Source organism: Enterococcus rivorum (assembly GCF_001742285.1).
Taxonomy (GTDB): domain Bacteria; phylum Bacillota; class Bacilli; order Lactobacillales; family Enterococcaceae; genus Enterococcus_L; species Enterococcus_L rivorum.
The window spans coordinates 1-57671 of sequence record NZ_MIEK01000004.1; the positions used below are offsets into that span (position 1 = coordinate 1).

General features: G+C 35.9%; 47 protein-coding genes and 2 other annotated features (1 of these 49 running past the window's edge). Of the genes, 12 read left to right on the plus strand and 35 right to left on the minus strand.

The window, feature by feature from the left end:
- Nucleotides 1-125 precede the first annotated feature (125 nt).
- The 18 genes from BCR26_RS02140 to trpE form a co-directional block, all read right to left on the minus strand.
- Nucleotides 126-740, minus strand: coding sequence for a DUF1054 domain-containing protein (locus BCR26_RS02140; RefSeq protein WP_069697322.1), 615 nt, complete (start codon nucleotides 738-740; stop codon nucleotides 126-128).
- 22 nt (nucleotides 741-762) lie between these two features.
- Nucleotides 763-1338 carry a GNAT family N-acetyltransferase gene (locus BCR26_RS02145; protein WP_069697323.1) on the minus strand — a complete coding sequence of 192 codons (576 nt, stop codon included), beginning with the start codon at nucleotides 1336-1338 and terminating at the stop codon, nucleotides 763-765.
- 162 nt (nucleotides 1339-1500) lie between these two features.
- Nucleotides 1501-2667, minus strand: a complete 1167-nt coding sequence (locus tag BCR26_RS02150) for a MalY/PatB family protein (protein WP_069697324.1) — start codon at nucleotides 2665-2667, stop codon at nucleotides 1501-1503.
- A gap of 42 nt (nucleotides 2668-2709) precedes the next feature.
- Nucleotides 2710-4281 carry a maltose/glucose-specific PTS transporter subunit IIBC gene (gene malX, locus BCR26_RS02155; protein ID WP_084386986.1) on the minus strand — a complete coding sequence of 524 codons (1572 nt, stop codon included), beginning with the start codon at nucleotides 4279-4281 and terminating at the stop codon, nucleotides 2710-2712.
- A 126-nt stretch (nucleotides 4282-4407) separates the two neighbouring features.
- Nucleotides 4408-5196 carry a MurR/RpiR family transcriptional regulator gene (locus BCR26_RS02160; protein WP_342669756.1) on the minus strand — a complete coding sequence of 263 codons (789 nt, stop codon included), beginning with the start codon at nucleotides 5194-5196 and terminating at the stop codon, nucleotides 4408-4410.
- Between the two features lie 57 nt (nucleotides 5197-5253).
- On the minus strand, nucleotides 5254-6120 hold the full coding sequence (locus tag BCR26_RS02165) for a PhzF family phenazine biosynthesis protein (protein WP_069697326.1): 867 nt from the start codon (nucleotides 6118-6120) through the stop codon (nucleotides 5254-5256).
- An 18-nt stretch (nucleotides 6121-6138) separates the two neighbouring features.
- The gene (locus BCR26_RS02170) at nucleotides 6139-6474 is read right to left on the minus strand and encodes a GNAT family N-acetyltransferase (protein WP_169818845.1); all 336 of its coding nucleotides are present in this window, start codon (nucleotides 6472-6474) and stop codon (nucleotides 6139-6141) included.
- A gap of 509 nt (nucleotides 6475-6983) precedes the next feature.
- A complete protein-coding gene (locus BCR26_RS02175) occupies nucleotides 6984-7400 on the minus strand; it encodes a cupin domain-containing protein (RefSeq protein WP_069697328.1) in 417 nt (138 codons plus the stop codon).
- A 106-nt stretch (nucleotides 7401-7506) separates the two neighbouring features.
- Nucleotides 7507-7857: a DUF2200 domain-containing protein gene (locus BCR26_RS02180; protein WP_069697329.1), complete on the minus strand. Its 351-nt coding sequence runs from the start codon at nucleotides 7855-7857 to the stop codon at nucleotides 7507-7509.
- A gap of 347 nt (nucleotides 7858-8204) precedes the next feature.
- The gene (locus BCR26_RS02185; RefSeq protein WP_069697330.1) at nucleotides 8205-9023 is read right to left on the minus strand and encodes a bacterial Ig-like domain-containing protein; all 819 of its coding nucleotides are present in this window, start codon (nucleotides 9021-9023) and stop codon (nucleotides 8205-8207) included.
- Between the two features lie 18 nt (nucleotides 9024-9041).
- A complete protein-coding gene (locus BCR26_RS02190; protein WP_069697331.1) occupies nucleotides 9042-9983 on the minus strand; it encodes a leucine-rich repeat domain-containing protein in 942 nt (313 codons plus the stop codon).
- Between the two features lie 251 nt (nucleotides 9984-10234).
- Complete coding sequence (gene trpA / locus BCR26_RS02195) at nucleotides 10235-11002, minus strand: tryptophan synthase subunit alpha (RefSeq protein WP_084386987.1); 768 nt, start codon at nucleotides 11000-11002, stop codon at nucleotides 10235-10237.
- Entirely contained in the window at nucleotides 11002-12192 is a 1191-nt protein-coding gene (trpB, locus tag BCR26_RS02200; protein WP_069697333.1) for a tryptophan synthase subunit beta, read from the minus strand. Before trpB ends, trpA begins: the two co-directional genes overlap by 1 nt.
- The gene (locus BCR26_RS02205) at nucleotides 12185-12790 is read right to left on the minus strand and encodes a phosphoribosylanthranilate isomerase (RefSeq protein ID WP_069697334.1); all 606 of its coding nucleotides are present in this window, start codon (nucleotides 12788-12790) and stop codon (nucleotides 12185-12187) included. The genes trpB and BCR26_RS02205 overlap by 8 nt, the downstream gene beginning before the upstream one ends.
- Nucleotides 12787-13545 carry an indole-3-glycerol phosphate synthase TrpC gene (gene trpC / locus BCR26_RS02210; protein WP_069697335.1) on the minus strand — a complete coding sequence of 253 codons (759 nt, stop codon included), beginning with the start codon at nucleotides 13543-13545 and terminating at the stop codon, nucleotides 12787-12789. Before trpC ends, BCR26_RS02205 begins: the two co-directional genes overlap by 4 nt.
- Nucleotides 13546-14559, minus strand: a complete 1014-nt coding sequence (gene trpD / locus BCR26_RS18880) for an anthranilate phosphoribosyltransferase (protein ID WP_069697336.1) — start codon at nucleotides 14557-14559, stop codon at nucleotides 13546-13548. It abuts the gene before it with no gap.
- Nucleotides 14560-15132, minus strand: coding sequence for an aminodeoxychorismate/anthranilate synthase component II (locus BCR26_RS18885; RefSeq protein WP_069697337.1), 573 nt, complete (start codon nucleotides 15130-15132; stop codon nucleotides 14560-14562).
- The gene (gene trpE / locus BCR26_RS02225; RefSeq protein ID WP_069697338.1) at nucleotides 15129-16493 is read right to left on the minus strand and encodes an anthranilate synthase component I; all 1365 of its coding nucleotides are present in this window, start codon (nucleotides 16491-16493) and stop codon (nucleotides 15129-15131) included. Before trpE ends, BCR26_RS18885 begins: the two co-directional genes overlap by 4 nt.
- A gap of 241 nt (nucleotides 16494-16734) precedes the next feature.
- Nucleotides 16735-16964, minus strand: a binding site (T-box leader).
- A 775-nt stretch (nucleotides 16965-17739) separates the two neighbouring features.
- On the opposite strand from trpE, the gene BCR26_RS02230 reads away from it, so the two are divergent.
- Entirely contained in the window at nucleotides 17740-19962 is a 2223-nt protein-coding gene (locus tag BCR26_RS02230) for a M60 family metallopeptidase (RefSeq protein WP_069697339.1), read from the plus strand.
- A 153-nt stretch (nucleotides 19963-20115) separates the two neighbouring features.
- Here the strand turns inward: BCR26_RS02230 and BCR26_RS02235 are convergent, their stop codons facing one another.
- The 5 genes from BCR26_RS02235 to BCR26_RS02255 form a co-directional block, all read right to left on the minus strand.
- Complete coding sequence (locus tag BCR26_RS02235) at nucleotides 20116-20958, minus strand: MFS transporter (RefSeq protein WP_069697340.1); 843 nt, start codon at nucleotides 20956-20958, stop codon at nucleotides 20116-20118.
- A 124-nt stretch (nucleotides 20959-21082) separates the two neighbouring features.
- Nucleotides 21083-21286, minus strand: a complete 204-nt coding sequence (locus tag BCR26_RS18690; protein WP_069697341.1) for a hypothetical protein — start codon at nucleotides 21284-21286, stop codon at nucleotides 21083-21085.
- A 19-nt stretch (nucleotides 21287-21305) separates the two neighbouring features.
- Nucleotides 21306-21533: a hypothetical protein gene (locus BCR26_RS02245; RefSeq protein WP_069697342.1), complete on the minus strand. Its 228-nt coding sequence runs from the start codon at nucleotides 21531-21533 to the stop codon at nucleotides 21306-21308.
- Between the two features lie 21 nt (nucleotides 21534-21554).
- A complete protein-coding gene (locus tag BCR26_RS02250) occupies nucleotides 21555-22241 on the minus strand; it encodes an ABC transporter permease (RefSeq protein WP_084386988.1) in 687 nt (228 codons plus the stop codon).
- The gene (locus BCR26_RS02255; protein WP_245676899.1) at nucleotides 22238-22951 is read right to left on the minus strand and encodes an ABC transporter ATP-binding protein; all 714 of its coding nucleotides are present in this window, start codon (nucleotides 22949-22951) and stop codon (nucleotides 22238-22240) included. Before BCR26_RS02255 ends, BCR26_RS02250 begins: the two co-directional genes overlap by 4 nt.
- 310 nt (nucleotides 22952-23261) lie before the next feature.
- Between BCR26_RS02255 and BCR26_RS02260 the strand changes: the two genes are divergently transcribed.
- Both BCR26_RS02260 and BCR26_RS02265 read left to right on the plus strand, forming a co-directional pair.
- Nucleotides 23262-23786 carry a TetR/AcrR family transcriptional regulator gene (locus BCR26_RS02260; protein ID WP_245676900.1) on the plus strand — a complete coding sequence of 175 codons (525 nt, stop codon included), beginning with the start codon at nucleotides 23262-23264 and terminating at the stop codon, nucleotides 23784-23786.
- Between the two features lie 22 nt (nucleotides 23787-23808).
- The gene (locus BCR26_RS02265; protein WP_069697345.1) at nucleotides 23809-24045 is read left to right on the plus strand and encodes a hypothetical protein; all 237 of its coding nucleotides are present in this window, start codon (nucleotides 23809-23811) and stop codon (nucleotides 24043-24045) included.
- Between the two features lie 383 nt (nucleotides 24046-24428).
- Here BCR26_RS02265 and pepT read toward each other — a convergent pair whose 3' ends face one another.
- The 3 genes from pepT to BCR26_RS02280 all read right to left on the minus strand — a co-directional run bounded on the left by pepT (nucleotide 24429) and on the right by BCR26_RS02280 (nucleotide 28392).
- Entirely contained in the window at nucleotides 24429-25661 is a 1233-nt protein-coding gene (pepT, locus tag BCR26_RS02270) for a peptidase T (RefSeq protein ID WP_069697346.1), read from the minus strand.
- A gap of 12 nt (nucleotides 25662-25673) precedes the next feature.
- Complete coding sequence (locus tag BCR26_RS02275) at nucleotides 25674-27323, minus strand: peptide ABC transporter substrate-binding protein (protein ID WP_069697347.1); 1650 nt, start codon at nucleotides 27321-27323, stop codon at nucleotides 25674-25676.
- Between the two features lie 75 nt (nucleotides 27324-27398).
- Nucleotides 27399-27632 (minus strand) — a binding site (T-box leader).
- A 133-nt stretch (nucleotides 27633-27765) separates the two neighbouring features.
- Nucleotides 27766-28392 (minus strand): hypothetical protein, encoded by a 627-nt coding sequence (locus BCR26_RS02280; protein WP_069697348.1) that lies wholly within the window; start codon nucleotides 28390-28392, stop codon nucleotides 27766-27768.
- Between the two features lie 172 nt (nucleotides 28393-28564).
- Between BCR26_RS02280 and BCR26_RS02285 the strand changes: the two genes are divergently transcribed.
- Complete coding sequence (locus BCR26_RS02285; protein WP_069697349.1) at nucleotides 28565-29383, plus strand: hypothetical protein; 819 nt, start codon at nucleotides 28565-28567, stop codon at nucleotides 29381-29383.
- A gap of 69 nt (nucleotides 29384-29452) precedes the next feature.
- On the opposite strand, the gene BCR26_RS02290 is transcribed toward BCR26_RS02285, so the two are convergent.
- The 7 genes from BCR26_RS02290 to BCR26_RS02320 form a co-directional block, all read right to left on the minus strand.
- Complete coding sequence (locus BCR26_RS02290; RefSeq protein WP_169818846.1) at nucleotides 29453-31438, minus strand: leucine-rich repeat domain-containing protein; 1986 nt, start codon at nucleotides 31436-31438, stop codon at nucleotides 29453-29455.
- 626 nt (nucleotides 31439-32064) lie between these two features.
- On the minus strand, nucleotides 32065-32823 hold the full coding sequence (locus BCR26_RS02295) for a pilin N-terminal domain-containing protein (RefSeq protein WP_069697351.1): 759 nt from the start codon (nucleotides 32821-32823) through the stop codon (nucleotides 32065-32067).
- A complete protein-coding gene (locus BCR26_RS02300) occupies nucleotides 32807-33766 on the minus strand; it encodes a class C sortase (protein WP_084386989.1) in 960 nt (319 codons plus the stop codon). Before BCR26_RS02300 ends, BCR26_RS02295 begins: the two co-directional genes overlap by 17 nt.
- Before the next feature lie 118 nt (nucleotides 33767-33884).
- Nucleotides 33885-35801, minus strand: a complete 1917-nt coding sequence (locus BCR26_RS02305; RefSeq protein ID WP_069697352.1) for a SpaA isopeptide-forming pilin-related protein — start codon at nucleotides 35799-35801, stop codon at nucleotides 33885-33887.
- A 3-nt stretch (nucleotides 35802-35804) separates the two neighbouring features.
- On the minus strand, nucleotides 35805-39680 hold the full coding sequence (locus BCR26_RS02310) for a SpaA isopeptide-forming pilin-related protein (RefSeq protein ID WP_069697353.1): 3876 nt from the start codon (nucleotides 39678-39680) through the stop codon (nucleotides 35805-35807).
- A 350-nt stretch (nucleotides 39681-40030) separates the two neighbouring features.
- Nucleotides 40031-40696, minus strand: a complete 666-nt coding sequence (locus BCR26_RS02315; RefSeq protein WP_069697354.1) for a winged helix-turn-helix domain-containing protein — start codon at nucleotides 40694-40696, stop codon at nucleotides 40031-40033.
- A gap of 71 nt (nucleotides 40697-40767) precedes the next feature.
- Nucleotides 40768-42225, minus strand: a complete 1458-nt coding sequence (locus BCR26_RS02320) for a helix-turn-helix domain-containing protein (RefSeq protein WP_069697355.1) — start codon at nucleotides 42223-42225, stop codon at nucleotides 40768-40770.
- 622 nt (nucleotides 42226-42847) lie between these two features.
- Here BCR26_RS02320 and BCR26_RS02325 point away from each other — a divergent pair.
- Nucleotides 42848-44335 carry an AcpB/EbpR/MafR family transcriptional regulator gene (locus tag BCR26_RS02325; RefSeq protein WP_069697356.1) on the plus strand — a complete coding sequence of 496 codons (1488 nt, stop codon included), beginning with the start codon at nucleotides 42848-42850 and terminating at the stop codon, nucleotides 44333-44335.
- A 304-nt stretch (nucleotides 44336-44639) separates the two neighbouring features.
- Here the strand turns inward: BCR26_RS02325 and BCR26_RS02330 are convergent, their stop codons facing one another.
- Complete coding sequence (locus BCR26_RS02330) at nucleotides 44640-48080, minus strand: putative mucin/carbohydrate-binding domain-containing protein (protein WP_069697357.1); 3441 nt, start codon at nucleotides 48078-48080, stop codon at nucleotides 44640-44642.
- An 881-nt stretch (nucleotides 48081-48961) separates the two neighbouring features.
- On the opposite strand from BCR26_RS02330, the gene BCR26_RS02335 reads away from it, so the two are divergent.
- The 3 genes from BCR26_RS02335 to BCR26_RS02345 are packed head-to-tail and all read left to right on the plus strand — an operon-like array spanning nucleotide 48962 to nucleotide 52491.
- Nucleotides 48962-49918, plus strand: coding sequence for a substrate-binding domain-containing protein (locus tag BCR26_RS02335; RefSeq protein WP_069697358.1), 957 nt, complete (start codon nucleotides 48962-48964; stop codon nucleotides 49916-49918).
- Between the two features lie 15 nt (nucleotides 49919-49933).
- On the plus strand, nucleotides 49934-51457 hold the full coding sequence (locus tag BCR26_RS02340; RefSeq protein ID WP_069697359.1) for a sugar ABC transporter ATP-binding protein: 1524 nt from the start codon (nucleotides 49934-49936) through the stop codon (nucleotides 51455-51457).
- A 14-nt stretch (nucleotides 51458-51471) separates the two neighbouring features.
- Nucleotides 51472-52491, plus strand: coding sequence for an ABC transporter permease (locus BCR26_RS02345; RefSeq protein ID WP_069697360.1), 1020 nt, complete (start codon nucleotides 51472-51474; stop codon nucleotides 52489-52491).
- 96 nt (nucleotides 52492-52587) lie between these two features.
- Here the strand turns inward: BCR26_RS02345 and BCR26_RS02350 are convergent, their stop codons facing one another.
- Nucleotides 52588-53340 (minus strand): DeoR/GlpR family DNA-binding transcription regulator, encoded by a 753-nt coding sequence (locus BCR26_RS02350; RefSeq protein ID WP_069697361.1) that lies wholly within the window; start codon nucleotides 53338-53340, stop codon nucleotides 52588-52590.
- 240 nt (nucleotides 53341-53580) lie between these two features.
- Between BCR26_RS02350 and BCR26_RS02355 the strand changes: the two genes are divergently transcribed.
- The 4 genes in view from BCR26_RS02355 to iolD are tightly spaced (at most 42 nt apart) and all read left to right on the plus strand, a layout consistent with a single transcriptional unit that may run on beyond the window.
- Complete coding sequence (locus tag BCR26_RS02355) at nucleotides 53581-55041, plus strand: CoA-acylating methylmalonate-semialdehyde dehydrogenase (RefSeq protein WP_069697362.1); 1461 nt, start codon at nucleotides 53581-53583, stop codon at nucleotides 55039-55041.
- A 42-nt stretch (nucleotides 55042-55083) separates the two neighbouring features.
- Nucleotides 55084-55899 carry a 5-deoxy-glucuronate isomerase gene (iolB, locus tag BCR26_RS02360; RefSeq protein WP_069697363.1) on the plus strand — a complete coding sequence of 272 codons (816 nt, stop codon included), beginning with the start codon at nucleotides 55084-55086 and terminating at the stop codon, nucleotides 55897-55899.
- 12 nt (nucleotides 55900-55911) lie between these two features.
- On the plus strand, nucleotides 55912-56880 hold the full coding sequence (gene iolC, locus BCR26_RS02365) for a 5-dehydro-2-deoxygluconokinase (protein WP_069697364.1): 969 nt from the start codon (nucleotides 55912-55914) through the stop codon (nucleotides 56878-56880).
- 1 nt (nucleotide 56881) lies between these two features.
- Nucleotides 56882-57671 carry the start of a 3D-(3,5/4)-trihydroxycyclohexane-1,2-dione acylhydrolase (decyclizing) gene (gene iolD / locus BCR26_RS02370; RefSeq protein ID WP_069697365.1) on the plus strand. The gene runs 1124 nt beyond the window's last position, so 790 of the gene's 1914 nt are visible here — the first part of the coding sequence; its start codon is at nucleotides 56882-56884; its stop codon lies beyond the right edge, outside the window.

Consider the following 57671-nt stretch of genomic DNA (forward strand, 5'->3'; position numbering starts at 1 on the left):
TTGCAGTCCTGTTCAATATCGTGAACGGACAACGACATAAAACTACCGACCAGATTTTTCCAGTCGGTATTTGGTCTAACTTTTGGGTCTCACTACACCCTTTAAAACGGCATCTTCTTTCTTTTTCATTGTTTTGCAATCGCCAATTGATACAAGGGCAATAACTGTTTATACGTATCTATCATATACTCTTTGGCTTTTTCTGGATTTCCCAGCAAAGCATCGTCTTTATGAATCACTCTTCCAATTTGAAACTCGCCTTTTTTAACATCACGAAAACGAATCAAACTTTTCTCTAAATCAAGACTTGCTAAATCCGCTATTTTTGCCTGAGTATGGTCAATTGATACTTGGAAATCAGCATCTAATTGTTGGAATAGTTGTTCATTTTCTAGAAAAGCTTCAGCAACTTCTTTTTCATTTTTAGGGTTATCAATTAACGATAGCCACATAAAAATATATTCAGGCCAAATCCCTAATTGAAAATGAGCCTCCATTTTATAGCCACGCTTTTTTTGGCTGATAGCCGACCAAGTATTTTCTGGCGGATACACCGTTCTTCTTCTGTGTTGCGCAATATGCACAAATAGTTCAACACCAAGTTCTTTTTCCAGCAAGCTCTTAAACTCATCATCTAATGTTTGAAAAACAGGCTGAATCTCTGAACGAATCGCCGCCATCCGCGCATCAAGTCCTTCTATATCAAAAACATCAAAACTTTTTTCGGTAAACATTACCATTTATATGTTCCTCTCTAACCTTTTATTTCTTCACTTGTAGCTCCAACCATTTTTCTTTCGTAAGACCTCGAGTCACATCAGTCACTACTTTCCCTTTGCAAATTCGCGCATTAGGCGTCACCCCTTCAATTGTCATGCCCACTTTTTCCATGACACGACCAGACTTCAGGTTTTCTTCATCATGAATCGCAAAAACACGCATTAAGTTTAGCTCCTCAAAACACAGGCGAAGCAATTCTTTCGTGGCTTCTGGCATATACCCTTGTCCCCAAAATGCTTTATTTAACGTATAACCAATTTCTCCTATGGCATTTACTTCATCTACTCGAAGATCAACGGTTCCAATAAACTTATTGGTTTCTTTTAACTCTATTCCATATTTCCCTAAAGGTTCATTCATAAAGTACGCCGCAATATTTTTTCTAGTTTCTGCCAATTCTTGATTTAAAGGAAAAACATACGCAACGGTCTCTTCGTCTGATGCATATTCAAACATATCCTCCGCATCTTCTAATGTAACTGGGCGTAACCATAACCGCTCTGTTTCCAACTGTTGGTTTTCTGCTAAGATTAATTTCCTATCTAATACTATTTCCATACTCCCACCTACTTTTCATAATACTTTACAGAAAAAGAAGGGAGAATTCAATAGTAAAAAGCTGTTTCCTTAAATCAATCGTTATTTTTTTCAAAAATACCGGAAAGCAATTTTTTGCCACACAAAAAGCAGCTCCTCATTATAGCAAACTGCTCCTTCTGCCTATTTTAAACATTCAATACTTTTCGTTAACCGTTCCAATCCATCCTTTACTTTTTCACGGGAACAACCGATATTTAGTCGTAAAAAACCAACTGATTTTTCTCCATAAATGGACCCATCCATAATCGCAAGCTTTCCAACATCAATCATCGCTTTCTGCAATTCTTTCATTGGAATTCCTAACTTCTGACAGTCAATCCACATTAAATAAGTTGATTCACTAGGAACAACAATTAATTCAGGATGTTTTTCTGTTAGGTATTCGGTAACAAAAGTAATCGTATCGTCTAAGTAATCATTTAATTCATCTACCCAACGACTTTCATTCGTATACGCTGCAATGGTCGCTTCTAAACCGAAAATACTCGTTGAGCTTAATCCATCACAATTTTTCAGTTCAAATAAAAAACGTTCTCTGATTGTTTCATCTGGGATCAACGCATAAGAAAAAATTAAGCCTGGGAAATTAAAAGTCTTGCTGCCAGAAGTTACAATCGCAACATTCTCTAACGTGTGTTTGACTATCGGTTGATGCTCCACCCCTTTTCGTAAAATATCCATATGAATCTCATCAGAAATAATAAACACATCATATTTTTTACTTAACGCAACGATCTGAGTCAGTTCACTAGATGTCCAAACTCGGCCAGTAGGATTGTGAGGACTACATAACAACAAAGCTTTATTGTTCCTCTCTTTCATCTGCTCAGCTAACAAATCAAAATCAATTGAGTACTCTCCGTCATCATAAATCAATTCGTTTGCCACAACTATTCGATTGTTGCCACGGATTACTTTATAAAAGGCATCATATGCTGGTGTTTGTACGATTACTCCTTGTCCTGGTTCTGTTACTATTGTTAACAATTTTTTTACGCTATAGATAACAGAAGGACTATAAGCAAGCCATTCTTGATTCACTATCTGCTTAAACCTTTGCCGATACCAACTCACAACTGCTGTTTTTAACACGTCATGGTTCCAACGAGTGTAGCCAAAAATAGGATGCTTCATTCTTTTTTCTAAGGCCTCGATAATCGATGGGGGAACACTAAAATCCGTATCTGAAATAGTAAAAGGCAATAAATCTGCTTTTCCAAAACGATCTTGAATATAATCCCACTGGGTACAATAGGTTCCTTGACGATTAATGACTTGATTAAACATGCCAAAACATCCTTTTCTAAAAAATTATAATGCAACACATACTTATTCCTCTATTAACAAGTCCAATTGATTTCTAACCGTTGTCACTTTGGTTCCAATAATGACTTGGATATTGGTATCATTCAAATGAACCACACCTAGCGCTCCCAAGTTTTTCAACCGCTCATCATCGACAATCGTGGCATCTTTTAACACAAGTCGTAAACGGGTAATACAATTATCCAGAGACTCAATATTTACTTGTCCACCTAAAGCTTCTAACATTCCTTTGGCATCATAACCGCCTTTTTTTACATAAGCCACTTCTTGATCAGAGTATTCAGTTTCATCTACTAATTCATCTCGACCAGGTGTTTTCAAATTTTTACGAAGAATAACAGTTTTAAAAACAAAATAGTAAACGATAAACCAAAAAATTCCGACGATTGGTACCAACCACCATTTTGTATAAGATCCTTGCATGACACCAAAAATCAGAAAGTCTAAAATTCCACCATCGGTATTTCCAATCACAACCCCGACAAGGCTCATAACCATGAAACCCAGTCCTGTCATAATCACATGGAAAACCCAAAGAAGCGGACTAACAAATAGGAATAAAAATTCAATTGGTTCGGTAATTCCAGTAACAAAGGTTGCAATCACCCCCGAGATCAACAGCCCTTTTATTTTATGACGATTTTCTGGCTTCGCTGTCCGATACATTGCCAAGGCTGCGGCAGGCAGACCAAACATAAAGGTTGGCATTTTCCCTTGAGAAAGAAAAGCAGTGGCGCTTGCTGAAATCGGCAAGCCATTTTGCAATTCGCCATAAAAAATATTTAAAGCACCAAAGACTTCTTTGCCATCAATTAACTGATGACCGCCAGCTTCTGTAAATCGAATCATAGATACTAGAATGTGATGCAATCCAAATGGTAAAAGCAAGCGCTCCCCAGACCCAAATAAAAATGGACCGAAGACACCCGCTTTTTGAATCGCATTCCCCACTCCAGTGATAATAATAGCAAATATCGGCCAGATGATAGGAATTGCTAACCCAACAAGAGATAAAACAAGGGAAGTAATGATTGGTACAAATCGAGCACCTGAGAAGAAAGCAAAGCTATCTGGCAATTGAAAATTATAAAACTTACTATGCAACTGATAAACAACTAGTCCAGCAATAATCCCCCCTAAGACTCCCATGGAAATCGTCTGAATCCCAAAAACCAGCTCCTGTCCAGCTTCTCTAAGTTGATCTACTTCAGCCAATTTTCCAGTTTCTGTCAAATAAAAATTAATGGATAAGTTCATAACGACATAGCCGACAAATCCTGAAAATGCTGCAATTCCTTTCTCTTTTCTTGCTAGACCTAGTGGAATTGCCATCGCAAACATGACTGGTAAGTAGCTAAAAGCAAATCCTCCGATAGCAGACATAAAGCGAAAAACAACCTGTAACATTGGTATTCCTAAAAAAGGTAATGCATCAATCGTGGATTGAGAAGAAAACGAACTACCAATTCCTAAAAAAATCCCCATAAATGCTAACAACGCAACAGGTAGCATAAACGTTTTTCCTAAGCCTTGAAAAATTTCCATCAAACTTGTTTTACTCTTTTTCTGATCCACCCTTTCAACCTCCTAATTTATTCTCAATAAAAAAAGCCATTCATTTCTCTTTAAAATGTAAGCGAAACCATTCTTTCTTTCAATCTTTTCAAGGGCAATAGAATAAGCATTCACAAAAGCGAATGCTCATTCAAGTTTTTCGTAATATTTTTCAGCGTATTGCATCAGTAAAATATCTAACAGACCACTTAGAGATATTCGGGAGCTTAAATCAACATCATCATAGTAAACAGCAGTCATTTCAGCAAATAATGTGTAATCAGCCATCGACTCCAACGTACTATTAGGAGCTCCAACAATCGCTACAATCGGTACTTTCTTTTTAATAAGCTTCGAGGCGTAGCTTAAAATCCCAACCGTTTCACCACTATGACTGACAACAACCGCTAAGTCATCAGAGGTCAGATTGTTCGCCATCACTGTTAGTTCATCCCAATCAATTCTTGCGTTGGCTTTTTTCCCAAGAAAAGATAGTTTTCTTGCGGCGGCTAAACAGATGGGCATGCTACCTCCAACACCAAAAAATTCGATGTTTTCTGATTGAGCTATTAAAAAAGCTATCTCGTTAATTTGCACTTCACTTAAACTAGAAAGGGAAGTTGAAATTTGTTTCACCATATTTTTGATTCGTTGTTCAAAATCAATTGAATAACCAGTAGTTACATAAGATTTTTCCTGTTTATCATAACTTTTTATAGCAAATTTAAACTCTTGAAAGCCTTTGAATCCTAGTTTTTTCGCCATTCTTGAAATTGTTGCTTGGCTGGTAAAAGTTTCTTTCGCTAACTCTTCCGCTGTCATGGCTGAAACCTCTTCAATGTTACGTAAACAATATTTCAAAATACTCTTTTCAATGGGACTTAACTCCTCCATTTTATAGTGCAATTTTTTGTATAAAGAATTCATCTGGTTCATCCACTTTCAAATTTCTATCCTTCCACAACGGCAACCACTGTTTTTGGCTTTTTTATTTTAAATAGATAATGTTCTTTTTAAAACTGCCTTCCCTCCAACATAAACATGTCTAATTCGATTTTCAGCAGCTTTTAGTTCTACTAAAATCTGACCTTGCTGTTTTTTTGATTGACGCCCTTGTAAAAAATTATATTTTTGATTTCCTTTTCGTTGATTCTTCTTGAATAAATAGCAAGCCAAAGCACCATTTGATGTACCAGTTGCATACTCCTCATCAATCCCAACAAAAGGAGCAAAATTACGACATTGGATTGGTTGTTGCCAGTCCTCATTGGCCGCAAACACATGGTAACCAATGATAGCCAGTTTTTTTGAAATAGTGCTGATTGCATCAAAATCTGGGACAAGGTTGTGTAAAATAGCCGTATTCTTTACTGGAATAATTAAATCTTTTAATCCTGTAGAAACTATTTCAATAGGAAATCCACTAACAATATCTCCGCTCTCTAAGCCTAATGATTCAGCAATTCCCCTCATATCAGGTTGTTCGCTATAAAAAATAGGTAGTGACTGTTCCATATAAATCGTAGCATCGTCAAGAATTTGAAGTGCCAGTCTCCCCGCCTTAGTCTCAATAAAATAGTTTCCTGCTTCAAGCTGATTCAACTGCTTCAATAAACTAAAGGCTGCAATCGTCGCGTGCCCACATAAGGGAACTTCCGCTAATGGGGTAAAATATCGTAATTGAAATACTTCTTGATTCAGCCGTTTAACAAAAACCGTCTCTGAATAATTTAGCTTTTGAGAAAGTTGCTGCATAAAACTATCAGAGGGGGTCTCCTCTTCCTTGAGTATTTTTACTCCTGCAAGATTTCCACCCTGACCTTGTATTGTAAAACTCGACACTTCATAGACTTTATTCATTGTATCCCTCCAGCTTTCTTAAAGCATATATTCCAATATTGAACCAATTTTTTTGAACCCAATCTTTTCATAATATGGATCGATATCACTTGTGACATAGAGTGGATCATTCGGAAATACATTTGCAATTGACTGAATCAATTTCAGCCCAAATTCACATCCACGATACTGTTTCATCACTAATAAATCTAGAATATAAATTCCAAATCCATCATCGTTTTTACAACGAATATAACCACATAAGATATCATTTTCAATCATAACATGGGTAATTGAGTTCATAATCGCTTTCACATATTTAGGTTGATTTTCTAGAGAATAGTAGCCAGACCACTCTTCACTTTCTCCTTTCATTAATGCAAATCTCTCCATTTTCTCTGCCATAATATGTATTAAAAAAGCGCCAAGGAGCAAATAAACAGCATAAGTTGTAGATAGGATTTCGTGGTCTGTGTTTTTTCATACTATTCCTTTCTGGTTTTTCAATAGCGGGTTCACACTCACTATTGATCGGTTCAAATTCTTTCTTCACTTTTTTTCATTTTTACACAAAAAATGAAATTCAACAAACTACATTTCTCTTATTTTTAATTTCTAGCACTAAAAGGCTTATAAGCCAAGCTTTCACTTAATATTTTCTCAGTTTTTTTCTTAATAAACATTTAGCAAAAAGCGACTTAAATAAAATAGGTATTGACTATTGGAGATAGTGTTTTAAAATGAAAAAAAACGCTCCTGTAATGTTTTCCAATATACTATAATCTTCCCCAAGATTTCCTATTAGGTATTACAGAAGCGTCTTTTTAGTATATGCTGGACTTAAAGTTGAAAAGATCGATTTTTTAGAGGAGTTGATTAGTACGTTACTTTGAAAGGAATCCTTGCACTTCTTCATCTGAATATACTTTTTTATCGTTCTTTATGATGTCTGATTGACTGTCAGCAGGAGAAACAAATCTAAAAATTAGACACTTAGCATCTAAACTTCCTTGATTTGATAGGCGATGAATACTGTTATTCATACGAATTATCTCACCGATTCCAACATTTTCCTTCACGATAGTATTCTCAAACCATTCTAAAAGCAGCGTTCCTTCGTTTACGACTATAATTTCCTCGATAGCTTGATGACTATGCCAATCTTGTACACATCCAGCTGGAATAATATTCGTATGCACTTCAAATTTATCGAATAAAAAATAATCCACTTCAGTTCCATTTTCTTTTTTTAACGATAATGCTTCATTTTGCTTCACTATTTTAGGCTTCCGCTTATTCATCTTCTGTAACAACCTCTTTTCATAGGTAGGAAATTCTCAACCAAGACACAATAGGACATTGCTAACTTCCCCTTTTTTATCCAACTACAAACTTATTGATACAGATCTATTTTCTAAGTATTTTCTCCATTGACTTACCTTTAGCTAACTCATCAATTAGCTTATCTAAATAGCGAATTTTCTGCATTAGAGGGTTTTCAATCTCTTCTACTCGATACCCACAAATAACGCCTTTAATCAAAGAAATGTTCTTATTTAATTGTGGTGCTTGCTGGAAAAATGTTTCAAAATCGACTTCATCTTTGATTTGTTGCTGTAATGTCTCTTCGTTGTAACCTGTCATCCAAAAAATAATCTCATCAACTTCTGTCTTAGTTCGACCTTTTCGCTCTACTTTTTTTACATAAAGAGGATAGACTGTAGCAAACGGCATCTTAAAAACTTTTGTTTGGTCCATGACACTTCTTCCCTTCAATCCAATTTTAGCAAGTTTTATCTCGTAAATAACTTATCAAAAATGTAACACACACGGCTATTTGGTTCAAATTGAACTTTTGAATTTCTTTGATTTGCACTCATGTAAATTTCAGAATATGAAAAAAAGCCCTTTAGAGCTTAGCTGTGATTCTATCTCCTCAACAGCTACTTTCATAAAGACTTTTCATCCGTGAAACTGACTAATTGAACATACACTTCTTTTTTCGTTCATCTTTCTACATCCATATCTAAAGCGAACACAGTTGAAAAAATAGCTTCTATTATCCCTGTGTTAGAAGTGAACAAAAAATCGATTGAAACAAAATATTAAAATTCTTTCTTCCATCTTTTCAAGGTATAAATCAACAACACACCACTAATCAATACCAAGCCACCTATATAAAGAGATGAACGTACGGTCTCCCCTGTTCTAGGCAACGAAGAACTTGATTGTTGAGAACTGGCTGAGTTATTGTACTTGTTCCCACTGTTTTTACTGTTATCGTTATTACTAGTGTCTGTTCCAGAAGCAATAGTTCTTCCTTTGACAGTAACAATGATTTTTTGGCTCGCTTCACCGTTTGTATAAGTAATAAAATATTCTCCAACTTTATTTGTATCAACTGTCCCGCTGACCATTGCTTCACTAAATGCCAAAGGATTGCCTTCTTTGTCTTTAGCTGCTACAAAATTATCCTCTGGGTTCCATGTATCCCCAACATACAAAACAGAATCTTTAGCTTCAATCATTTCTTTGTTCGGTTCTGGTTGACTAATAATAATTTTAATTCGATCACCCGTCAAAGCATTATCACTTGTATTAGGAAACAAACCTTCTCCCACTGCTCGAACTTTTGCATAAACCACTTGTTCCGCTTCACCGTTTTTACTGTTAAAATAATGATCTATATCTACTGAATTTCCCTCTTCATCTTGAAAATCTTCTAATACATAGTGATGATTATTTAAACGCCTACTACTCGTCAATTTTACCATCGTCGCTAAAGGTAGTTCTACCAAATCGGCTTTCGTTTTTACCGTTACCTCTAAATTAGGTTCTAACAATGCTAACTTATCTTGCGCTTCGTATTTAACAGCTAGACTAGTCAACAGAGCATTTAAAGTCTCTGGATAAAAGGTTGGCAATAAATTATTACCCAGCGCTTAGTCTCTAACTTTCGTTAAATTACCAAAAGATGTAGGCAAACTTGTCAATTGATTATCTGCAAGATATAATGTAGCCAAATTAGACCCCGAAGCAATCGTATCTGGCAATTCAACTAGCTGATTATTAGATAAATCCATTGCGCTGACTGTATTGTTTTCCAAAAGGCTACCCGGAACTTCACTTAAAAAATTACCAGAAACAGTGAAGGTTCTCATTTTTTCAATTGTCCCGATATTTTCAGGTAATTGCGTTAATTGATTATTGTCTAAATAAACCTCTGAGCCCGTTCCTTTCCCAATGGAATAGTTAACAAAAGTTTGCGGAAGTTCGATTATTTGATTATCCGCTAAGTATAGCTGAGTTAAAGCTGGGAATGCGACTTCTCCAAACCCTTCCATACTCGTTATTTCGTTATCGTTTAACCAAAGAACATTCAAATTAGGTAATTGATTCAGTTCCTGAGGATAGCTTTTTATTTTATTGCCACTAAGTTTTAAATTGACTAACTTAGAAAATACACTAATTCCCTCAATAGACGTTATGTTTTTACTTAATAATGAAATCACCGTTCGGTTACGCTCTGTTTCTGTCAATGAATCTGCCACTGTTTTCCCGAAAAGTTCAGCCACAGCTTGTGCCATATTAGGATCTGGAAATATTTCAGAAATTTTTGCATCAACAGGAATATTAGCTTGTTCTTGATATGTCGTCACTTTCTTTACATCATTTTGTTCTGTAGTTCGTTCTGATTCAGTTGTTACATCTTCTGCTATATCTTTTGTTTCCTCAGTTGCTGAATGTTCGTGTTCTAATTCTACGGTATTTTCTACCACCTCAGAGTCGCCTTCCGTCGCAAAAGCTACATATGAACTTGAAATGACATAGTTTCCAAATAATATGACGCTCAAAATACCAGTCAACATTTTTTGTTTTTTCATTCGATTTATCCCTTCTTTCTGCTATTAAATTGATTTCTTCAAGCAACTACTTTATTTTTTTAGCTATCCACCCTATTTTAACATTTTTATATACTGTAAATATGTTTTTTATTTCTTTTTTTAAAATAATTAATCATATTGCTTTGATTCATTTTTTCTAAACAAAGGAGCGCTTTCTCCACATAAAAAAAGATATAAAGATGTTTTTTTACACTTTATATCTTTTTCAATTTTTCAATACTATATTTCTTCTAGTTGCTTACAGCTTCTCTCACAAACAATTCAACTTCTTCAGTCTTTCCTTCTCCTAACAGTTGGACTATTTTACTTCCTACAATTACGCCCGCGCAACTCTTTCTAAAACGTTGCACGTGATCTTTAGATGAAACTCCAAAACCTGCAAGCACCGGAATCTCACTCACTTCTTGAATATAAGCTAAATGTTCATCTAGTGTCTCTTGATAGTCGCGCCCAACACCAGTTACACCATTGACCGCTACCGCATAAATGAACCCTTCTCCCGTTTCAGTCAATTCCTTAATCCGATCTTTCGGTGTCGTTAACGCAACTAAGGGAATCAATGCGACATCACTTTCTTTTAATTGTGGTTCTAGAAATAAGCGATGTTCATAGGGTAAATCAGGAATAATCAACCCTTTGACAGGTGTTTCCGCTAAAGCGCCAATAAATTTTTCCACCCCATAACTAAAAACTGGATTAAAATATGTCATAATTATCAATGGAATTTCTGTTTGCATTCCTTTTAAAGTCTCTAAAACTTTAGCTAAACTGACTTCTTTTTGTAATGCACGTAATCCTGCTTCTTGAATCACCGGACCATCTGCTACCGGATCGGAAAAAGGAATCCCTAACTCGATGGCACTGGCTCCTGCCTTCGTCAACAGTTCAATTTCTGCTTCTAATTGGTCCAACCCTTGCGCACCAGCCATAATGTAGGGAACTAAGATGGTTTCCCCAGCTTGCTGCCGCTGATTTAATTTCTTCGTTAAAGTCTTCATTATTTGTCCTCCTGTTCAAATAACTCTTTAATTTGCTGAACATCTTTATCGCCTCGGCCAGATAAACAAACAATGATTTGCTTCTCTTTCCCAAGCTCTTTGGCTAACTTGATGGCATAGCTAACCGCATGTGCACTTTCTAGGGCGGGAATAATCCCTTCTGTTTGGCATAGAATTTTGAAGGCTTCTAGTGCCTCTTGGTCGGTAGCTGATTCATACGTTGCGCGCCCTGATTCATTTAAATGACAATGCTCTGGGCCCAATCCTGGATAGTCCAAGCCAGCAGAAATTGAAAATGCTTCAAGTATCTGACCATCTTTATCTTGCAATAATTTCATCATCGCACCATGAAGGACGCCCGTTCGCCCTTTATTAATGGATGCTGAATGTTCTTCGGTTTCCAGTCCTGCCCCTGCTGCTTCAACACCAATTAGTGCAACCTGATCATTGATAAAGGGGTAGAAAATCCCCATCGCATTGCTACCACCGCCAACGCAAGCAACGACTGCATCTGGTAATTTTCCTTCTGCTTCTAAAATTTGACGTCTTGATTCTATTCCAATGATACTTTGATAGTCTCGGACGATTTCAGGAAATGGATGTGGTCCCAGTACGGAACCCATCACATAATGAGTATCTTCTACATTGGCAACCCAGAAACGCAACGCTTCATTTACGGCATCCTTCAACGTTTTGCTTCCTGATTGAACACTAATCACTTTTGCCCCTAACAATTCCATCCGAAATACATTCAACGCCTGTCTTTCCACATCGACCGCGCCCATAAATACGGTACATTCCATTCCAAAAAGAGCGGCGATTGTCGCAGTAGCAACCCCATGTTGGCCCGCTCCTGTTTCTGCAACAATTTTATTTTTCCCCATTTTTTTGGCTAATAAAACCTGCCCCACTGTATTGTTTATTTTATGAGCTCCTGTATGATTTAAATCTTCTCTTTTTAAATAGATTTTGGCTCCACCAGCATAGTCTGTTAATCGTTCAGCAAAGTACAGCGGATTTTCCCGACCCACATATTGTTTTAAATAATAGTTCAATTCTTCCTGAAAGGCGTCATCTTGCTTTGATGCTTCATAGGTCTCTTCTAATTCTTTCACGGCATACATTAATGTTTCTGGAACAAATTGACCACCATAATTTCCATAAAATCCATTTTCTGGTTGATTATACATAAAATTCCTCCTTGGCTTTTTTGATAAAAGCTGCTATTTTTTCTAAATCTTTTTCTCCGTTTGTTTCGACACCGCTAGAAACATCAACGGCGTAGGGCTGAAATCGTCTTTTTGCTTCTTGAACATTCTCGATAGTCAAGCCACCGGCAATAAATAGTTTTTTATCTTTTACTTTCTTTGGGTCAAAGACCTCCCAATCAAATACTTCTCCATTACCACCAATATATTTTTTTGGAGGGGCATCAAATAGCAAATAATCAGCTTCCTTTTCGTTTTCCACAGTAGTTATCCACAAGTTATCCACAGGTAAAGCACGGATGTAGGGAACTGAAATTTTTTGCTCGGGCATCTCCCCATGAATCTGCACCATATCCAACATGGCTTCTTGAATCGCCTCTTCTAGTTGTTGACTACTAGGTGAAACAAAAACACCCACCTTTTGCACCTTTTTAGGCACCTCTGTTGTTATCTTTTTTACATCAGCAGCCTTGATTTGACGCTTACTTTCAGCAAAAACGAAGCCTAAAAAATCAACCCCGTGGACCACTGCTACATCTACCTGTTCCTTCGTTTTTAATCCACAAATTTTTACCTTCATCTCACTACCTGTAATTCTTTGACTTTAGCTTCTGGATTACCAGATATCATTAATGCTTCTCCGACTAAGACGGCTTGATAATCGTTTTTCAGACTATTTACTTGTGTGCCTGTGGAAAACCCAGACTCACTAATATAAACACTTTCAGTTTCCTGTTTTTCACCTAATTTTCTGCTTACCTCGATGTCCACAACAAATGTTTTCAAGTTACGATTATTCACACCAATTAATTTTGCTCCTAACGCTTCAGCAATCTTTAATTCTTTTTCGTCGTGGACTTCTACTAGAATTTCCAGCCCCAAGGCTTCCGCTTGATGGTACAATTCTTGTAATTTTTCTTGAGAAAGGGCCGCAACAATGAGTAATACGATGGTCGCCCCAGCATTTCTAGCACGAATTAACTGTTTTTCTGCAATGATAAAGTCTTTGCACAACACAGGAACCTCTACTTCTTTTGCTATTTTTCTCAAATCTTCAATTGACCCTTTGAAAAACACTTCATCCGTTAATACCGAAATTGCAGAAACACCCGCTTTTTGGTAAGCCTTAGCTTGCGCAAGAATATCTACTGATTCATTGATGGTGCCTTTTGAAGGAGACGCTCTTTTCACTTCTCCAATAATGTGGACATGTTGTGGACAACTTTTAACACGGTTATAAAAAGATTCTGTTTTTCTCAAAGGTTGAAGCTCTTCTTTAAGCATTTTTTCCACTTCTAGCTTTTTTTCTGTCATTATTTTTGTTAAAAAATCCATTTAGCTCACCTCTTTTTGTACTTGAATTAGTTGTTGTAATTTATCAAAAGCAGCACCACTCGCTACACAATCTTTCGCTAATAAAATACCCTCTTGAATTGTTTTTACTTTTCCATTGGTAAAAAATCCGAAACCAGCATTTACAATTACTGTATCTAAATAGGCACTTGGCTGATTTTTTAAAATGGAAAGTAAAATCTCGGTGTTTCTTTTAGAATTGCCTCCTTGAATCGCTTTTAAGGAGGTTTTGGAAAACCCTAGCTCCTCTGGTTCAACAGTATGCAAACTAATTTTTCCATTTTCTAACAATGAATAATGGGTGGTTCCAGCTAAAGAGGCTTCATCTAGTCCACCTGCCCCATTGATAACGACAGCTCTTTTACGACCTAAATCCTTTAATGTTTTCGCTGTTTCTTCTAATAAGTCTCGACGATAGGTGCCCATTAACTGAGAATCCAAAAAAACCGGGTTGGTTAAAGGCCCAATTAAATTTAAGATTGTCGGGGTTGCTAACTCACGGCGAACCTTCATGACATAACTCATTTTTGGATGCATATGTGGGGCAAACAAGAAAGCTAAACCCACTTCATTCAAAACAGTGCTTAATTTTTCAGGAGAAAGAGCAATATCTACTCCCAAATGTTCAAAAATATCTGCGCTACCTGATTTACTGGATATGCTGCGATTGCCATGTTTTGCTACAGTTACTCCACCTGCTGCTAAAACAAAGGCTGAGGTTGTACTAATATTAAAACTACCTGATTGATCGCCTCCAGTGCCACAATTATCCATTACATTCGTTCGTGTACAGGCTATTTTCATTGCCTTAGTTTGGAGGGTCTCCGCAAGTCCTGCCATCTCTTCTGCTGTTTCCCCTTGATGCTTCAACGCCATTAAAAAACCAGCAATCTGACTTTCTGTTAATTCGCCTTCAAACATCTGTTCTGCGATTTGTTTAATTTCTATTTTAGTTAAACGTTGCTGTTCAAATACTTTTTTAAGTAAAAAATCCATTTATTCACCCTCCACTATCTTCATAAAATTTTGAATTATTTTTTCCCCGTCTAATGTTCCGATAGATTCTGGATGAAACTGAACACCGAAGACTGGATACTTTTTATGTTCTATGGCCATAATTTCTTGATCATCGATTGCCTCACCTGTTACGATTAACTCTTGAGGTAAATCTTGCTTGTTCATCACTAATGAATGGTACCGAATAACTGGTAACTCTCTCGCCAGTCCTTTAAATAACGTGCTGTTTTCATGAGTAATAGACGACTGCTTTCCATGTCGAATATTTTTTGCCAAAATAATTTCACTTCCAAACACTTCCGCAATCGTTTGGTGTCCTAAACAAATTCCTAACATCGGTTTACTTTTGTAAAACTTTCTAATAATATTGGGAACAAACCCTGTTTCTTTAGGCGTCCCTGGCCCTGGCGAAATAATAATCGCTGATGCTTCATTTGCCTTCTCAAAGATTTCTGGATCATCGTTTCTCAGCACTTCAACTTCATCATATTTAGCTACTAGCTGAACTAAGTTATAGGTAAAAGAATCATAATTATCAATCAGTAAAATCATGTGGTCACCTCCAAGAGTGCTTTCGCTTTATGCAGTGTTTCTTCATACTCTTTTTCTGGATCAGAATCATAGACAATCCCTGCACCTGCTTGAACATAGGCTTTTCCTTTATGAATAACCATCGTACGAATCGCAATGGCAAAATCTGCTTGGCCGTTTTTAGATAAATAACCAACTGCTCCGGCATAGATTCCTCGTTTTACCGGCTCCATTTCATAAATTCGTTGCATCGCTCGTATTTTAGGTGCTCCACTAACCGTTCCAGCTGGTAAAGTAGCTTTTAATGCGTCCATCGCTGTTGCACCTTTTTTTAACTTTCCTGTTACTACAGATACTAGATGCATCACATATCTGTATTTTTCTACAACCATATAAAGCGGAACCTCTACCGATCCTATCTCACTAATTTTGCCAATATCGTTGCGACCTAAATCAATCAACATTAGATGCTCTGCTCGTTCTTTTTCGTCTTGAATCAGCTCTTGTTCCAACATGGAATCTTCCTCTGGTGTCACTCCTCTTTTTCGCGTTCCAGCAATGGGATTCGTTGTAACAACCTGACCTTTCACACTAACTAAACTTTCAGGAGAAGAACCGATAATATACGTCTCGCCAAAATCCAGGAAATAGAGGTACATCGAAGGATTACTTACTCGTAAACGACGGTAATAATCGAAAGGATGTCCTTTAAAATCAGCTGTTAGTCTTTGTGAAGGGACCATCTGGAATAAATCTCCTGCTTTAATATACTTTTTCGCTTGATTAACAACCTCTTCATACCCTTCCTTAGAAAAATTACTAGTATAGTCCAGTTTATCTAGCTTGATTTCCTTTTGCTCTTCTTGATTAGGAACTGTTAATTCCTGTTGTTTTTTTATTAATGCGGCTTTTAGCTCCTCTTCCGTTCTATTAGAATAGGTATTCGCTTCTACTAGGAAAAGTTTCTCTCCTACATGATCAAAGAGTAAAAAAGAATCAAATAGATAGAAGTGAATATCTGGAATGTTCATTTCATCAAATGGAATCTTGCCTAATGCTTCATAGCTAGCAATGACATCGTAACCTACATAACCAATCGCTCCACCCACAAAAGGCATCCCTTCAACGAGTTCTTCCTCCTTATACACGTATTGCTCAATCTCCTTTAGCGGATCTGACACAACAAAACTGTTTCCTGCCACCGTCAACACGTTATCTTGATAAATGATTTCCGAAACAGCATCCCAAGCAATAATTGAATACCTCCCTTTGCTTAAATCTCTTGGAATACTTTCTAGTAAACATTTATTCTTTCCCTTAATTCTTAAAAAGGCTGAAATAGCCGTTAAATAATCTGCTTGAATTTCTTTTACTAATTTCATTTCTCTTCCCCTTTTCTATCTGATTTTTCTTTAAATACACAAAAAGCCCTCAAGAAACAGACATCTGTTTCTTGAGGGCGAATAAACTTATCCACGGTACCACCTCGGTGAAAAGAAGTTTCTCTAAAAAAACGCTACAAGTATTTCCTTGTAGAAAAAGTTTTTATTTGAAAGACAATAGTGAGTTATTTACTTTATCAAGATAAAACAAAAAGCCCCCAAACCACACAAAGATATGTGGTTTGAGGGCGAAATATTCACGGTGCCACCTCAAATTTGAAAGAAATTCTTTCCTCTTATCAGTCGTCAATCAACGACCTTACTCTGTAACGGGAGTTCCCGAAAATACCTACTACCATTTCAGCATCTCGCTCGAAAGTCCATTCACAACTCATTCCCTACTGATTCACACCACCATCAGCTCTCTGAAAAGTACTATGGGTTGTTACTCCTCTTTCTCAAAGCTTATTTATTAATGATAACTATATTAGATTTTTTTAATTTTGTCAACCCTATTTATTTTTGAGTTTACTCGTTTTTTACTAGAAATCTTATTCTATCAGTAGTTACAGACACTATTTTTTAAACAAAAGAGACGAAATAACATCTCTTCCTCTAGTTTAACCCATTTTCCAAAAAAGGGGCTGCTTCCAAAGAAACACTGGCAATAACTGCTGGTAGTATAGCCTGGTTGCTTCTTTTTTAAAAAAAAGTAGAATAGTCTCATCTAGCTTATACAACACTAATGGTAGCTGTTTTTATCTGTCGCTTAATCTAATTTCAAAAAATTGGAGTAAACTTAACTATTTATTGATAAACAAAATTTTACTATCATTGTCATTTGTTTTTGTACCTATTTATACGAATAAAACAGCAGGTTCCCCCCTCTCACTACTAAACTATTTTTACTATGTATCTTTACAAAAAAACTAGTTTTATGGATTTCTAAACCAAAAATTTTCATTTTATTAAACTTTTATGATTACTTTGTCATGATTTCCTTATTTTTAATACAAAGAGTAGAAAGCGTTTCACTCAACACACTTAAAAAAAATCAACATTTTCAAGAATTAACAAGCATTCTTGTATTTAAGTACTCGTTTTATTTTTTTACTCCACCTTTCTTATTGCCTAAAAAATAGTTGAGAGTTCATAAAATTCTCTCGTAAAGCATTTTATGAACTACAATTATTATCCATTTTACTTATACTTAAATCCTATTATCAAATAGAAAGAGGGAGAAAAAATGAAAAAAAGAAATTTTTATACTTTATTAAGTATAACTGCACTATCACTAGCTACAATAAGTGCTTTACAATCTAGCGATGCCTATGCTACTTCAGAAAATAACGTGGTTAATACAGAAAGCGTTATCTCTACACCAAAGAATCTAGCAAATATTGCAGGGGTTAAATCTGAATTGATGCAGTCTGAAAATCTAAGGAATTATTCATCAAAGATATTGGATAACATCTACGGCCATAGTGAAAATCAATCGGTAGGTGTATATAAGAGAAGTACCGATACTATCACTATTTATGTTGATGAAAAAACAGACCAGACTGTATTACCAACTTATACAATTACTCCAATTTCACTAAATCGCTACCAAGAAACAGCCGCTACAAAAATAAAGTTAACAAAAGGGATAAATACGATTAAAGATACTAGTGAAGGAATTATTCACCTACAGAACGAGACCAATCCTACTGCTCAACAAACACTAGTTGTTTCTGTTGATGGTGGGCAAGAACTACCACGATTTATTCTAGGAAAGACGACAGAATCTGATTGGTCTAATCAACTTAAACAATATCCAAATGCACCTGGCTATGAACTAATAGGGAATAAGACTTTAATAACAGGATCTAAAGCTACTTTAAACTATGTGAAAGAACCTAAAAGGATTATTGAAACTTACGAACGAATTGTGGCTATTCATGATGAAACAGCAGGTCTGGATAACAGCTCTCCTTTACACAAACAATCTCGTGGGCTTATTCAACACATGAGAGAGACACAGGCAGCAGGAGCTTACATGTATGCTTGGTTTTATCATACGGCCTACTCAAAAAACTCCGGGATGCCAACACTATTGAACGCCAGAGAACTTTGGGGACCAATGCATGAGTTCGGTCATACGTATCAAGCACAACGAATGACTTGGGATAATATGAGTGAAGTGACTAACAATATTTTCAGTCTGAGAAGTGAGAAAGCATTTGGGCAAAGAAGCCGTCTAGAAAAGGATGGCGCTTATAATAAAATATTCCAATATCTGAACCAACCTACAAAAAATTTCAATGCCCAAACTGATCCATTTTTGAAATTAGGAATGTTTTGGCAATTAGAATTAGCCTTCGGAGATAACTTTTACCCAGAATTACACAAACTTTATCGAGAGGAAGCAACGAATTTAAGTACCGATTTAGCAAAACAACAGTATTTTTTAACTTCAAGTGCTAAAATTGCCAATAAAAATTTACTTCCATATTTTGAAATGTGGGGTTTACCTATCACGAAAGAAACAAGAGACACTCTTCAAAAATATCCTAAGCTAACGCACAAAATTTGGGAATATCGTGATGAAATGAAGGTCCCTGTTGGTCCTATAGACTCTAATGAGCAAATAAGACCTACAGCTCCAACTAATTTGGAAGCAGCAGAAATCCAATCAAATAGCGTAACACTAAAATGGCGTGCTGGATCAGAGACTCAACCCGTAAAAGAATATATTATTTTTAGAGATGGAGAAGAAATTAGTCGTACGTCAGCAACAACATTCAAAGATTTGACTGTTGCCGAAGAAGTTACTTACAGCTACCAAATCTCTGCCGTTGATTCTTCAGAAACAGCTTCAGATAAAAGTACAGCGCTAAAAGTAACAACACACAAAAAAACACCTTTAAAAGTTCCAGCACCGACGAAACCACTAAATTTGGTTGCTACAGACCTTACAGAAAGTTCTGTTATACTAACTTGGAATAAATCAAGCAGTTCACTAGAAATCTCAAGCTACTTTATTTATCGAAATGGTGTGAAGATCGCTACAGTTGGAGCAACCTCTTATAATGATACTAACTTACAACCAAGTGCTTCATATAATTATCAAATTTCAGCTGTGGATGAAAAAAATCAAGAGTCAGTAAAAAGTGATCTCTTAACCATTAAAACCAAAGATAAAGTAACTGGGCTTTCCATTTGGGAGAACACAAAAATTTACAAATCAGGCGATAAAGTTTTCTACGGCGGTTTAGAGTATGAGGCAAAATGGTGGACTCAAAACAATCAACCTGGTCAATCAGACGTTTGGAAATTAATAACCAATATTGTATTACCGTGGGATTCAAACAAAGCATATAATAGCGGCGATAAAGTAACCTTTAATGGTAAAACCTATGCTGCTAAGTGGTGGACTAAAGGCACTCAACCTGGCAGTACATCCGATGTTTGGACGTTAGTTCAATAAAAATCAATAAAAAACGCATGAATTTTTTGTTTATCAGAAAACTCATGCGTTTTTTACTTTATGTTTTGAATTCTCATTGCTATGAAGGAATGGTTCAGAACATACAAATTATAGCGTTGTCTCATAACTTTCACTTACGGAACTTGCTACCAACTAATTTTCATTTATTTTTTTCTTAATCCCTGCCAAAGAAATCAACCCCTGGTTAATCCCTAAATATTGGCTACTAAGACCTAAAACAATCCTAATGATATAAGGAATTCCAACAAATAGTAAGCCGGAAACAAAAAAACTAATCGCCCCTAACACAATGATTATTTTTACTATGACCGGTTCTTCTTTCCTGATAAACAACCAGCTTTCTTTCAAGTCCTGGATGACAGTTGCAATGGCACCATTTTCAAATTTAACAGTTAGTATCGGGATTCTAATAAAACACTCAATACAAGCAGCAGCAAAAAACAAAATGAAGCAAATAACAAAAATCCATTCAATCCTAACTAAACTGTATAGAAAACCAGCCAGAATCGGCCCGACAAAATTAGCAAACAATTGAATTTGATTCACAACCGAGTTTGCTTTCAATAGATTGTCTTCTTTAAATAATAGCGGCATACTAGATTGCACAATCGGCGTTTCAAAAGCTGAAACAACTGACATCAACAGTAAACATATCGCAACAACTGCGATATTTGCTCTCGAGACAGCTGCTAAATAAACCAAAATCGCAATACACGCATACAAACCATCCATGATGACCATCATCTTTTTCTTATTGAAATTATCTGCCAATACACCGCCAATCGGCGAAAAGATAATTGTCGGGATGATTGATACAGCTAAAAGTGTTCCAAACAACGTAGCAGATTTTGTTAAATCTAAAATATAAAGTGATAGTGCAAACTTCATCACGGAGTTCGCAAGAACAGAAAGCGTTTGTCCCATAATAATATAGGCAAAATTTCTATTCCAGATCACACCTTTTTCAATTTCCATTATTCTCCTCCTTCTATACAAAACTATCCAAGTTTGTTTAACATTGACTGAGAAATAAGAAAACTGAACGCATGACCTTTAGCCATCATTCAGTTTCCATTGAAGCACTCCTTCATAAGGCTATTTAACGTCTTCTATTCACTATGAAAAAATTTGCTCCTGCTAAAACACATGGTACTAAAAACATTAGCGAAAACTTTAAACAAAGAAGACTACCTAGCATAATTAGCAAACTGATAACAGAATACTTTTTTGTCACTCTTGGTAATTTTACTTTCACACCTAGAATTTGTCCGATATTTTCAAAAAAATGCGTAATCTGCTCCATTTTAAGTCAGCCCTTTCTCTTATAGTAAACTCGCTAATAACTGTGCTCCTTGAGCAAGCACAATCACGATTCCTCCCCAGATCAAAATTTTAGAAATATTTTTATTTTTTAATTTGTTCTTTTTCCCTAAAATCAATCCAATAATTAGCAATATGATTCCTAGAATGATTGTTGCACTCCATATATATATCAAAACTGACTGGTTCGGGATTTTGATAAATGAATTGTCTAAAAACTTAGTTGGCATAATAATGTATCTCCTTTTCATTTAAATTTCTTTGATTAACATTGAGCGATAAGTCACAACCATCAATAGCACACTGACCGCACCTAAAAATAATGAGACGATAGGAATTCCCAACAACCCCGTTGGTGAGGCTTGTGAGTTAGAACCGATTACGACAATCACTAATGACGAGACAATGGTCGCGATAACTGAACTGTTTTTCATCCCAATAAATAAAGGCAAAAAACCTAGACAAATATTTGAAATCAAGACAATTAGCAAAGACCCCAAGCTTTCTGAAGCAAACGTGACAAATGCTAGTCTTTGACTTAATAAATAAGTACTAACTTCCTGAAATAGCGTTGAGAATACCGCAAATGTAGCAGTTAACAAAAAGACCAGCAGGAACTTAACCAAAATCAATTGCTTTTTACTATACGGATAAGTAAAAAGTACAGTGATCGTTTTTGTTTTGTATTCTTCAATAATTATTTGAACAATCAGAACAGCTTGCCATACGATTAAAACTGCTCGTGTAATCAGTAAAGCCAATTCTGATGTTGTCAGTTGAAAGGCTATACCTGTTGGATTCATTTCACTCGATGGATCGGCTAATAATGTTGAGGTAAAAACAGACAGTAATAATACAATGACATTCATTATAATCATCGAAATAAATTGAGTTTTCAGATTGATTTTCTTTCGTTCGATTTTCAACAACTTGATCACACACTCACACCTCCCTTGACTAAAGACAAGTAATACTCTTCAATATCCAAATCCATTTCTTCTAAGTCTTTCTTACTGACTTCTTTTATCAATTTCCCTTTAGCAACGATACCAATCCTATCAACTATTTTGAATACTTCAATCAGAATATGACTAGATATCAAGACCGTTGTTCCGTATGTTTGATTAATAGTCAAAATCAAGTTTCTAAAATCAATAATCCCTTCTGGATCTAGGCCATTTATCGGCTCATCTAAAATCAATAATTCTGGTTCATTCAAAAGCGCTCGCCCAATGCCTAATCGTTGCTTCATTCCTAATGACAGCTGATTTATCATCTTCTCCTTTTCATTAAATAGCCCAACATCTTTCAAAACCCTATCTATATTATTTTTGAACTGTTCTCCCATATAATCACAATGGAGTAATAAATTTTCTTTTACAGTCATATTTTCATAAAAAACAGGGGTTTCAATAATACTGCCTATTTTTTTAAATTGCTCTACAGATTGAGGCATTTTTTCATTAAAGAGAGAAATTTCTCCGCTATCAGGCTTCACGAAATCAAAAATCGATTTGATGATTGTCGTTTTACCAGCACCGTTTGCACCTAACAATCCATAGATCATTCCTTTTTTTAACGAAAGTGATACATTGTCTAAAACAAGCTGCTCGCCAAATGACTTCGTCAATTTTTTGATTTCCAACACATTATTCAATAAACATTTCACTCTTTTCTTTCCTGAATATTTAATCATGAATATTCATTAGTTTATATTCATATATTAGTGTTTGAAATTCGTTCTGTCAAGTGTTTATAACATTTTTGTTACGATAGACTAATTTTTAACTATCTTTATCACTCAGATACACGATAAAAACTTGACAAATATTTAATTTAAACTACAATTATGAATATTAATATAAATATATTCAAAGTCAGAAAGTAGGCTACTAATGAGAACTGGCACTAAGGGATTTTCAGAAGAAAAAAGAGCAGAACTAAGAAGTACTCTATGTATGGCATGCGAAAAAAGCTGGGGCGCTAACGGATACAAGAAAACGAATATCGCTGAACTAACATCCAAAGCCTCGATTTCTACTGGTGCATTTTATTTGCTATATGGAACAAAAGAAGACTTATTTGTTGATACATTAAGCAGAGTCCAAAATCGGTTAAAAACCAACTGGCGCAATATATTAAATGCTTCACCTTCTAAAGAAGGGTTTGTTGAGGCAATGAAATTCTTATTCAGAGAATACAAAAATTCACCTTTTTTGTACGACTTCTCAAACCCTGATTTTTTAGCATTTATTAGTAAACTACCGCCAGATATCATTGCTGAACTTGAAGCAGACAACTGGAAATTTTTTGAGGAAGCACTACACATTGCCAATTTAGAACTTAAAGTAAGCGAAAAAAGAGCGTTTGAAATTATCAATACTCTGCTAAGCATTATAATTATCCGCGATAGAGTCACGGATGATTTTGAAAGTATTTTCGAGTTTATTTTAGAGTCTACTATTGATCATGTGATTGAATAATTAAACGACAGGAGGAATACCTATGTTATCTGAAATCAACTCCACTTTGAACAAAGTCAACGACTCATTGAATGTTCACGTTAATCTACCTAATCCAAATAGTGAACGCTTAGCCAAAGCTTCTGCTATCAATTTGTTATTAGGGACAACCGCAATCTGCTATGGACTGATGATGAAAAAGAAAAGCTATTGCTTAATGGGCGGGATTTCTGTACTATCTGCTTGGTTTTTAAACGAAGAGATAGATTCAACTAATTAGTATCGCTTTTAATTCTAGTATTTCGACCAAGTGATAAAATATAGGCCATTCGATAGCAAAGAAGAGATGGGTAGCACGAAATCAACTACGCTTTAGGACGCCTTTATATTACTCACACCTTCATTGATATAAATCACTAAGAAGGCTTTGATTTGATGATACAAAGCATATAGTGGCTGAAATTCACGAAAATGATTCCTCAAATTTCTGTGGAGTTCAGCTTATATCTGAAGGTCTTCAAGAACTTTAGGCCGTAGCATTAAAAGCTTGATGAAAATGGGTACAAAGCGCAACGGCTGCTTTTTCTTGTTGTTTTTTTAACTAAGAGGGGGAAACAAAACTAAAAACCAGTTTTGTTTCCCCCTCTTTAATTTTAGTAGGTTCTATTTTTTTAAAATAGCCGTTTCCTTCACAATCTCGACAATCGTTTGCGTCGCTTGTTCCATCGCTTCTAGCGTAATAAATTCGTACTGCCCGTGAAAGTTTTCTCCGCCAGTAAAAAGGTTCGGTGTTGGAATTCCCATAAATGAGATTTTCGAGCCATCTGTCCCACCACGAAATGGTGCGACAATAGGTTTTATCCCCAAGTTTTCCATAGCTTTAATAGCAATTTCCACTGACCTCATATCCTGTTCAATAATTTCTTTCATATTGTAATATTGATCCGAAATCACAAGAGTACATCTTTCCTTATCCAATAATGCATTGAGTTCAGAAACTTTTTGCGTTAAATACTCTTTCCGCTGTTGAAATTTCCCTTTGTCGTGATCCCGAATAATATAGACTAGTTCAGCATAGTCCAAGGTGCCACTAAACTTTGTCAACAAATAAAATCCTTCATAATCTTTTGTTTTCTCTGGCACTTCATCTTTAGGTAAAGACGCATCCAACCGCTCACCCAGCTTAATGGCATTGACCATCACCCCAAAAGCTGTTCCTGGATGGACGCTAGTTCCTTCAATGGTAATAACCGCCTGAGCTGCATTAAAGGTCTCATATTCAAAAGCGCCCACTCGACCACTATCAATGGTATAAGCAAATTCTACGGGAAAGTTTGTAGCATCAAACCGATCTGCCCCTCGTCCAATTTCTTCGTCAGGGCCAAAAGCCAGCCAAATATCACCATGCTTGATTTCAGGATGAGCCAATAAATAATCTACCGCAGCCAAAATTTCAACAATCCCTGCTTTATCATCTGCCCCTAACAACGTAGTTCCATCCGTCGTAATTAAGGTTTGTCCAACATATTCTTTTAGATTAGGAAATTCACTCACTTTCATGTAAATGCCCAAAGCTTCATTCAAAAGAACATCTTGTCCATCATAATTCGTAAAAATTTGCGGCTGAATATTTTCAGCTGAATAATCCGCAGTATCCAAATGCGCAATCAAGCCAATCGCAGGTATTTCTTTCGTTGTATTAGCAGGTAAAACAGCCGTTAAAAAGCCATTTTCTTTGGAATAACGAATTTTTGAAAGTCCAATTTCTTCTAACTCTCGCTGAATGATACTTGCCAATTCGACTTGTCCTACTGTTGTCGGAATTGTTTGACTCGCTGCATCTGATCGTGTATTGACTTTAACATAACGGATAAATCGTTCTAAAAGTTGGCTCATGTTTTCCCCTACCTATTCTGCTAAATATGCGGTTCTTAAGTTGAAATAGTCTCCATACAAGTGATAACTGATTCCTTTGATTTTTGGATTAATTAAATAGTTGGACGCACTTTGATAAATGGGTACTTGCGCTGCATCGTCATTTAATAAAATTGTTTCTGCTTTTTTGTAATCTTCAAATTGTTTGTCAATGTTATTAGCATTTACCGTTTTCGCGTCTAAAACTAATTTGTCATACTCTTGATTTTTATATGACCCATAGTTATAAGCTGAATCCCCGACATATAAGTTAAAATATGAATCTAACTCACTACTACCTGCAATCCAGCCAGATAACGATAGTTCATAATTTTTATCTTTTCTCGATTGATTCACATTATTTTTCGGCTGAGCTGAAATGGTAATTTCTAGCCCTTTTAAGTTTTCTTGTAGTTGACTTTGGACATATTCAGAAATCTTTTTGCCGTTTTCATCATCAGAAACTAATAATGAGAGTTTAACGTTATTGCCTAGTTCAGCTTGCGCTAATTTCCATTCTTCTTGTGCTTTTTTCACATCATAAACTAAGTAGTCACCACTGAATTTTCTAAAATCTTCAGAAGTTTCAGGATTCTTATAAAGATTTGCTGGAATTAAGCCATTCAACGGTTTTGCACCATCATTTAGTACACTTTTCGTTAACGCTTCTTTATCTATCGCAAGTGCTACAGCTTTACGGAAATGGACGTTGGCCGGTGCGGTTCCTTCTTTTTTGTTAAAATCCAAGAAATAATTGGCTACATCAGAATGTGTTACATACCCAGGGTCATCACGATACTCCTGCACATACTGTCCATTAATCCGAACAAGATCTAACTCACCTGATTGATATAAATTAATCCCTGTATTGTCTTCTTTAATCGTATTAACTTTTACTTCTTCCAGTTTCACTTTATCTGCATCATAGTACTCTTTATTCTTCTTCAGAACCCAAGTATCTGAAGCAGCATCCCAATCTGTTAACACAAAAGGTCCGCTATAAATAAGATGCTCACTGTCTTGCGCATATTCTTTTCCTTGTTTTTCAACATACGCTTGATTTTGTGGCGCTAACCAACCGATTGAAACCACCGATAAAAATGACGGTTGTGCATGTTCTAATTCAACGATAAATTCCTTATCATTAGGTGCTGACAAGCCAATGTCATCGATTGATTTTTCTCCATTACGGATGGCATAACTATTTTTTACATTATCAAGTAAATAAGCATTCGGTCCAATAGTTGCTGGTGTGACTAATTTTTTCCAAGAATAAAGAAAATCTTGTGAAGTAATCGCTTCTCCATTGCTCCACTTAATGTCATCCTTTAAGGTGAAGTGATAGGTTAAACCATCTTCACTAATCTCTACTTTTTTTGCCAATCCCGGGATTGGCGTACTGTCATCGTCAAAACGATACAACCCTTCAAAAAGGTGCTGAACAATGGTAAAGGTATTTTTATCCATTGTTTGCGTTGTATCTAAGGTAGATAATGGTGCCGGCGAGCTTATTTCAATTTTTTGACTCGCTGCAATGGCTCCTTTTTCGCTTGAATTCGTCGCTTCTTTCTTTTGATTCCCTCCACAAGCTGTTAAAACAAGCCCTAATAAAACTGCACTGATTACTAGCCATGATTTTTTCATACTATCTTCCTCCTCATTAAATAAATCCATTATCTTCCCGACAGTGTCCAAAAATGCACAAAAAAAGCCTCATCCTAAAAGGACGAGAGCTGTTAACTTTCGCGGTACCACCTTTGATTGACTTTATAAAAAGTCCACTCTTCCAGTACAAACATACTGTGGCGCTATAACAGGCGCACCTGTATTGGTTTCAACTAGTCAACCAATCTGTTCAAAGGCCATTTTCTCTTCCAACATCACTACCTCTTCCCACCAAGCGAGGCTCTCTTAAAGCTATCTGAAAAATACTTTCCTTATCTTCACATTTCATTTGATAATGTATTTGAACAAATTGTAACAAATAAATAACGCTAGGTCAATACGATTTCAAAAAAAGTTTCAGCTTTTGAAAAATAACCTTTTAACCTCGTTCACATTACGCTATCTAAATTTTCTATCCTGCTTATTCCTTAAATATTTTTTGATAACGATACTTCGCTTCACTAAAAACAGTCTTTATTTCTTGATTTCCAGCGTCAAAATCATCTGTTTCGATGACGGACATCGATAGTTGCATAAGATAGAGATTCCCATGATTTTTCCCAATACACTCGTTTAAATAACCTATTAACGCTTGACGATACACCATTTTTTGATTCGACAGTATTAAAGAAAAGACATCTGGAATGACAACGACTTGATAATCTTTAGACCGATTGTTACGTTTGTATGCTGCTTCAACTTTTTCCATGGTTAAAGCGACCGTCTGTGGGTTAGAAAAAAATAATATTTTTTCATGAGTATCCGCTACTATCGTTTCAATCAAAGGATCTTCCATTTTTAACACAGGTATCCCGTTTATTTCGTTTGAAGAAATAACCCCTGAATAAACGGTACAGGTAATAATAATTCCGCTGACATCTGATGTTATTTCCCCCGACACCATGGCTTCCAAATCGGCTTTTTTAGCAGAATGTTTTTCAATTGACATGCTATAGACTAGATGAACTAACGATATGGTAGTATGCTGGAATATTTTTTCCATGTAAAAGCGATTACTTTCATGAGCGTGCAAACAAATAATTTTCATCTCCAACCTCCTAGTCTGATTTACTTAAAAATCAAAAATCCTTATAACAAAAATCTATCTTATTGTAAGACTTATTACAAGCTTCATGATAGAATTTGAATGAATATTTTTTCCGCTACTTCTCTTAAAAAGCGAATTCTCTACAAATAAAACAACTTCAAAGGAGATCAGAATGGACACAAAACTATCAGTTGTAATAAATGAAAAGAAAACCTCTATTCAATTTGATAATCACCATGGAGGTATTACTATTTTCAACAATAACGATACAAAAAATTTGCTAGACGAAGCCTGCATTTATTTTTTACTGAAAAACAACACGATTATTGACATTGGAAAAACTGGCCTTACTGCGCTGTTTGAAGATAGTGATTTTCAGAAAATAATCGTCATCACTCCTCCGTGGGATATCGAATTAGACTATCTTGAAATTCTTTTCATAGAAGAAGCAGAAAAAAACGGACTTAGCTTGAAAAATATCCAACAAGAAAATCGAAACATTCCTGCAAATAGCCTTAAAAATGTCACCAAATATAAAGAGCTTTTACTCCTTGTATTAGAAACATTTGGCTATCACTTCTTTCAAAAACAGGAGCCAACTGCTCCACCAGCAGCAAAACCTAAACACGCCAAGGCTAGACACAAATGGAGTAAAGAAATCAGTCAAATTGAATTTTTTATTGATTCAAGAGAAAGCAAAGCCACTGTTTTATGGCACAAAAGAAACGAAATGCTCTTAAAGGCTGGCGCAACCATGATGAAAGAACCACCCCTAAATAAAGATGGCTCGTTAGGTTTTTCAGCACGTTTTGGCGAAAAAATCAGAGAAGACCACAAAGATAAAATTAAGAACTTTGTTACCACAGAAGATTTGATTTTAAAAAGTGTCAATGAGGTTGGTTTATTCTTGTATTTCGGCGGGACAAATAGTTGGTTAGAATTAAAAGATGCGGATGGAAAATCAATTGACGCTTGGACGATTGTTGAATAACAACTAAAATAGACAGGGCGCTGACTGAGCCGCCTCCTGTCTATTTTTCTGAGATTAAGGAATTTTAATTCATATTTTCCGTTTTTTTCTAATCAATAACAGGCTAACACCTAATAAAACTAATAGTGGTAATGTGATCGAAAAAGAATTACTTTCCCCTGTATTTGGCAGAGTTCTCTTAGAGGCCACTTCATTCTTGTTTTCCCCAGATATTGGTTTCGCATTCTCTTCTAATTTTGAAGACACACTACTAGTTGAAGCTGAGTTTGAAGCTGTAGCAGTAGTTTCTCCCTGTAATTCTTTAGCATCTGATGCTATTTTCGTTGCTACTTTTTCTTTCCCTAGAATATCAGTATCATTTTTTGATTCAGATTTTGATTCAGATTTTTTATTTAAATCAGAAGGGTTTTCGCTAGTTGATTTCCATTGAGCATACAACGTTATATTTTCTGCCGGCATTACATTTTTTTCAAAATCCCACATTGTTCCACCACCGTCTTCTGCTGTGTTCCACCCTAAGAAAGTGTACCCTGCTCTTGTCGGTTCTTCTACTGACACGTTTAACTCTCCTTCAACCACTGCTTGTGTCGATGGTACTGTGCCTGTTGCACCATTCAAATTAAAGACTGTATCATAATAAGTTGCATTAAAATTTAATTGTAGCTGTTCAGCTGTCATAGCGTGGTCACTGTTGTCAGGAAAAATGCCCGCTCCTGTTGCTCTTACTTTTGCAAATATAGTGCCATTTTTTTGAATGATACCATTTTTAATGTAGTCACTTAAAATAATTGAAGCACCGTTCTCATCTACATAACCTGTTAAAACTAGCTGTTGATCTGAAGAAACTGTACTGTCATCACTTAACTGAACAGTATCAAACAAATTTATTCCATTTAAATCAGTTCCATTCGCTATAGTGTATGGCACTATACCTTTTTTCAAAACTAGCTGTCGCTGTGTCTGATAATTGACAGTTCCATTCATCCCTAAAGACTTTAGAGTCGTATCATAACCAGTGGGTAATAAATTTCTGTTTAGCATTAAGCTACTCAAAGATCTAAGCTCATTGAACCCTGTCGGTAAACTGGTTAATTGATTACCAGCTATAGACAAAAATTCTAAATTAGTCAATCCACCAAAACCATCAGGCAAACTTACTAGTCTATTATTACCTAAGTCTAACAATACCAATTGGGTCAAGTTAGAAAAGTTTTCTGGTAAAGTGGTTAATATATTATTTGAGACATCCATCTCTTCTAAATTAACCAATCCACCAATACTGTTAGGTAACGTTGAAATTTGATTGTTAAATAGATAAAAATATTGTAAATTAGTTAACTGCCCAATATTCTCTGGCAAACCAGTCAATTGATTGTACTCTAAATCCAACTGATTTAAGCTAATTAAATTAGGAAAACTATCGGGTAATCCTGTTAATTGGTTACTAGATACACTTAACTGTTCCAAATTGACTAAGCTTCCAATAGTAGAAGGCAAGTTAGTCAATTGATTATTATCAAGATAAAGTGCTTGTAAGCCGACTAAACTAGAGATACTCTCGGGCAAACTGGTCAGCTGGTTGTTTCTCACATTTAGAGTTTCTAAATTTGTAAAGAGCTCAATTCCTGTTAAGTCTTGGAGGTTCTTTGAACTTAAATTCAACGTTGTGGTTGAGTTAACCATCGCTTGAGTTAAGACTGCATGAACCTCACCTCCAGCAAGTATTGCAGCAATCGCTTGAGCCAACTTAGGATCCGTAAAGGATTCCGCTATTGTTTGCCCTACAGAAGCAGATTTGAATGCTTGAAATTCCATTTCAGGCACTTCATTGTTAGTTACATCAGCGCTTTTGCTATCCACAGGTTCTTCAGTTTTAGATTGCGGAAGTTCGCCTTCGTCTAATTTCTCGGTAGAATCAGAGCTTTCTACAGTATCTACTGTTGTTCCGCTCTCAACAGACTCACTTCCAAAATCAGCACTAGCCAATGAAATACTAGGTTGTCCAACCAATAAAAAAGCTACCCCTAAGATTAAGCCTATTTTTGTTTTTGTCAACATATCTCTCCATTCTAATTTTGATAGTTTGTCTGTCTTATTCTGACCACTTTTTTTAAATGGCTAGAAAATCACTACGCCTGATTTCTTGTAAGTTCCACAGTAACTATTCTTTAAATCAACTTGTTCTTTATTCTTTGTTTCGCAGTCCTGTTAGCTATCCTTGACTGTAAAGTAATTATAAACAATTCCGTATATTCTCTCAATTTAGTTATTTCTTAGGGTTAGGTAATTTCTAAAACGCATAGATCCTTTGATTCCATCGATTCCCCTCTAATATGGTTCTTTTTTTTTATTATTTTTGAAGCTTTTCCTCAACTTTGCAACTATTTTCTTTTATAAAATTAGTAGCAATGAAACAAATTCTAAAAAAATTCACATCTTTTTTTAGATACTAACAAATCCGATGTTAGTAAGGACTTTCTTTGTTTTCTCACATTTCATTCTATTAATAGATCAATACGTGCTAATGAATCATCATTTTTTACACTCTATATTTATTCTTATTTAACAACTAGAAGCCAATTCCTATTCTTACTTGTTAGAAGTTGAATTAGCGTTAATAGCTGTGAATCGCCAATAGAAACGTTGCAGTCTACCACTTCATTTATCTAGCTTCTTAGAACCTATTTAATCGCTACTCGCTTTTTTATTTTTCTATTTACTATATAGTAGAGCAACCCACTCAATACTAATAATACAACTCCTATCAAAAATAGCTTAGATTGAAACATTTCCCCTGTACTTGGCAAGAATCTAGGTTTTTTTTCGTCTATCGGAACTACATTTTTTTTAGGTTCTAAAGGCTCTTTCGGCGTTTCTTCAATTCTGCTTTTTGGATAAATATGAACTGTCGACATTAGTTCTCCATGTTGATTATAAACAGGTGTCACTAATACTATTGGGTCCGATTTTAATGCTACTTTATCAGTCGTTGCTGTTTCAATAATCAAAAAAGCCTGTTTCTTATTAACCAGTGTCGGCAATGCTACTCTCGCAATACCATCCTCTCCATCAACAGTATCTGTGACGATTGAACGAATTGGTACTAAAGTATTCAGCGAATATTTTTTTCTTATCAGCTGAAGCTGAGCTTGCTCTATGGTCATACCTTCTTTTATCAAAGAATCTAGCTGTTCTGTTAATTCATATACAGAAAAAGTGACTCCATTTAAACCACTTAGTTCTTTCAGCTTCATACTATCAATTTCTTTCCCGTCATTTTGAATGACTACTTGATCTGATTTGACTACCAATCGATGGATAACAATTCCTAAAGTTGAATCCCCTGAACTAGTTTCTGCTACAACACTTGACTTCACAAAGAAAATGGCACTTAGAATGGTAAAGAATAGAGCGACCAGGAGCTTATTTTTGTTTTTCACGCTTTTTACCACCTGCCTTTCGTTTTCTCTTTTTTTGCATCTGCTTTTGTCTTCGTCTCTCTTTTTCCTTTTGTTTGTCTCTTCTCTTTTTTATTATTAGCACGAGAATAATTAAGAGAGCGGTAATCGCTAGGCCAATCAATAACATGGTTTTCATGGTCCAATAATTGGTTGGGTCTTTTTTTTCTGGTACATAAGGAATTCGATGGCCCCTAACCAATAAACGGTGACTATTGATGCCTAAAGGAGTACAGGTTACTAGTGTTATGTAGTCTTCATTTGGTACTCGATCAAAATAAGTTAAGTTATCTGGTGTGACTGTTTCTATTTTATCTACCTCATAAGCATGTACTTCATCTAAAATAGTCACATAAAAATGCTCTTTCATTTTTAGATTAGGAAGATCCGTAAACATTTGGCCTATAGATAACCCTCTATGTCCTGTTAAAACCGAATGATTTCCTACTCCACCTGTAGGTAAAGAGGTTCCTTCTAATACACCAATTCCTTCTTCTAAAGCTAAATCACTGGAACTGGGATAGACTTGAACCTTTAAATTTATTTTAGGTATTTCCAATACAGCAGCTGGTTCTGGTAAAGATTGCTCTTTTAAATCCAATGTGTTGCTTCCCTTTTTTCCTTCGATTTTTTCAAAAGGATCTTTTAATGGTGCATTTCCTTTTTGTTGCTCATTATTTTGTTCCTCATATTCTTTTAACTTTTGCTTTTTTTCTTCTTCACTCAACTTTCCTGTTCGACTCTCATATTTTTGAATCGCCATTGTTTGAGAGTGCTTCAACTGATAGTCAGAAAATAGAGGATACAGTAACAAACCAATACCAGCAATGGTAACAACCAAAAAGAACAAATCAATGAGACGGTTGCTTTTCCTTCTTTTTCTAGGTTTATTCTTTTTTTGTTTCACGTTATTGGTACTTGTCATATATCCTGTCCTTTCTAACTCTACTAAAATCTCTTCACTTAGAATCGAGGGATTGCCTTAAAGGGTTAAAAGCTCCCCCCCTCTTCAATTTGATTTATGTTCTGTTTTTATCTTTTTATTAAGCCGTTTGACGTTTTTTGTAGTAAACACCTGCTACTGAAACTAAGGCTACACCGGCAACTAAAGTAATAATTAATTGGGTAGATCCTGTAATTGGCATTGTTGGACGTTTGCTATTTTCAACGGCTAGCTGTGTTGTATACGTTTTGTCTTTGATTTCAAAATCAACCGTATTGGTTAATAATTGGTAGCCGTCTGGTGCTTGAATTTCTTTTAACGAGTACTTACCATACGATAAACCTGCGATTTCAAAAGCACCAGAAGCATTTGAAGTGAAGACTCCACCACCTGTAGTGGGTTGTGTATTCGACCATTTCGCATCTTTCACACCATCGGTATTGGCATCCGCCCAACCATCAAAATACTGTCCTTTTTCATTCATAATCACGAATTTCGCATTTTGTAGTTTCGCTTTCGTTGATGCATCTTCTTTCACAAATTTCGCTCCACCAGTATAAACAGGGACTTTACCTTTGATATGATCATTTACTCCTTTTGCACCCGGGGTATTATTCCAAGCCAAATCAAAGCTATTTTCAATCGGTCCATCAATTACAGCAGACTCATTTAAAATCATTTGATAGCTAATCGTCAAGTTTTCTCCTTTCGCTGCGGCAACAGTGGGGCTAACAGTCCCCCCTACGATAAAGTTAATACTAAAGCCTTTTGCAACGGCAGAATACGTATAATCTGTTCCAAGTTTCAAGACTGTTCCATCTTTTGTTGTTATTTTGATATCTGTGTCTTTGCCGAAGTAAGACAAGCCAGTACCAGCCGTATCAGTATAGTTAAAGACTGTATAAGGAGTTGATTCAAAAAGCGAACCATTAGGTTGTAGTGTTGATGAACCCATAATATCTTTCGGTACTCGGATGGTGTTTTGATAAGCCACTGCATCTCCTATTGCAAAAGTCGAGTTGTTCGTTTTAGGTGCAGTCCCATTCGTCACTTCTTTCTTACTGGTTGGCTTCAAGAAGTTAATAAAGTCAATATGCAAATCTTCTGCTGTCGTTGTATTTTCCGTAATTTTGAAGGTTAATCTATTTTCAGCATCATTTAAAGCCGATCCACTAATGGCATGTTCCCCTGGTGCTTTGGTTTCCACAAAATAGTAATCTCCTAATGTTAAGCCAGAAACTTTAATAGATCCTTTTGAATCGGTGGTTAAACTAGTCGAATTAACTTTTGTACCCTTTCCCGGCGTCCCTTTGTAAACATCAAATTCTGCACCCGCTAGTTGTTTCCCCACGCCAATTTCTTCACTGTATTTCAACAATTCAAAGGACAATTCTTTTACTTCATTTTTCGGATAGACATTGATGGTACTTAAGAAGCCATCGCCAGCGACATTAGTCATTGGCAAGCTAATAACTAGCGGTTTCGCCAATTGACCAACTAGACCTTTGGCACTTTTCGTTTCAAAAATAGCGTAGGTATGGCCAGTACCATCTGCTTCTTTTGCAGCTAAACTTGCAAAGGAAATTTCTCCGTTGGCATCCACGGATTTCACTGTTGCCGTTGTTCCTACTTTTTTATTAGTGGTAATGAAGTTATTATATTGTGTTTGGGCAAGACCATTCACGGTTGTTTGGATATCTCCAATCGCTCTTGTTTTTGCATAGTCGGTGATATCTACGACAGTAAATTGAACATCTCCGTATTTAGCAGAGTCAAAAGGTTTCACGCCTGCGGGTAACGTTAAAGCTTCCCCTGTATTGGTAATAGAAGGTGTTGTGCCTGTATACATTAATTTATGAATCACGATTGTTTGAGCAGATGGAGCAGTCGCTTCCGCAGCATAGGCTGTTGTAAAATCAGAATGGAAGCCAACTGGTAAAATTGCGGCTGGTGCTAAAATGACTGTTACGGCTAAAGCAGCTAACATTTTTTTGTACGTTGATGGTTGAGTTTTCATAGATTAATTCCCTCTTCTTTTCTGTTTTATAGTTTTTTGATTTTTTTGTTGCTTTATATAACGCATAACCCCAGTACCAACCAAGCCTGTTCCAATTATAAGGAAAAGAACCAAACTAATACTTCCAGTTTGCGGTATAGCTATTTTTTTGATGTTACCAATTTGAATTGTAGCGGGACTTGTATCCAATGAAGCCGTCACTGCAATATTTTTTGTGGGTAGTTGATACCCTGTTGGTGCTTTGATTTCTTTCAAATAATATTTTTTACCATTTGTACCATCCAAATTGAGTTTTTCGAATTGGGCAATCCCTTGTGAATTGGTCGTCACTTCATAATTTTTTAAGCTAGTAGAATAAGCGAGATCCCCTGGATAAACCAAACTACCGTTTGAACCAATCTTGATGTAATTTCCGCTATTTAGCTGATCTTCTGTGGCGCCAATAACAAAAGTAGCGCCTGATAATCTAGTGGCAACATTCGCTGCATCCACTTTTTGAATACTCACTTTTCCTAAGCCATTCATCACGACTCCGACACGCTCTGGTTCAACAATTTGCATCGTATTGGCTCCATATGCAAAGGAGTTCCAAGCCGCTCGACTCGTCTCTTCTTTGGCTGGATCTAGAATACTTCTATCGATAATACTCACTTCATCTGGTGCTTTCATCGAAAAGTTCAAGGTAATCCCTTGCCCTTTGACCCAGCTCACACCACTATTCAATTCAATTTTGAAACTATGAATCGTGGCCCAGTTGGTCACATTGGACGCCGCCAGCCAAGTAGGCGTTGTGGCACTACTAGGATTGGTTAATTTCTGAGTCGTACCTGGATAGATGACATTTTTCACTAAGTCGTCTCGCTTTGGATTGACTGCTGTACTGTAAGAAACAGTCACTTTGTTCACCCAATCCGATGGAACCGTAATCGGTCCGGTCATGGATGGCGTAAACAGACTGCCTCGTTGGGCCCCATCTGTAATTCCTAAATCTCCTACTGATGGGAGAATATCCATTAAAACAAATTTTGTCAGTGGTTCATTATTGGTATTGGATATTTTTAATTGGTAGTCGATTTTCCCTCCAGGGATGGTATGTCCTAGCCTACTGTAAGTGCTGTCTCGTTCTCCTTTAATTAATTTTTCAGTTTGAACATTCATTTCTCGAAGCATTACATAGCTATTACCCGATTTTACCCGATTTTGCGTTTTATTAGCATCGCCATTCAAGTCATCAGAATCTACTTCTAAAATTGAATTTGTCAAACTGTTTCCTGTAGCCGTTGGTACAGTGAATTTACTATTACCTGAAAAGCCGTAAACAATTGGAAGTAGTGGCGAAGGTGCAGTAGCCGCAACATCAACATCTAACCAAGCGCCTACAGACTGCCCAGGCAAAAGATCTGGGTCATTCCATTTAACTCTGACGAGTTGCCTGTTGGTATTATTATAATTCGAAGTAACATTTGTATAGCTCCCGCCTCGGGCATCTGCCCTTAGAGAAGTTCTAAGCCCTGTTGCATCCATGTAATCTGGCATTGGATTCGACTTAAGTTTCACCCCTTCTGGTAGAAGGATTGCTGCATTAATGGGTTTATTCACTCTTATTTGAGAGCTAACCTCATTTTTCAAGCTGATAAAAATTTTATTATCGCCTGTTTCAACCACATTTTCCTTATTAACCATTGTGACTGCTGTAGAAACAACTGGTATCGAGGTACTCGCTTTAACAACATTTGCTGATCTTGGTCCAATCGCAGTAGCTGGATCATCATTGGTTGGATACCGATAAAATGGCGTTGCGGCTCCAATAACCTGTCCCTCATAAGAAAGATTATTGGTTATCCGACCTACGTATCCTTCTTTTACTCTATACATTACGCCCATAGTATCCGAGGCAAATCCCCCTTGGATAGCACTTCCATCCCTATTTTCGTATACTACTTGATATGAAAGAACACGGTCTGAATCAACTAATTTGAGATCACTTCTTTTAAGTTGCATTAATGGTACCGTTGCTAATTTTTCAGAATCCACTTCAGTTGTCTTGTAATTCCCTACCGTATTTACCTCAAACTTAAACGTAACACGAGGTATTTGATTTAATTCACTATATGGAACATCTCTTCTTGCATAATTCTTGGGTCTTGAAAATGCAATCGACTCAAAAATTAGATTAGGATCGATTTTTTCAATGATTGAGACATACTTATATCCTTTTGTATAAACTTCCTGATTGTTCCAGTTGTATGGAATTGTTTTTGCTTTATTCCCATAAACCGTTTCTTGATACGGGGATATTATATAAGTATGAGCAAATCCTAAAGTAGCTATATCGGTTACAGTAGGCACAGGATTCGCTGGTCCAGCAGACCCCGCCCCGTCTAACGGTCCAGAATAGGTGGGATAGTACCATGTTCCTTCTGGTGGCGTCAAAGTTGTTCCTCCTGTCGCTATCCCAATACTCGCTTGATTTGATTTCATTTCAGTTGTCTTATCTCCAAAGTCAATCACTTTTACACTAGCGTCATTAGTTAACGTCTTGGTAACATTTATAAGAGTTGACGCCCTCGTTCTCACGAGAAATTCAGTGCTCCATAAATCTGCTGAATTAGTTAAAGCTTGCTGCTGATTAGCTAGTGTCGGTGCATCGAAACTCCACGTAACTGTTTGTCCACTTCTCGTTGGCGGTACGCTACTTGTTGTTGATGAATAAGCCAAGTCTGAAATCAACGTATCTGTTATGACAATCTTCTGATTGTTTTTCAAAAATAGTAATCCAGATGCTTTAGAGGATGCTGTTGCTTTTATCCGCCAGATAATTGTGTCTCCTGGTTTTGGTCCTTCCGAAGTTGTTTTCCCTTCAACACCTACATAGGATTTTGTAATCGAAAAAGGTAAACTGGCAATGACATTCACTACAGCTGAAACTGTCACTGCTGAAAAGTTGTCTGCTGAGAGCCTCACAGTTGTGGTTAATTTTGTATCATTCAAGGTTGTACCATTAGGAGGCATCACTTTAATATTCACTTGATAGGCTTGTCCTGTACTCAACTCTGGAAATCTATATGTTAATGTTCGATTGGTTGCATTGTATTGTGGCCTAACACCTGCTATTATCAACTCTGACAAATTTTGGGTGAAATTCGCCTGGCTCGGAAGTGTCACAACAAGCAAGGCATTCTTATAACTAGGAATCATCGCACCCGTCGTTTTGAGGTTCAATTTGTAAATAGCTTCAGTACCCGATTGAACTGATGTAGTTACTGGAGCAATGTCCACATCCATATTCAAATTTCCACTCATAGGAGCAATTGGCTGAAACTCAAACTCCTCTGTTGTAGTGTTTTTTTCTTCACTTGCTTCAGAATTCAATAACAAGGGAGCTGATTGATAAACAGTCTCTTCACGAAGTGTTTTTAAGACTAATTTTTTTTCTTTTTCATCCATAACATCGAAGATCAATCTTGTTTTTGTAAGATGCTTCTCTTGGCTGTCAGACAGATTGATTAAAATATTTTCTTTGTCTTCCTTAAGCCATTCGTTTGCTGAACGATCCAGATTGGCTTCAACTGTTTTTTCCTTATTTAGTTGAAGACCTTCGACTAGTTCTAGTTGAACTGTTTTATCTAGTTCGTTTAATGAATGAACATCTAAAATTAATTCCTCTCCTACAGTAAGATCCGTATATGTATCCAACGGGTCTTCTTTGTCTTGCTCTGAGAAAAATAAATCGTTGACTGTAGGGTCTGAACTGTTTGCTGAAATCATGGTGCCTAATTTTCCTGTCCCAGATAAATAGGCAATTACGATAGTTAAGATTGCTACTATTGCTATCAACTGAAATTTTCTTGTTTTAAAATCTCTTTTTGTTTTCCCCATAATATTCCTCCTTCACTCTTTTCTTGTTTGACTGTAAAGCTAGTATAAGAAATATTGGGCTCATCCTCAATTTGAGAATTCCTTAGTATTCCGTAATTTGCAAACCGGCTTTTAACTGAGGAATTCCAACGTTTTCAGGCTGTATTTCTTTTTTTAGTTACTGTGGGATTCTTTTTATACTGATTTATGACCTATTCTTTTAGCCTGTTAATCAATACGCGCAAAACTCTAAAAAAAGTCTTAAATAAGACATAAATTGACGTACTCCTTCGATGTACATTCTTTCAAAATGAACCATTTGACTCTATCTTCATTTCCATTTAACAAAAAACACTCTGGACTACTCTTACTCAATTACTTAACACATACCCTTTCGAACGAATGGTTCGAATATAAAACTGATTTGAAGAATCTTTCAATTTTTTCCTAAGACTAAAAATTAAATTGTTCACTCGATAAAGTTGGTTTTTCTTCTCCTCTTCCCATAAAGTTTGATAAATTTCTTTGTAAGAAACCATTTTTCCACGTTTTTTTAACAACAAATTTAATACCTTAAACTCTAGTGGCGTCAAACTAATCTCCTCCATGCCATTTTTTAAAACACTGAGATTGTTTGAATTTAGATAAAGAGAGGGAGTATGTTTTTGATAGTCACAGTCTGCTCTATTCTTTACTTTTTTTAAAATATTACAAAGTTGCAACAAAAATAATTCTTTTTCGTTGGTTACATCTGCTACTCCATCCACTCCTAACTCAAAATAGACAAGTTTATTAATTCTAGAAAGTTCCTCACAAAGAATCCAAATGAGACTTGTTGATTTTTTTCGTAGCATCAGTATAAGTTCACAAGTCTCCAACGATTGACCTTCTTCAATTAAACAGACATCAATCTGATTTAATTTCTCTAGCAAATTTTCTGCTAGGATGAATTCAAGGCTAAAACCTAATTCCTTTAATTCTTTACTATAAGTCGGAAAATCATGTTTCAAATTTTGGACGATTCCTATTTTATGCATGTTGACTTCCCCCTTTACAAACTAATTGAGCACTTCGTTGCCTCTTCTTGTCTTTATCCGATATGTTCTTACTATTCTTTTCGGACATCCGCCACTATTTCCCCTAAAAATCGCCAGTCATTACCATTAGGTATATTTTTCCAAATGACTTGCCTGCACAGTGCCTTACTATAAAAATAATCAGATAAGTAAATATCAGTATTATTTGTCAATTTCCTTTGAACTTCAATATTTAGATTACCGAAGAATTCTAGATTGTTTACAATATAATTTGTGTACATTTCTCCTTTAGAAAAATCAACACAAATATAAATTTTGTTTTTCAAATATTTCATTGGAACTGAAGAAATTAATGCCAACATATAGTCGTAATAGAGAGAAACTTTCTTACTATGTAGGTGTAGTAACTGTTTATCAGAAAATAAGAAATCAAGAAATTTTTCAACTAGATGATGAAATCTCGGATAGGTTTCCATAAAAAATGACAGTTGTTGTTCCGATGTTGACGTAAAGTAAGTCGTTGAAAAATAAATAATTTTAAAATGAAGCTTAAACAATGCCACCTTCACATTTAGTAGAATACTTTCTTCTTCGTATTCCGCTAACTCCTTTGAAAAAGGTAACTCAGTAATCAAGATTTTTTCCATTTCACTTGTAAGTGACTGAATCTGACTATTCATTATTCCTAGCGAGAAAAAATCGGGTAGTAAAACATCTTCTGTAATCAAAAATACTAGTAAAAAATCAATTTCCTGATGAAGTTCTTGTGCTGATAATAAATAATTCTCCTCTACTGATTTATAAAAACTCAATTTTTCACCAAATATATCCTTTCTTAATTTTGTTAAATCAACACTAGACTCTTCAACCTTATGACGATTTTTTATCCTTAAAATAGAAATCGACATAAAAAGTTCCAGCTTAGTCATTCTAGTTGGAACTGATTCAATTTTTACCTCACTCATTAGTATTCTAGAAACAAGTGAAGTTTCTTTTCTAACGGATTCTGAAAATGGAAATTCAAGCCCATTGAAAAAATAGTAGTAAACTTCAAATGCAAATTTACGAATTTTTTCTTCCGATCCACTGAGCTCTTTATTTGAGATACCTAATCCTACGGAAGCCAATATTTTTTCCAACTCTTTTTTTATGATATACGTTTTAGAGCGGCTAAAAAATCTACTCTTTCCAAACTCTTTAATCGACAACTTAGATACAATTAATTCAGAAAACATAGCGAATAGAGTTGACTTCTTTAAGTAGACTAAACGAAGCTTTCTAAGTATTTCATTAGTGAATCCAGTAACTTTTACTTCTGTGCATGGTAGATAAATAATTTGTAAACTTGCTCCATATTTTTCCAAATCCTCATTTAACTGTTTAATATAATTATTCAATTTGAATCGTGAGAAACCAAAAGTCATCATTAAATGCTCAAAAGAAATTTCTTCCGTTCCCTGTTCTTCAAACATGGATACAATCTTTAATTTATCTCGATCACTAGTATCTATAAAATTAATTAACTCCATATATTGTAGTCATCCCTTTCTATTACCGCTTTTATCTAATCTGATTTAATTTAATGAAAAAATGAAATCGGTATTCAGCACGATAAATGAAATGAAATCGATCACCAGCTTTCGTTATTTTTTTGCAATGATTAGAATTTAACATATTCATTCCCATCTTTGTCTAATATATTCCCCCTTTTTGTCTCCTTTTTTTAATCTCCTCTTAAAATATAAAAAACATTTATAAATAAAAAACATATAAAAAGTAGTTATACATTATGAAAAAGAGAATATTGTTATTTTTTATATAGTAATAAACATACTCGTGTTTCCAATAACATTTTTTACTATATGGTCAGTATAAAAAGAAAGAGTCTATCCCTCAATTTGGAAATTCCTGAGTGCTGTGGAATTTCTAAATAAAGAAATAGACTTGATTTTAAAGGTTTCAAGCGCTATATATAAAATTTTGGATGACTAAAATAAGATTATCTTGCTGAATTATTGAAAAAAATCGAGGAAAATATAAAAAATCTAAATAAACTCTCAAAAAAATCATATATTAGTATGAAAAACTTACCTGTTGGATAAATAATACTAGCATTGTATAATAAATGAAAAGGTTGAGGAGGTCTTCCTATTGAATGAAATTGGATATAAACTTATTGTCGATAAACGAGTAAAACGAAGAATTGACATCGTCACTTTACTACTAAAAGCTAAGCAGCCAAAACCAATTACCTATCTATCAAAAATGTGCCATTCTACTGATAAAACGGTTTCATCAGAAATAAAAACAATTAATGAGTTGCTACCAAACGAAATAAAAATCATTTCAAAAGAATTTGAAGGTGTCTATTTAATTGCAGACAACCCTTTCCTATTATCAGGCTTTATTAGTGACCAACTTGATGGAAATCCCCTTTACGAGATTATAGAATCAATATTTCTATCAGAAGAGAAAACTTTAGAAGATTTCTCTATTGAAACCTTCATCTCTGAATCGACGATTCGTTCTTATTTAAATACCTTAAAAAAAGTTCTAAAAGAATACTCCCTATCCCTTAGAATCAAACCTTTTATAAATATTGTAGGAAATGAAGCAGATATTCGGTTTTTCTTTTTTCAATACTTCAGACACGCACACGATAGCGCTTCAATACTCGCTGAGACAGAGCAACTGGCTGCTGTTCATAATACTATTACTCAATTAACTAAAGATTTTGGATTGAAACTAAATCTGGACTACTATCGAATTTCCCATTGGTTACTAATCATTGAACAAAGAATCCTTACTGGACATCCTATTAAACTACCTATCGAATTGCTAGAAAAACATGAAGCAACGTTTAATTTTAAAAATGTAAAATCAGCTTTTTATCAGCAATTCTCTGGTTTGCCACTAGGATCTATTTCTGAAGAAGAGTTTCTGTTCGCATTTATTGTCAGACTAGACGGTGTTATTTACGAAGAAAGCACCCCCTTTTACATGAAGGATTACAAGAATTATTTAGCTGAGTTCGAGCCACTGATTTTTTATTTTTTTTCCGAAAATGGATTATTGCCTTATGTAAATGCCGATTTAAGAGTGATGTTGCAAGCTTTTTTAGTAAATACCATGTTTCTATCTGATATAACTCCAGGCTTTCAACGAGTAAGCTCCGCTATTCAGCAGTATGTTCAATCAAATTATCCAGAGATACTTAATCAATGGATCACCACACTGACAAAGAACTTAATGCCTAATTATTTGCATGTAAAATATCCTTTAGACTTAGCAACTAGTTTGACCTTAATAACAGTAGCTTATATAGAACGATATACTACAAAAAAAAGGAATATTCTTTTTTCATTGACAGGTACTCCCTCATCTCTCAATTATTTTAAAACACAGCTATTAAATATTTTGCCTAATGGAGTCAACGCTCATTTTATTTTCAACAAACCTCTAACGAATAGCTTGCTAGATGCATTAGAAATAGATACTTGTGTTTATAACTACCATATTGACGAACCGATCACTTATTGCCAATCTCTTAGAATGTCTAACATTCCAACTGAAACTGAGTGGCTGGAGCTAGTTCCTAACCTTCTGTCAAAAATAAATACTAAAGCCAAAAGGGAGTGACCTACTGTTACTAAAAATTTTAAAATCATTTGACAATTAAACATTCTTTGAAAGAGTCTGAGACAAAACGAAAGACTAGTTTTATCTTGGACTCTCTGAATAAATGGTGCCCACTTCTTAAATAGACTATTTCTAACGATTTTCCAGCCATTTTTGACGCAATACTTTATTCGCTCTTTTTAGTCAAAAAAGTGAGCCGATAATCAGATTGCTTCCTGACTATCGGCTCACTTTCTTTTAATCCTTAATATATTCTTTTATTGTCCCTCTTTACCTAGAGAAACAGTCAAATACTCTGATTCATTTATTCCACTTCCACAAGTTCCATCCCGTCCTCTGTTACTTGATATATAACAGTTGTAGCAGTCGTAAGTTTTTCTGTTGTTACTTGATTTTGGATAAGCAAACGATTTTTAAATTCAGCATGGTAAACGGTAATAAAGTCCCCCTCTACCAATAACACCTCATCTTTTTCAGCTGGATAGTTCTTCCGACCAATATATTCTTTTGTATGTTTAATAGAACCATTTTGATCTTGGATAGTAATAGACGCATATGTTTCAGTAAAATACCAATGAGGTTGAGTCGCTTTCGTTTGAATTACTGCTTTACCCTCGTTTAGCGAAACGCTCATCGTTGCAAATACTCGATCCGATAATCCTTTGAATGTATACTCAAAAGCTTGACCGTCCTCTGGTTTCGGTTTAGGAATATCGTTTGTTTCCACTAATACCAATCCATTTATGGTCACTTGGTACGTAATGGTTTCCTTCGTCTCTAACTCATCTGCCGTTGCTTGATTTTGAATCAACAAACAATTTTTAAATTCGGCATGATAAACAGTAATGTAATCCCCAACCTTTATTGAAACTTCCTCTCGGCTTGCTTCGTAGGCATTGCTACCAATGTATTCTTTAACATATTTACTGGAACCCTTTTGATTCTGAATGATAATAGACGCATACTTTTCATTAACAAAGTTAAAATGCGGTTGCCCCCCTTTCGTTTCAATCACTGCTTTGCCCTCGTTTAGCGCAACATCCATCGTTGCAAATACTCGATCCGATAATCCTTTGAATGTATACGCAAAAGCTCGGCCGTCCTCTGGTTTCGGTTTAGGAATGTCACTCGTTTCTACTAATGCTAAACCATCTGCTGTTACTTGGTACGTAATGGTTTCCTTTGTCTCTAAATTTTCCCTAGTTCCTTGATTCTGAATTAACAAACGATTTTTAAACTCGGTATGATACACAGTAATGTAATCCCCAACTTTTATTGAAACTTCCTCTTGACTTGCTCTATAGTTGCTTTTCCCAATATATTCTTTTGAATATTTGTTTAAACCGTTCTGATCCTGAATAATAATAGATGCATATTTTTCATTAAAGTACGAATGCGGTTGAATCCCTTGGGTTTTAATTACCCCTTTACCTTCATTTAATGAAACTATGAGCGTCGCAAATACTCGATCATATACCCCTTTGAAAGTATATTCAAAAGCTTGCCCCTGCTGAGGTTTAGAAGAAAGAAATAGCTCCGCGTATTTTTCTATCAGCTGTGTATTTACTGGATCGGGTAAAGATTGAATCGCCAGCAACAAGTTTTTCTTAACATTTGACTTCTGAATCGAGATGTCTTTTCTCCGCTCATTTTGAAGCAATTCGGTTCCCTCAGCCTCTATTTTTTTGATTAATTCTTGCTCTAAATTATTAGGAAGTGCTATGTTCTCAAGTCCTTTACTCGTCACTAGCCAAGTATTGGTTTTTTCCGTCTTATTAATAATTTCCTCTGTCGAAGTGAGTCTATTCCGGGTCTCCGCATGATAAATTTCAACTCGATCCCCTTCAACCAAAGAGATTGTCTCAGATTTCACAGTAACTTCCGTACCTTCGATTACTTTACTATATTTTTCTACACCATTCTCATCGCTTACTTTAACCGTCATGTAAGTTTCTCCACTGTAATATTTATGTGGCGTAGCAGAAGTAACAGAAACGGTGCCCGTTCCTTCATTAAGATTTGTTTTAAATTCTCCAAATTTTCTATCACTAAGCCCTAAAAAGTTGATACTTTGATTCATGAAGCTACTTACATTAAGTTTCGATAACTTTATTTCGATATTATTTTCAGATTCTTTCACATACAAGTATTGTTGACTTGCTATATATTTAGTCATCACTTCACCAACAAACTCTATTGTATAAACGCCATTTGGCAACTGATTAAATAGCACACTCTCACTAGTGATTTCTTTTTCTTGGACTACTTTATTGCCCTCTTTAAGACGAATTTTTGTTCCTTTCACTTCGTCAAGATCGTTTACCTTTAATTGAATCGTAGCTGTTCCCTGTAGACCTAGCGCTGCTATTTCTTCATTTTTTACTATTTCGAAGTTAGAAGTAATCAGCAAGTTAGGATCAATTAATGCACGAGCAGCAACCAATTTCCCCTCAGGAACCACATCTGCCAAGGAAGCGACGGCTGGATAATTTTGGTGTCGATTAATATCAGCTTGACCTTCTTGTAGCGACAACCCCCATCTCTCTAAAACTGGGGTAAAATCCAACTGACTAACGTCACTATAATTACGATTTAATAAATCTGGCAAAGGATAATCCGCTCTTTTAAAGTCTGGCTGATTGGCAATCACACGATAATCTTGGTACATCTTTGTGAAAGCAACATTTCCAGCTTTTTGTTTTAACATCGTTAACAAAATTAGTTTTTCTCGATTATTTACAGAAGCATAGGTGCCATCATTTTTGACTATTTTTGTATACAAATTTTTTTCAACCGCATCCTTTTTCCCGTAATTAAACAGCCAACCAATTTTATCTGCATGTTTCCCATATTTCTCATATTGATATTGCACACCAAATAAATTATTAGACACTTCTCCTGTATACATTCCTTGCCCATCGAAGCCTGTTTGATAACCATGAGCAATTTCATGAAGTGTGCCCCAGCTAACTTTTTTCAGCCACATATCAGTCGTACTTTCAGTGCTAGCCGTCCAATAGCTACCATAATAAGCACCACCTGCGCCATTAATATCTGCCTTAAGGAAATAACGATTGGTCCCATTCTTATTGGTTGGAGCGGAATCATCAAAACCTGCCATTTGATTGTAAAAACGGAATAGATCATTATAATGTTCTATTAATGTATTCAGCGAATCAAAATCTTTTAAATTTTGGACCTTTTTCTCATCTAACTTTGGCAGTAATAATTGAAAATCATTCCCTTTAATTAACGCATACTCTGCATCAGAAGAATCCCAAAGTTTAAAAAAATGATCCTCATTATCATTAAGCTCATAGATTGGTAAGGGTTTTGAAGCTTGATCGCTTTCAATCTCATACATAAGCATTGCTCCCTCTGCGTTATAAGGCGTATCGACAAAAGGCACCAGCGACTCTTCTTTACTACTAATCGTTATCCAGTCAGACCCCACTTTCACTGATTGTTCTTTCTTAGAGTCATTCCCTAACAATCGCACAGTCAGCTTATCCTTGAATTGCGGATTGGTTTGTCGAATTTTTAAAACAGTATTCTTTTGTAAAACAAAACCCAAGTCTTGACGATCGTGGTATCTCCCTTTACTGGTCCCTGCATTAAAAATCCACTTAGGCTCTTCGATACTCACAATCTCCTGCGTCTTTATCTCTTGCGCATTTCCTTGATATGCTCCTCCAAACAATAGAACTAGATAAATCACTATTAATACGAATCCTCTTTTTTTCATTTTTTCTCCTCCTTATTAATCTTTTTTGTTCTCTAACGGTTGAATAACTCTTAGCACAATAACTTCTTTTTTATAGGATTGATCAAGAAATCACTAAGAATCGCCTAAAAACAGCAAAAAACCTATATGTAACGACTAAAATAAGTCAGCAATTTTTCATTACGCCATTCAAGCAGTTCAACTCATTAAATAGAACTTCCATTTTTTTAGTACATCCATCTATCTATCAATAAGCATCACTCCTTCGAAAGTATATTTTTTTTATTATATAATTAATCAGTTGAATAGTATAACAGAAAACAAGTCATAAAACCATATCCTTATTATTTCTTATTAGAAAGAGAAAGATATATTTAAAAGAGCACAAAATAATAATCAGATAAAGTTTAAAATATTATTATAATAAAATAACCATTTCAAAAAGTGATATTTTTTAATTAACAGTCTGCCACCACTTCTAACCAAACGAAGTCATCTAACTACCTTAAGCTTTATGGAATAGAAAAAATCCAAACTAACCAAAAATCAATCATTTTTTAGAAACAGAATGAAAATGAGAAAAAACTAATTTTTTCTCATAAATAAAAATATACTAGCATTTTTTGGGCAACTTCTTGTCGTTACTTCTTTTTTTTAAAAAGCATGTGAATAAAGTTCAACGAAAAAAACTTCATTTTGTCCACTAATAGTGGAAAAAAAGAGCTAATTCAAGAATATTGTGATATAAATCTTTTCCACTTTTTTTATTTCATGAGCACAATGACTCTAATAATAAATGTAAGCGCTTAAAAATAAGATTGACTTAATGTGAAAAAGAAATTAGGATATAACCAAAAGATAACCAAGATATGTATGAAACTTTATACTAGGAGGAACGATTAATGAAAAGAAAAGTTAAATTGGCTCTAAGTTGTTTTCTAATAGTGCTGGTATTGAGCACCTTATCCGCTTGTGGTCAAGTTTTGGAACCAGATACCAAAAAAATTGGTTACGCCATTAACAACTTGAATGATACTTTCCAAACCTACATCTTAGATGCCGCCAAAAAAGAAGCCAAAGCACAAGGTTATGAATTCCGAGTAGAAAATGCAAAAGAAGATTTAATTGCGCAACAAGACCAAGTCAACGCATTGATTCAAAACAGAGTCGGAGCCCTCGTTGTTGTTCCTGTTGATACTAGCGCGATGGGGCCCATTGTCCAAGCCGCCCAAGATGCAAAAATCCCGTTAATTTTTGTTAACAGGAATCCTTACGCTGGTAAAGAAGATGAAATGCCAAAAAATGTTTATTATGTCGGCTCAGAAGAAATCACTGCTGGCATTATGCAGATGGATTTCATTGGAGAAGAGATGGGTGGCGAAGGTGGCATCGCAATAGCTATGGGTATCCTCGGAAATGAAGGAGCTATGAAACGAACCGAAGGAGTCACCAAAACAGTCAGTGAAAAATACCCTGATATAAAAATCCTCGCAAAAGAAACTGCCGAATGGCAAAGAGATAAAGCTTTAGGTATTGCTGAAAACTGGATCTCAACTTATGGGGATAAATTAAATGCGATTATTGCCAACAATGACGAGATGGCTTTAGGTGCTGTTCAAGCAGCGAAAAATACGAATAGAAAAGACTTGCTTATTGCCGGTGTAGACGCTATCCCAGATGCCATCGAAGCTGTAGAAAAAGGTGATTTAATCGCCACTGTTTTCCAAGACGGCGTCGGACAGGGTCAAAATGCCATTCAAATTATTGATGGTCTGAATAAAGGTCAATTACCTAAAGAAGCAGTAACCTACGTCCCTTTCCAATTAGTCACAAAAGAAAATGTGAAAGAATTTAAATAAAAGGAGGTTTTTCTTTTGAGCAATGACGTTTTGTTAGAAATTAGGCACTTAACGAAAGAATTCCCCGGTGTAAAAGCGCTTGATGATATTCACTTAACCGTAAAAAAAGGCGAAGTTCACTGTATTTTAGGGGAAAACGGTGCAGGAAAATCAACATTGATGAAATGTATTATCGGCATGTACAAGCCCACTACAGGAGAAATTTGGTTTGATGGACACTTGATTGAACATAACTCTGTAACCAAAGCTTTAGAATCCGGCATTTCTATGATTCACCAAGAGCTTAGTCCTGTCCGTGAAAAATCAGTCATGGAAAACATCTGGTTAGGACGAGAACCAAAAAACCGCTTTGGTTTGATCGATCATAAAAAAATGTACGACCTGACAAAATCTGTTTTAAACAGAATTGACACCGACATTGACCCGAAACTTTTAATTAAACATTTAACTGTCGCAAAAATGCAAATGATCGAACTGGCTAAGGCTATCTCCTATAACGCTAAACTGATTATTATGGATGAACCAACCTCTTCACTTGCTGACAAAGAAGTAGAGCAATTATACAAAATTATTCGACAACTAAAAAGCGAAGGTGTTAGCGTCATTTTTATCTCTCATAAACTAGATGAAATTAAAGAAATTTGCGATCGAATCACTATTTTCCGTGATGGACAATACGTAACTGACCGAGAAGTCGCCGAAACCAGTACGAAAGAAATGATTCATTTAATGGTTGGTCGAGACATCACTCAGCTTTTTCCGAAACAAGAAGTAGAAATTGGGCCAACAAGGCTAAGTGTACAAGGCTTATCGGATGGAAAGATGTTTAATAATGTCTCTTTTGATGTCCATGAAGGAGAAATTTTAGGCTTCGCTGGTCTCGTCGGTGCTGGTCGCTCGGAGGTAATGGAGACCTTGTTTGGCTACCGAAAACACACGGCTGGACAAGTTTTTATCCACGGGAAAGAAGTCAACATCTCATCTCCCTCTGATGCAATAGCTAACAAACTAGCCTTTTTAACAGAAGATCGCCGAAAAACTGGGATTTTCCCACTACTTTCTGTTAACTATAATATTTTATCTTCTAGCATGGATCAATATGAAAATAAATTTAAATTATTACGTCCACAAAGAATGAAGGAAGATGCCGAAGCTTATGTAGAAACATTAAAAATAAAAACAACCTCTGGCGAAACGGCCATTATGAACTTAAGCGGAGGCAATCAGCAAAAGGTTTTAATCGCAAAATGGCTTTTAACAAATCCTGATATTCTTATTCTAGACGAGCCAACCCGAGGAATTGACGTGGGTGCCAAAGCTGAAATCCATCGAAACATTTCCACAATGGCTTATACCGGAAAAAGTATCATTATGGTTTCTTCTGAGTTACCAGAAGTTTTAGGGATGAGTGATCGAATTGTTGTGATGCACGAAGGAAAAATCACTGGCATTCTTGAAAACAAAGGATTAACTCAAGAAGAGATATTAACCTACGCAAGTGGCGAAAAAGACGATTTTCCAATCGAAAAAGTAAATTAGGGAGAGAAAAGACTATGGGATCATCAGAAAAAGAAACAATCGTTAGTAAAAATGCTAATAACTCATCACTTAAGCAATTCTTATCTGAATATTTAATTGTGTTCGTTTTAGCTGCAATGGTAGCCATTTTAACTGGCCTTAATCCAAACTTTTTATCACTGAATAATATTTTGAATATGCTAACTCAAACAGCTATTTATGGCATCTTAGCATTAGGTATTTTTATTGTTTTGATTTCAAAAGGAATCGATTTATCCGTTGGTTCAACACTAGCTTTTGCAGGGATTTTAGCTGGAACGATTAGCCAAACTCAAAACGCTATCGACAAAATATTCCCTGGACTTGGGATGGCACCGCTTGCAGTTACCATTTTAATTACACTTGCCATTGGTGGGGTTGTCGGTATCATTAACGGTAGCCTAATTGCTTATACAGGAATTCCACCATTTATCGCAACCTTAGGAACACAAATCGCCGTTCGGGGAGCCGCTTTAATGGTTTCAAAAGGAAAACCCGTCAGTAATATCAATCCTCAAATGAACTGGTTTGGCTCAAGAATTTTTGGAGTAATCCCTGTTCCTGTACTTATCTACGTACTAATTATCTTCATTATCTGGGTTATCATGAATTATACTAGTTTCGGTAAAAGCATCTACGCAATTGGTGGAAATGTTGAGGCTGCAGAAATTTCAGGAATAAAAGTGAAACGAAACTTAGTTTATGTCTATATGATTTCTGGCATATTAGCTAGTGTTGCCGCACTAATCTATATTGGTCGAACAGGTGGCTCAATCCAACCTGCAGCTGGAACCATGTTTGAAACAACAGCCATTGCCGCAGCAACAATTGGCGGGACCAGTCATAGTGGAGGAGTGGGTAAAGTTTGGGGTGCTGTAGTAGGTGCTTTAATTTTAGGCACTTTAACTAATGGCTTCACCTTGCTGGGTGTTGATGCTTACGTAAAACAAATTGTTCAAGGAGCAATTATTGTTGGAGCCGTAGTGATTGATATGAGAAAAAATAAACAAGCGTAAATAAACTTCCTGAAGGAATCATTGAAATGATTCCTTCAGGAAGTTTTCCGCTTTTTCTCTTTATAACTAACGAACATCCTTTTAATATTTTCGTTTTTAAACTAGGTAAGTAATTACACTATGATCCATGAAATACTGTTGATATTCTTCTGAAATAGGCTTATTAGTGACAATCCCTTTTAATTGATTCAGCGAGGCGTAAGAATACAACGCTGATTTATCAAATTTACTATTATCAGCTAAAAGATAAATCGATTGCGCTCGTTTCACAATTTGTTTTTTAATCTCCCATTCTAACGGATCGGAATTAGAAAGCCCATCTCGAATAGAAAATCCGGTAGCAGCCATGAAGGCCTTATTGATATTAAACTTAGAAATCGTACTATCTTCTGCCATATTTATAAACGAACGTGTCGCTCGCTTGTAAGTATTCCCAATCAAAATAATTTGAACATTTGAAAACTCTGTCGCTAAATTAATCGCATCTAGGTTATTCGTCAATAGCGTAAATGGCATCTCGCGATCAACATCTAATAGTAAATTATTGGTTGTTGTACCAGAATCGATATAAATAATATCATTCGCTTCTACAAATTGACCAGCAAATTTAGCAATATGTAATTTTATATCTTGGTTATCGACCGTTCTTGTTTCAAATGTTTTCAGCGTTGAACTTTTAGCCACAACTCCACCATAGACTTTTTCTAGCACACCTTTTTCAGCTAGAAAATTGATGTCTCTGCGAATGGTATTTTTAGAGACATTGAATTTCTCACACAATTCATCTAAAGAAACGGTCTCATGCTGATAAACATACTCTTCTATTTGATGCAATCTGCTAATTTTCATAGATTTCATCACCTCCTACATCTCAATTATAATTATTTTAACACTTAACTAAAAGTTAATCAATAATCAACATATTTTATGTGATTTTTCACAAAAAGAACTGAATGCCATCTAAATAACCACAACATTTTTGAATTCCCTACAATTTAAAGGGCATATTTTGGATAACACATTGACATATTTATCAGATTAGCATAGAATATAACCAAAACATACCAACAATTTGACGGAGGTAGAAAAATGAGTACAATTAGAAAGCTAAAGAATTATGTCAATGGTCAATGGATTGAAAGTAAAACAGATTTTTATGAAGACGTTTACAACCCAGCAACTAAAGAAGTCCTAGCACAAGTACCTCTATCCACTAAAGCCGAAGTAGCAGAAGCAGCGGAAATAGCTGAAAAAGCATTTGCTACATGGAGTCGCGTAGCAGTTCCTCGGCGAGCAAGAGTTTTATTTAAATTTCAACAACTAGTGATAGAAAATAAAGAAGAGTTAGCAAAACTAATCACCTTAGAAAACGGAAAAGCACTTTCTGAAGCAAGAGGAGAAGTACAAAGAGGAATTGAAAATATTGAGTTTGCTGCTGGAGCGCCAACGTTAATGATGGGTGATTCACTAGCAACAATTGCTACGGATGTTGAAGCAGTCAATTATCGTTATCCTATTGGTGTTGTTGGTGGCATTACTCCGTTTAATTTTCCGATGATGGTTCCTTGTTGGATGTTTCCTATGGCAATTGCAGTTGGTAATACGTTTATTTTGAAACCTAGTGAAAGAACACCTTTACTGACAGAAAGATTAGTAGAACTCTTTTCCGAAGCGGGTTTGCCTAAGGGCGTACTAAATATTGTCTATGGCGCCCATGACGTAGTAAATGAAATTTTGGAAAACAAACAAATTAAAGCGATTTCATTTGTAGGATCTAAATCTGTCGGACAATATATTTATCGCAAAGGTAGTGAACATCTGAAACGAGTTCAGTCCTTAACTGGAGCTAAAAATCATACCATCGTTCTAAAAGATGCCGCTTTAAACGATTCTGCAGAAGCAATCCTAGCAGCAGCCTTCGGTTCAGCTGGCGAACGGTGTATGGCAGCGGCTGTAGTCGCTGTAGAAGAAGAAATTTACGACTCATTCCTAAAATTACTAACAGAAAAGGCGCAAGCAATCCGCATCGGAAACGGTCTTGACGATGGTGTCTTTTTAGGTCCAGTCATTCGAGAAGAAAATCTTAAAAAAACGATTGGCTATATCGAAAAGGGTGTTGCTGAAGGTGCACAACTACTTCTAGATGGTCGAAAAAACGCTCCATCAGAAGGTTACTTTATCGGGCCAACCATTTTTGAAAACGTAACAACCGATATGACCATTTGGCAAGAAGAAATTTTCGCTCCTGTTTTGTCTATCATGAAAATCAAGAATGTTCAAGAAGGTGTCGAAATTGCTAATCAGTCAGAATTTGCTAACGGTGCTTGTCTGTTTACAAATAACGCTTCCGCTATTCGCTACTTCCGCGAAAGCATCGATGCTGGTATGTTAGGAATCAATTTAGGCGTACCCGCTCCAATGGCCTTTTTCCCCTTCTCAGGATGGAAAGATTCTTTTTACGGTACATTACATGCAAATGGAAAAGACGGCGTCGACTTCTATACCCATAAAAAAGTAGTGACTGCCCGTTATCCGGAACAAGATATTTAAAACGACTGCCTTTTTAAAACGAACTTCTAGAAGGAGAAAAAAATGAACTTGCAAATAAAACCAATCAACTATTCCTTGAATCATCAAATAAATTTACTGCACTCTGTCACTAGAAAAAATAGTGGTCTAGAGTATATTGAAGTAAAAGTTTTAGAGTTAAAAGAAGCAACTGAAATGGAAGAAATCAATCCAGACTTAGAACTTTGTCTCGTAGCCTTAACTGGAAAAATAACCGTATTAACACCAGGGAATACTTTTGAACATTTAGGTACTCGACAAACTGTTTTTGATAAAATCCCTACCGACAGCGTTTATGTTGGTATCGGTGAAAAAATAAAAATCATTGCTGAAAGCGACTGCCGACTATTGTTTGCTTATGCACCAACAAAGAAAAAATTACCAACCACGCGAATTAAGCATGCCTCTAGCAGCATTGAACAAAGAGGGAAATACCAAAACCAACGTCTTGTTCAAAATATTTTAACAGATCAAGACACAATTAGTGACAAGCTGTTGGTTGTAGAAGTTTATACTAACGGAGGAAATTTTTCGAGCTACCCTCCACATAAGCACGATCAAAATGCTTTACCTAACGAATCCCTATTGGAAGAGACCTACTATCATGAAATTGATCCTCAACAGGGCTTTGTTTTCCAAAGAGTTTATACGGATGATCGCTTAATCGATCAAGCAATGGCTGTTGAAAATAAGGACATCGTGCTTGTTCCTAAAGGTTATCATCCGGTCGGAGTGCCTGATGGCTATACCTCTTACTATTTAAACGTGATGGCTGGACCAGAAAAAAAATGGGTTTTCCACGACGATCCCGCACATAGTTGGATACTTGAAAGAAAATAAGGAGAGAAAAAAATGACAAAAAAATTTGATTTAATCGCTATCGGTCGTGCTTGCATTGACCTAAACGCTGTTGAATATAATCGCCCTATGGAAGAAACGATGACCTTCAAAAAATACGTAGGAGGATCGCCTGCAAACATCGCAATCGGTGCCGCGAAACTAGGCCTTAGCGTTGGTTTTATCGGAAAATTAGCTAACGATCAACACGGTAATTTCATCCGACAATATATGAATGAATCAGGTGTAGACACTTCCAACATGATAACAGACGATGCAGAGCATAAAACTGGTTTAGCTTTTACAGAAATCAAAAGCCCACAAGAATCTAGCATTTTAATGTACCGTGACGAAGTGGCTGATTTATATTTAGCTCCTGAAGAAATTTCAGAAGCTTATATTAAAGAAACCAAAATGTTACTAATTTCCGGAACAGCTTTAGCTCAAAGCCCATCAAGAGAAGCTGCTTTAAAAGCGATTGAATTAGCCAGAAAAAACCATGTGAAAGTCGTGTTTGAATTAGATTACCGTCCCTATACATGGAAATCTAAAGAAGAAACAGCTGTTTACTTGACCTTAGCGGCTCAAAAATCAGATCTCGTGATTGGTACTAGAGACGAATTTAACAGTTTAGAAAATAGCCTGTCCGGTGACAATGATGCTACCGTCAACAGCCTTTTCCAACACTCACCAGAATTAATTATTATTAAACACGGTGTAGACGGTTCTTACGCTTACACAAAAAATGGGGATGTTTATCGAGGGTATGCCTACAAAGCAAAAGTCTTAAAAACCTTTGGAGCTGGTGATTCCTATGCTGCTGCACTCCTCTATGCTCTCAGCAAAGATAAAGGGATTGAGACTGCCCTTAAATTTGGAAGTGCTTCTTCAGCAATCGTTGTCAGTAAACACAGTTCCTCTGAAGCGATGCCAACAGTCACAGAAATAGAGGCGTTAATCGAAGAACAAGACGGAGGAAAGTAAGATGACAGAGACAATCCGATTGACTACAGCGCAAGCCTTGATTAAATTTTTAAATCAACAGTACATTGAAATTGATGGCAAAAAAAGCCTGTTTGTTGAAGGAATTTTCCATATTTTTGGTCATGGAAATGTTTTAGGCTTAGGACAAGCGTTACAAGAAGATGCTGGACACTTAAACCTCATTCAAGGAAAAAATGAACAGGGAATGGCTCAAGCTGCGATTGCTTTTTCAAAAGAAAAGCTCAGAAGGAAAATCTACGCTGTTACTACTTCTGTAGGACCTGGTGCAGCCAACCTAGTGACTGCTGCTGGAACTGCTCTTGCAAACAACATTCCTGTCCTGTTATTACCAGGAGATACGTTTGCCAGCCGCCAACCTGATCCTGTTTTACAACAAGTAGAACAAAATCAAAGTGCAGCAATTACCACAAATGATGCATTGAAGCCTCTGTCTCGCTATTGGGATCGCATTACTCGCCCAGAACAATTGATGAGTGCCTTAATTCGTGGGTTTGAAGTATTAACTGACCCAAGCCAAGGTGGCCCTGTAACTATCGCCCTTTCTCAAGATGTTGAAGGCGAATCCTATGACTATCCCATCGAGTTTTTTCAGGAAAGAGTTCACTATCTTGATCGACAAAAACCAACAGAACGCGAATTGAAAGGTGCCTTAGAACGGATCAAGCAAAGTAAGAAACCACTAATTATTGTTGGTGGAGGCGCGAAATATTCTGGGGCGGGAGAGATTTTAAAGCAACTTGCAGAAAAGCACTCGATTCCTTTGGTAGAAA

Excerpts from the sequence above, each read along its gene's own strand:
- BCR26_RS02140 (WP_069697322.1), bottom strand. The coding sequence starts at position 740 with ATGGTAATGTTTACCGAAAAAAGTTTTGATGTTTTTGATATAGAAGGA.
- BCR26_RS02145 (WP_069697323.1), bottom strand. The coding sequence starts at position 1,338 with ATGGAAATAGTATTAGATAGGAAATTAATCTTAGCAGAAAACCAACAG.
- BCR26_RS02150 (WP_069697324.1), bottom strand. The coding sequence starts at position 2,667 with ATGTTTAATCAAGTCATTAATCGTCAAGGAACCTATTGTACCCAGTGG.
- BCR26_RS02160 (WP_342669756.1), bottom strand. The coding sequence starts at position 5,196 with ATGAACCAGATGAATTCTTTATACAAAAAATTGCACTATAAAATGGAG.
- BCR26_RS02165 (WP_069697326.1), bottom strand. The coding sequence starts at position 6,120 with ATGAATAAAGTCTATGAAGTGTCGAGTTTTACAATACAAGGTCAGGGT.
- BCR26_RS02170 (WP_169818845.1), bottom strand. The coding sequence starts at position 6,474 with ATGAAAGGAGAAAGTGAAGAGTGGTCTGGCTACTATTCTCTAGAAAAT.
- BCR26_RS02175 (WP_069697328.1), bottom strand. The coding sequence starts at position 7,400 with ATGAATAAGCGGAAGCCTAAAATAGTGAAGCAAAATGAAGCATTATCG.
- BCR26_RS02180 (WP_069697329.1), bottom strand. The coding sequence starts at position 7,857 with ATGGACCAAACAAAAGTTTTTAAGATGCCGTTTGCTACAGTCTATCCT.
- BCR26_RS02190 (WP_069697331.1), bottom strand. The coding sequence starts at position 9,983 with ATGAAAAAACAAAAAATGTTGACTGGTATTTTGAGCGTCATATTATTT.
- trpA (WP_084386987.1), bottom strand. The coding sequence starts at position 11,002 with ATGAAGACTTTAACGAAGAAATTAAATCAGCGGCAGCAAGCTGGGGAA.
- trpB (WP_069697333.1), bottom strand. The coding sequence starts at position 12,192 with ATGTATAATCAACCAGAAAATGGATTTTATGGAAATTATGGTGGTCAA.
- BCR26_RS02205 (WP_069697334.1), bottom strand. The coding sequence starts at position 12,790 with ATGAAGGTAAAAATTTGTGGATTAAAAACGAAGGAACAGGTAGATGTA.
- trpC (WP_069697335.1), bottom strand. The coding sequence starts at position 13,545 with ATGGATTTTTTAACAAAAATAATGACAGAAAAAAAGCTAGAAGTGGAA.
- trpD (WP_069697336.1), bottom strand. The coding sequence starts at position 14,559 with ATGGATTTTTTACTTAAAAAAGTATTTGAACAGCAACGTTTAACTAAA.
- BCR26_RS18885 (WP_069697337.1), bottom strand. The coding sequence starts at position 15,132 with ATGATTTTACTGATTGATAATTATGATTCTTTTACCTATAACTTAGTT.
- trpE (WP_069697338.1), bottom strand. The coding sequence starts at position 16,493 with ATGAAATTAGTAAAAGAAATTCAAGCAGATTATTTAACGGCTATTTCA.
- BCR26_RS02230 (WP_069697339.1), top strand. The coding sequence starts at position 17,740 with ATGAAAAAAAGAAATTTTTATACTTTATTAAGTATAACTGCACTATCA.
- BCR26_RS02235 (WP_069697340.1), bottom strand. The coding sequence starts at position 20,958 with ATGGAAATTGAAAAAGGTGTGATCTGGAATAGAAATTTTGCCTATATT.
- BCR26_RS18690 (WP_069697341.1), bottom strand. The coding sequence starts at position 21,286 with ATGGAGCAGATTACGCATTTTTTTGAAAATATCGGACAAATTCTAGGT.
- BCR26_RS02245 (WP_069697342.1), bottom strand. The coding sequence starts at position 21,533 with ATGCCAACTAAGTTTTTAGACAATTCATTTATCAAAATCCCGAACCAG.
- BCR26_RS02260 (WP_245676900.1), top strand. The coding sequence starts at position 23,262 with ATGGCATGCGAAAAAAGCTGGGGCGCTAACGGATACAAGAAAACGAAT.
- BCR26_RS02265 (WP_069697345.1), top strand. The coding sequence starts at position 23,809 with ATGTTATCTGAAATCAACTCCACTTTGAACAAAGTCAACGACTCATTG.
- pepT (WP_069697346.1), bottom strand. The coding sequence starts at position 25,661 with ATGAGCCAACTTTTAGAACGATTTATCCGTTATGTTAAAGTCAATACA.
- BCR26_RS02275 (WP_069697347.1), bottom strand. The coding sequence starts at position 27,323 with ATGAAAAAATCATGGCTAGTAATCAGTGCAGTTTTATTAGGGCTTGTT.
- BCR26_RS02280 (WP_069697348.1), bottom strand. The coding sequence starts at position 28,392 with ATGAAAATTATTTGTTTGCACGCTCATGAAAGTAATCGCTTTTACATG.
- BCR26_RS02285 (WP_069697349.1), top strand. The coding sequence starts at position 28,565 with ATGGACACAAAACTATCAGTTGTAATAAATGAAAAGAAAACCTCTATT.
- BCR26_RS02300 (WP_084386989.1), bottom strand. The coding sequence starts at position 33,766 with ATGACAAGTACCAATAACGTGAAACAAAAAAAGAATAAACCTAGAAAA.
- BCR26_RS02305 (WP_069697352.1), bottom strand. The coding sequence starts at position 35,801 with ATGAAAACTCAACCATCAACGTACAAAAAAATGTTAGCTGCTTTAGCC.
- BCR26_RS02310 (WP_069697353.1), bottom strand. The coding sequence starts at position 39,680 with ATGGGGAAAACAAAAAGAGATTTTAAAACAAGAAAATTTCAGTTGATA.
- BCR26_RS02315 (WP_069697354.1), bottom strand. The coding sequence starts at position 40,696 with ATGCATAAAATAGGAATCGTCCAAAATTTGAAACATGATTTTCCGACT.
- BCR26_RS02320 (WP_069697355.1), bottom strand. The coding sequence starts at position 42,225 with ATGGAGTTAATTAATTTTATAGATACTAGTGATCGAGATAAATTAAAG.
- BCR26_RS02330 (WP_069697357.1), bottom strand. The coding sequence starts at position 48,080 with ATGAAAAAAAGAGGATTCGTATTAATAGTGATTTATCTAGTTCTATTG.
- BCR26_RS02335 (WP_069697358.1), top strand. The coding sequence starts at position 48,962 with ATGAAAAGAAAAGTTAAATTGGCTCTAAGTTGTTTTCTAATAGTGCTG.
- BCR26_RS02345 (WP_069697360.1), top strand. The coding sequence starts at position 51,472 with ATGGGATCATCAGAAAAAGAAACAATCGTTAGTAAAAATGCTAATAAC.
- BCR26_RS02350 (WP_069697361.1), bottom strand. The coding sequence starts at position 53,340 with ATGAAAATTAGCAGATTGCATCAAATAGAAGAGTATGTTTATCAGCAT.
- BCR26_RS02355 (WP_069697362.1), top strand. The coding sequence starts at position 53,581 with ATGAGTACAATTAGAAAGCTAAAGAATTATGTCAATGGTCAATGGATT.
- iolB (WP_069697363.1), top strand. The coding sequence starts at position 55,084 with ATGAACTTGCAAATAAAACCAATCAACTATTCCTTGAATCATCAAATA.
- iolC (WP_069697364.1), top strand. The coding sequence starts at position 55,912 with ATGACAAAAAAATTTGATTTAATCGCTATCGGTCGTGCTTGCATTGAC.